47 protein-coding genes and 2 tRNA genes (1 of these 49 running past the window's edge) are annotated in these 57,671 nt (G+C 66.6%); 15 read left to right on the top strand and 34 right to left on the bottom strand.

What is annotated here, in order from left to right; genetic code table 11:
- Positions 1–233 precede the first annotated feature (233 nt).
- Positions 234–1,262: an NADP-dependent oxidoreductase gene (locus BMZ02_RS16325; RefSeq protein ID WP_171909963.1), complete on the bottom strand. Its 1,029-nt coding sequence runs from the start codon at positions 1,260–1,262 to the stop codon at positions 234–236.
- A gap of 197 nt (positions 1,263–1,459) precedes the next feature.
- Between BMZ02_RS16325 and BMZ02_RS16330 the strand changes: the two genes are divergently transcribed.
- Entirely contained in the window at positions 1,460–2,416 is a 957-nt protein-coding gene (locus tag BMZ02_RS16330) for a universal stress protein (RefSeq protein ID WP_091645814.1), read from the top strand.
- 68 nt (positions 2,417–2,484) lie between these two features.
- Here the strand turns inward: BMZ02_RS16330 and sseA are convergent, their stop codons facing one another.
- Complete coding sequence (gene sseA / locus BMZ02_RS16335; protein ID WP_091645819.1) at positions 2,485–3,333, bottom strand: 3-mercaptopyruvate sulfurtransferase; 849 nt, start codon at positions 3,331–3,333, stop codon at positions 2,485–2,487.
- 119 nt (positions 3,334–3,452) lie between these two features.
- Between sseA and BMZ02_RS16340 the strand changes: the two genes are divergently transcribed.
- A complete protein-coding gene (locus tag BMZ02_RS16340) occupies positions 3,453–4,070 on the top strand; it encodes an ABC transporter ATP-binding protein (RefSeq protein ID WP_091645821.1) in 618 nt (205 codons plus the stop codon).
- Positions 4,061–4,870, top strand: coding sequence for an ABC transporter permease (locus BMZ02_RS16345; protein ID WP_091645824.1), 810 nt, complete (start codon positions 4,061–4,063; stop codon positions 4,868–4,870). The genes BMZ02_RS16340 and BMZ02_RS16345 overlap by 10 nt, the downstream gene beginning before the upstream one ends.
- 57 nt (positions 4,871–4,927) lie before the next feature.
- Here the strand turns inward: BMZ02_RS16345 and BMZ02_RS16350 are convergent, their stop codons facing one another.
- Genes BMZ02_RS16350 through BMZ02_RS16360 form a run of 3 tightly spaced genes read right to left on the bottom strand, consistent with a single transcriptional unit; the run spans position 4,928 to position 7,628 of the window.
- Positions 4,928–5,842, bottom strand: a complete 915-nt coding sequence (locus tag BMZ02_RS16350; protein ID WP_245754057.1) for a homocysteine S-methyltransferase family protein — start codon at positions 5,840–5,842, stop codon at positions 4,928–4,930.
- Positions 5,839–7,065 (bottom strand): MFS transporter, encoded by a 1,227-nt coding sequence (locus tag BMZ02_RS16355; RefSeq protein WP_091645827.1) that lies wholly within the window; start codon positions 7,063–7,065, stop codon positions 5,839–5,841. The genes BMZ02_RS16350 and BMZ02_RS16355 overlap by 4 nt, the downstream gene beginning before the upstream one ends.
- A complete protein-coding gene (locus BMZ02_RS16360; protein ID WP_091645829.1) occupies positions 7,062–7,628 on the bottom strand; it encodes a TetR/AcrR family transcriptional regulator in 567 nt (188 codons plus the stop codon). The genes BMZ02_RS16355 and BMZ02_RS16360 overlap by 4 nt, the downstream gene beginning before the upstream one ends.
- A gap of 136 nt (positions 7,629–7,764) precedes the next feature.
- Here BMZ02_RS16360 and uvrA point away from each other — a divergent pair, with 136 nt between their 5' ends.
- Complete coding sequence (uvrA, locus tag BMZ02_RS16365) at positions 7,765–13,386, top strand: excinuclease ABC subunit UvrA (RefSeq protein WP_091645832.1); 5,622 nt, start codon at positions 7,765–7,767, stop codon at positions 13,384–13,386.
- On the opposite strand, the gene BMZ02_RS16370 is transcribed toward uvrA, so the two are convergent.
- Together BMZ02_RS16370 and BMZ02_RS16375 are read right to left on the bottom strand one after the other, a co-directional pair.
- Positions 13,383–14,501 (bottom strand): hypothetical protein, encoded by a 1,119-nt coding sequence (locus BMZ02_RS16370; RefSeq protein WP_091645834.1) that lies wholly within the window; start codon positions 14,499–14,501, stop codon positions 13,383–13,385. The genes uvrA and BMZ02_RS16370 overlap by 4 nt on opposite strands.
- A 195-nt stretch (positions 14,502–14,696) precedes the next feature.
- Positions 14,697–15,866 carry a hypothetical protein gene (locus tag BMZ02_RS16375; RefSeq protein WP_091645836.1) on the bottom strand — a complete coding sequence of 390 codons (1,170 nt, stop codon included), beginning with the start codon at positions 15,864–15,866 and terminating at the stop codon, positions 14,697–14,699.
- A gap of 412 nt (positions 15,867–16,278) precedes the next feature.
- Here BMZ02_RS16375 and katG point away from each other — a divergent pair, with 412 nt between their 5' ends.
- The gene (gene katG, locus BMZ02_RS16380) at positions 16,279–18,456 is read left to right on the top strand and encodes a catalase/peroxidase HPI (RefSeq protein ID WP_091645839.1); all 2,178 of its coding nucleotides are present in this window, start codon (positions 16,279–16,281) and stop codon (positions 18,454–18,456) included.
- A gap of 189 nt (positions 18,457–18,645) precedes the next feature.
- On the opposite strand, the gene BMZ02_RS16385 is transcribed toward katG, so the two are convergent.
- The 3 genes from BMZ02_RS16385 to BMZ02_RS16395 are packed head-to-tail and all read right to left on the bottom strand — an operon-like array spanning position 18,646 to position 21,516.
- Complete coding sequence (locus tag BMZ02_RS16385) at positions 18,646–19,080, bottom strand: DUF488 domain-containing protein (RefSeq protein WP_091645842.1); 435 nt, start codon at positions 19,078–19,080, stop codon at positions 18,646–18,648.
- 11 nt (positions 19,081–19,091) lie between these two features.
- Complete coding sequence (locus BMZ02_RS16390) at positions 19,092–21,200, bottom strand: S9 family peptidase (protein ID WP_091645843.1); 2,109 nt, start codon at positions 21,198–21,200, stop codon at positions 19,092–19,094.
- Between the two features lie 16 nt (positions 21,201–21,216).
- Positions 21,217–21,516 carry a hypothetical protein gene (locus tag BMZ02_RS16395; protein ID WP_091645845.1) on the bottom strand — a complete coding sequence of 100 codons (300 nt, stop codon included), beginning with the start codon at positions 21,514–21,516 and terminating at the stop codon, positions 21,217–21,219.
- 376 nt (positions 21,517–21,892) lie between these two features.
- Here BMZ02_RS16395 and BMZ02_RS16400 point away from each other — a divergent pair, with 376 nt between their 5' ends.
- From BMZ02_RS16400 to BMZ02_RS16410, 3 genes are all read left to right on the top strand, one after another.
- Positions 21,893–22,231, top strand: a complete 339-nt coding sequence (locus BMZ02_RS16400; RefSeq protein WP_091645846.1) for a tRNA-binding protein — start codon at positions 21,893–21,895, stop codon at positions 22,229–22,231.
- Positions 22,232–22,382: 151 nt separating this feature from the next.
- A complete protein-coding gene (locus BMZ02_RS16405; protein ID WP_091645848.1) occupies positions 22,383–24,209 on the top strand; it encodes a diguanylate cyclase domain-containing protein in 1,827 nt (608 codons plus the stop codon).
- A 108-nt stretch (positions 24,210–24,317) separates the two neighbouring features.
- On the top strand, positions 24,318–25,586 hold the full coding sequence (locus tag BMZ02_RS16410) for a D-amino acid dehydrogenase (protein ID WP_091645850.1): 1,269 nt from the start codon (positions 24,318–24,320) through the stop codon (positions 25,584–25,586).
- Between the two features lie 38 nt (positions 25,587–25,624).
- Here BMZ02_RS16410 and clpB read toward each other — a convergent pair whose 3' ends face one another.
- From clpB to rluD, 3 genes are all read right to left on the bottom strand, one after another.
- On the bottom strand, positions 25,625–28,219 hold the full coding sequence (clpB, locus tag BMZ02_RS16415) for an ATP-dependent chaperone ClpB (protein WP_091645852.1): 2,595 nt from the start codon (positions 28,217–28,219) through the stop codon (positions 25,625–25,627).
- 100 nt (positions 28,220–28,319) lie between these two features.
- Positions 28,320–29,057: a peptidoglycan editing factor PgeF gene (pgeF, locus tag BMZ02_RS16420; RefSeq protein ID WP_091645854.1), complete on the bottom strand. Its 738-nt coding sequence runs from the start codon at positions 29,055–29,057 to the stop codon at positions 28,320–28,322.
- Positions 29,054–30,019 carry a 23S rRNA pseudouridine(1911/1915/1917) synthase RluD gene (gene rluD / locus BMZ02_RS16425; RefSeq protein ID WP_091645856.1) on the bottom strand — a complete coding sequence of 322 codons (966 nt, stop codon included), beginning with the start codon at positions 30,017–30,019 and terminating at the stop codon, positions 29,054–29,056. The genes pgeF and rluD overlap by 4 nt, the downstream gene beginning before the upstream one ends.
- A gap of 198 nt (positions 30,020–30,217) precedes the next feature.
- On the opposite strand from rluD, the gene BMZ02_RS16430 reads away from it, so the two are divergent.
- Positions 30,218–31,069 (top strand): outer membrane protein assembly factor BamD, encoded by an 852-nt coding sequence (locus tag BMZ02_RS16430; protein WP_091645857.1) that lies wholly within the window; start codon positions 30,218–30,220, stop codon positions 31,067–31,069.
- 154 nt (positions 31,070–31,223) lie between these two features.
- On the opposite strand, the gene BMZ02_RS16435 is transcribed toward BMZ02_RS16430, so the two are convergent.
- The 4 genes from BMZ02_RS16435 to sucC all read right to left on the bottom strand — a co-directional run bounded on the left by BMZ02_RS16435 (position 31,224) and on the right by sucC (position 35,377).
- Positions 31,224–31,562, bottom strand: a complete 339-nt coding sequence (locus BMZ02_RS16435; RefSeq protein ID WP_091645859.1) for a P-II family nitrogen regulator — start codon at positions 31,560–31,562, stop codon at positions 31,224–31,226.
- 24 nt (positions 31,563–31,586) lie between these two features.
- Complete coding sequence (locus tag BMZ02_RS16440; RefSeq protein WP_091645861.1) at positions 31,587–33,221, bottom strand: NAD+ synthase; 1,635 nt, start codon at positions 33,219–33,221, stop codon at positions 31,587–31,589.
- 73 nt (positions 33,222–33,294) lie between these two features.
- The gene (gene sucD, locus BMZ02_RS16445) at positions 33,295–34,167 is read right to left on the bottom strand and encodes a succinate--CoA ligase subunit alpha (protein ID WP_091645863.1); all 873 of its coding nucleotides are present in this window, start codon (positions 34,165–34,167) and stop codon (positions 33,295–33,297) included.
- Between the two features lie 34 nt (positions 34,168–34,201).
- Positions 34,202–35,377 carry an ADP-forming succinate--CoA ligase subunit beta gene (gene sucC, locus BMZ02_RS16450; RefSeq protein WP_091645864.1) on the bottom strand — a complete coding sequence of 392 codons (1,176 nt, stop codon included), beginning with the start codon at positions 35,375–35,377 and terminating at the stop codon, positions 34,202–34,204.
- Between the two features lie 172 nt (positions 35,378–35,549).
- Between sucC and BMZ02_RS16455 the strand changes: the two genes are divergently transcribed.
- From BMZ02_RS16455 to BMZ02_RS16465, 3 genes are all read left to right on the top strand, one after another.
- A complete protein-coding gene (locus tag BMZ02_RS16455) occupies positions 35,550–37,232 on the top strand; it encodes a sensor histidine kinase (RefSeq protein WP_139209247.1) in 1,683 nt (560 codons plus the stop codon).
- The gene (locus tag BMZ02_RS16460; protein WP_091645867.1) at positions 37,229–38,584 is read left to right on the top strand and encodes a sigma-54-dependent transcriptional regulator; all 1,356 of its coding nucleotides are present in this window, start codon (positions 37,229–37,231) and stop codon (positions 38,582–38,584) included. The genes BMZ02_RS16455 and BMZ02_RS16460 overlap by 4 nt, the downstream gene beginning before the upstream one ends.
- A gap of 385 nt (positions 38,585–38,969) precedes the next feature.
- Positions 38,970–39,455: a pilin gene (locus BMZ02_RS16465; protein ID WP_091645869.1), complete on the top strand. Its 486-nt coding sequence runs from the start codon at positions 38,970–38,972 to the stop codon at positions 39,453–39,455.
- Between the two features lie 189 nt (positions 39,456–39,644).
- Here BMZ02_RS16465 and BMZ02_RS16470 read toward each other — a convergent pair whose 3' ends face one another.
- Positions 39,645–40,067 (bottom strand): CBS domain-containing protein, encoded by a 423-nt coding sequence (locus BMZ02_RS16470; RefSeq protein ID WP_091645871.1) that lies wholly within the window; start codon positions 40,065–40,067, stop codon positions 39,645–39,647.
- Positions 40,068–40,165: 98 nt separating this feature from the next.
- Positions 40,166–41,809 carry a methyl-accepting chemotaxis protein gene (locus BMZ02_RS16475; RefSeq protein ID WP_091645872.1) on the bottom strand — a complete coding sequence of 548 codons (1,644 nt, stop codon included), beginning with the start codon at positions 41,807–41,809 and terminating at the stop codon, positions 40,166–40,168.
- Between the two features lie 693 nt (positions 41,810–42,502).
- On the opposite strand from BMZ02_RS16475, the gene BMZ02_RS16480 reads away from it, so the two are divergent.
- On the top strand, positions 42,503–42,940 hold the full coding sequence (locus BMZ02_RS16480) for a hypothetical protein (protein WP_091645874.1): 438 nt from the start codon (positions 42,503–42,505) through the stop codon (positions 42,938–42,940).
- Here the strand turns inward: BMZ02_RS16480 and BMZ02_RS19445 are convergent.
- From BMZ02_RS19445 to BMZ02_RS16550, 15 genes are all read right to left on the bottom strand, one after another.
- Positions 42,937–43,260 carry a DUF6538 domain-containing protein gene (locus tag BMZ02_RS19445; protein WP_425425094.1) on the bottom strand — a complete coding sequence of 108 codons (324 nt, stop codon included), beginning with the start codon at positions 43,258–43,260 and terminating at the stop codon, positions 42,937–42,939. The genes BMZ02_RS16480 and BMZ02_RS19445 overlap by 4 nt on opposite strands.
- Before the next feature lie 63 nt (positions 43,261–43,323).
- Positions 43,324–43,400 (bottom strand) — tRNA-Met (locus tag BMZ02_RS16485).
- A 159-nt stretch (positions 43,401–43,559) separates the two neighbouring features.
- The gene (locus tag BMZ02_RS16490; RefSeq protein WP_091645875.1) at positions 43,560–43,760 is read right to left on the bottom strand and encodes a hypothetical protein; all 201 of its coding nucleotides are present in this window, start codon (positions 43,758–43,760) and stop codon (positions 43,560–43,562) included.
- The gene (locus BMZ02_RS16495; protein ID WP_091645877.1) at positions 43,744–44,325 is read right to left on the bottom strand and encodes a hypothetical protein; all 582 of its coding nucleotides are present in this window, start codon (positions 44,323–44,325) and stop codon (positions 43,744–43,746) included. The genes BMZ02_RS16490 and BMZ02_RS16495 overlap by 17 nt, the downstream gene beginning before the upstream one ends.
- Positions 44,326–44,343: 18 nt before the next feature.
- Positions 44,344–45,456 carry an LPP20 family lipoprotein gene (locus BMZ02_RS16500; protein WP_171909964.1) on the bottom strand — a complete coding sequence of 371 codons (1,113 nt, stop codon included), beginning with the start codon at positions 45,454–45,456 and terminating at the stop codon, positions 44,344–44,346.
- Positions 45,437–46,687 (bottom strand): DUF6175 family protein, encoded by a 1,251-nt coding sequence (locus BMZ02_RS16505; RefSeq protein WP_091645881.1) that lies wholly within the window; start codon positions 46,685–46,687, stop codon positions 45,437–45,439. Before BMZ02_RS16505 ends, BMZ02_RS16500 begins: the two co-directional genes overlap by 20 nt.
- A gap of 81 nt (positions 46,688–46,768) precedes the next feature.
- Positions 46,769–48,697 carry a hypothetical protein gene (locus tag BMZ02_RS16510; protein WP_091645883.1) on the bottom strand — a complete coding sequence of 643 codons (1,929 nt, stop codon included), beginning with the start codon at positions 48,695–48,697 and terminating at the stop codon, positions 46,769–46,771.
- 341 nt (positions 48,698–49,038) lie between these two features.
- Complete coding sequence (gene ychF / locus BMZ02_RS16515; RefSeq protein WP_091645884.1) at positions 49,039–50,130, bottom strand: redox-regulated ATPase YchF; 1,092 nt, start codon at positions 50,128–50,130, stop codon at positions 49,039–49,041.
- Between the two features lie 25 nt (positions 50,131–50,155).
- The gene (gene pth, locus BMZ02_RS16520; protein WP_091645886.1) at positions 50,156–50,755 is read right to left on the bottom strand and encodes an aminoacyl-tRNA hydrolase; all 600 of its coding nucleotides are present in this window, start codon (positions 50,753–50,755) and stop codon (positions 50,156–50,158) included.
- 29 nt (positions 50,756–50,784) lie between these two features.
- A complete protein-coding gene (locus tag BMZ02_RS16525) occupies positions 50,785–51,501 on the bottom strand; it encodes a 50S ribosomal protein L25/general stress protein Ctc (protein WP_091645887.1) in 717 nt (238 codons plus the stop codon).
- Between the two features lie 154 nt (positions 51,502–51,655).
- Entirely contained in the window at positions 51,656–52,594 is a 939-nt protein-coding gene (locus BMZ02_RS16530) for a ribose-phosphate diphosphokinase (protein ID WP_091645889.1), read from the bottom strand.
- Positions 52,595–52,645: 51 nt separating this feature from the next.
- Positions 52,646–52,720: transfer RNA gene (locus tag BMZ02_RS16535), tRNA-Gln, on the bottom strand.
- A gap of 4 nt (positions 52,721–52,724) precedes the next feature.
- Positions 52,725–53,618: a 4-(cytidine 5'-diphospho)-2-C-methyl-D-erythritol kinase gene (gene ispE / locus BMZ02_RS16540; RefSeq protein WP_425425095.1), complete on the bottom strand. Its 894-nt coding sequence runs from the start codon at positions 53,616–53,618 to the stop codon at positions 52,725–52,727.
- On the bottom strand, positions 53,602–54,219 hold the full coding sequence (gene lolB, locus BMZ02_RS16545) for a lipoprotein insertase outer membrane protein LolB (protein ID WP_091645893.1): 618 nt from the start codon (positions 54,217–54,219) through the stop codon (positions 53,602–53,604). Before lolB ends, ispE begins: the two co-directional genes overlap by 17 nt.
- Before the next feature lie 2 nt (positions 54,220–54,221).
- Positions 54,222–55,946, bottom strand: a complete 1,725-nt coding sequence (locus BMZ02_RS16550) for a tetratricopeptide repeat protein (protein WP_171909965.1) — start codon at positions 55,944–55,946, stop codon at positions 54,222–54,224.
- 320 nt (positions 55,947–56,266) lie between these two features.
- On the opposite strand from BMZ02_RS16550, the gene hemA reads away from it, so the two are divergent.
- Together hemA and prfA are read left to right on the top strand one after the other, a co-directional pair.
- A complete protein-coding gene (gene hemA, locus BMZ02_RS16555) occupies positions 56,267–57,532 on the top strand; it encodes a glutamyl-tRNA reductase (protein ID WP_091645896.1) in 1,266 nt (421 codons plus the stop codon).
- A gap of 21 nt (positions 57,533–57,553) precedes the next feature.
- On the top strand, positions 57,554–57,671 hold the start of the coding sequence (prfA, locus tag BMZ02_RS16560; protein ID WP_091645898.1) for a peptide chain release factor 1. It continues 977 nt past the right edge of the window; the window shows 118 of its 1,095 coding nt (coding positions 1–118); its start codon is at positions 57,554–57,556; its stop codon lies beyond the right edge, outside the window.

Raw genomic sequence — 57,671 nt, forward strand, 5'->3', positions numbered from 1 at the left:
CCCGGACCACCCGGACCACCCGGACCACCCGGACCACCCGGACCACCCGGACCACCCGGAACATCCGGAACATCCGGAACATCCGGAACATCCGGAACATCCGGAACATCCGGAACATCCGGAACATCCGGAACATCCGGAACATCCGGCATATTCCGGTACGCCCGCGGCATTCGTAGGGTGGACCTTCAGGTCCACCAAACCATCACACGACGATCCACCCCACGATCGCGTTACTGCGTCGGGTCGTCGCCCACCTGCACCAACAACTTGCCGAAGTTCTTGCCGGTGAGCAGCCCCTGGAACGCCGACACGGCGTTCTCCAGGCCCTGCACCACGTCATTGCGGTACTTGAGCTCGCCGCTTTTCACCAGCGGCGCAACCGTCTTGAAGAACTCGCCGCGGCGGTCCGCATGGTCGAACTGGATGAAACCGCGCACGGTCAGCCGCTTGGTCAGGATATGGCGCATGAAGCCCGAGAGCTTGTCCGGGCCGTCCGGTGCGCCGGTTTCGTTGTAGTGGGCGATCAGGCCGCACACGGGGATGCGGGCAAACTCATTCAGCAGCGGCAGCACCGCCGCCTGCACCTTGCCGCCCACGTTCTCCCAGTAGATGTCGACGCCATTCGGACACGCCGCCGCCAGATCCTGTTCGAAGGTCGGGGAACGGTGATCGACGCAGGCGTCGAACCCCATGGATTCGGTAACGAACCGGCACTTGTCCGGCCCACCGGCAACACCCACGGCACGGCAGCCCCAGTGCTGGGCGAGCTGGCCGACCACCTGCCCCACGGCGCCGCTGGCAGCAGAGACGACCACCGTCTCTCCCTTCTGCGGCCGACCGTGCTCCACCATCCCCACGTAGGCGGTGAACCCGGGCATGCCGAGCACGCCCACGGCAGTGCTGATGGGGGCATCGTCCGGGTTCAGACGCTTCAGTCCCTTGGGATTGACGGCGGCATAGGCCTGCCAGCCAGTGTGCGCCAGGGCCAGATCGCCGGCCTGCCAGTCCGGGCTGTGCGATTCCACTACCTCGCAGACCGTGCCGCCTTCCATGACGCTTCCCACTTCCACGGACTGGGCGTAGGACTTGGCGGCACTCATGCGCCCGCGCATGTACGGATCCAGGGACAGGTAGATGGTGCGCAGCAGAACCTGGCCGTCCGCCGGTTCGGGCATGGGCGCGGACTCCAGCTTCAGATGCGATTCGTCGGGCATGCCTTGCGGACGTGCGGCCAGCACGATGCGTTGATTCTCGGCCATTGGTCGCATTCTCCCCCTTGGTATTCGTTAGAGCCTTCGATCGGGATACCGAGCATAGCAGCAATGCCCGGCCGCGCGTGACAGGCTCGCTGCAGCCGCCCTTGATCTGTGTCAACCGCCTGTCCTGAAGGCCATGCTCTACTGCCCGACTTGGCGCGTACGCAATTGGACGGCCCGACAGGCCGCCGGAGGACTCCATGAACGCCTGCATTCAGGACATCATCGTGCCGGTGGACGGCTCGGACCACGCCGGTGCCGCCGTCCGTTACGCCTCGCGGCTGGCACGCACGCTGGACGCCGACATCCATCTGGTGCACGCCTTCCCGGGCTCCATTCAGCACGTGATGGAAACACTCGGTCGCAGCCCGGGGGACGCCAGTGCCGAGCGGCTCACCGCGGAAGCCTTCGAGACCCTGCGCAACGGCAGTGCGCGGCGCGCGTTCCAGCACGCCCGGGAGTACCTGGGGGACGCCGACAACGTCACCGAGCACGTGCTGGACGGCAAGCCCTCTTCGGCCATCGCCGGTTTCGTCGGCGACGGCCACGACGTCCAGGTGGTCATGGGCCGCCGCGGCCTCGGCCGGGTGCAGGAGCTGTTGCTGGGCAGCGTGAGCGAGCGCGTGATCCAGAGCGTCCACCAGCCGGTCACCGTCGTCACCGCCGGGCGGGAATGGGTGGAAGCACCGGACGGCGGCCCATTGCCCCTCATCGTGCCGGTCGACGGCTCCCGCCCATCCGGCAAGGCGGCGGCATACGCGGCGCGGCTCGCCGCACGCAGCGGCGCTGCCATCCATCTGCTCCACGCCTTCCCGGGGCTGCTGGGGATCGACCCGAGTCACAACGCCACGATCTCCACCACGGAGGCGGAGGCCGTCTCCCGGCGCACCCTCAGCCACATGGCACGGCAGAGCGCAGAGGATGCGTTCAGGGCCGCCCGGGACGCCATGGGGGACGCCCCGGCGCCCGGCACGGACGTGGTGCAGATCAGCCGCCACGACAGCCCTGCGCGGGCCATCAATCAGTACGTGCGTGACCTGGGGCCGGCGGAGGTCATCCTCGGCCGGCGGGGCCTCAACCGCATCGAGTCGCTACTGGGGAGCGTGAGCCAGCGCGTCATCCATGGGGCCGCCTGTCCGGTCACAGTGCTCGGGTGAGAAACCGCGCAACGCACGCAGGTCGCAACCGGGTGGAGGCTCACCCGGGCTGAACGGGCGCGCTCAGATCAATCGTTCGTTGCCACCGGGGTATCGTCCCGGCCGCCCCACTCCGTCCAGGAGCCATCGTAGACGGCCACATCGTCCCGCCCCAGACGGTGCAGGGCGAACGCCAGCGCACAGGCGGTCACACCGCTGCCGCAGCTACACACCACCGGCTTGTCCTCCGTGCCCGAAAAAAGCGCGGCGAGGGTGTCCGTGTCGTGCATGCGCCCGGTGGCGGGGTCCACCAGACGATCGGCCGGCAGGTTGCGTGCGCCGGGGATATGCCCACCGCGAACACCCGGGCGCGGCTCCGGGTCACGCCCGGCGAAGCGCCCCTCCGGCCTGGCATCCAGCATGACCGCATCACCGGAGCCGAGATTGGCTTGCACGTCTTCAAGGCGCCACACGCCATCCGGCTGGAACCGCGCCGTGAACACCCGCGGCTCGACGGGCACGTCCCCGGTCTCCAGCGGCTGCCCGGCCTGCACCCAGGCCGGCAGTCCACCATCGAGAATGGACACCTGCCCGTGACCGAAGACCCGGAACATCCACCATGCCCGGGCCGCGGAGAACAACCCACGCGTGTCGTAGATCACCACGTGGCTGTCGTTGCCGATGCCTAGCGCCCCGGCAGCGCGGGCGAAATCCTCCGCTGACGGCAGCGTATGCGGCAGCGTCGCCTCCGGATCCACCACCCGGTCGATATCGAAGAACACCGCACCCGGGATGTGCCCCTGGGCGAACTCCGCCGCCGCATCGCGATTGGCGCCCGGCAGATGCCAGCTCGCATCAACGACGCGAACATGCGGCTCCGCGCGGTTGCGGGCCAGCCAGTCCACGCTGACCAGCGGGGAGACGTCATCAGCGGTCATGGTGATTGCTCCGTTGCCACCTCGGTCAGCACAGGTTAGCACTGACAACGCGGGCCGCGGTCGCCCAGCACTCCGGTACTGGCTACGGATAAGCCATACTCTCTGGCATACTCCCCCGCATGCTCGACGCCCCGGCCCGCCTGACGATTCACGACCTGGACTGCGGCTCCCTCACCGGCGTCTCCCTGGCGATCGATCCGGGCGAGGTCGTGTGCCTGTCCGGGACTTCGGGCGGCGGCAAGAGCCGCCTGCTGCGGGCCATAGCCGATCTGGATGCGCACACCGGTGACGTCTGGTGGGGCGATCTCCACCAGGGGAGTCTCCCGGGTCATCAATGGCGCCAGCGAGTCATGCTGTTACCCGCGGAGGCGCCCTGGTGGTTTGAACGGGTCGGCGCCCATTTCCCCGCCACTCCGGACCCATCGGACCTTGCCGCCGTGGGCTTGCCAGCAGACGCCATGGACTGGCCGATCACGAGATTGTCGTCGGGGGAGCGCCAGCGCGCCGCTCTGCTAAGAATGATGGCCCACGGACCGCAGGCACTGCTGCTGGACGAACCGACCGCGAACCTGGATGCCACCACCACCGAGCGTGTGGAGGCGTGGCTGCTGCGGCGCATCCGTACCGACAGGCTGACCGTACTCTGGGTAGCCCACGACATGGCGCAGGTGAGGCGCGTCGCCGGCCGGCACCTGCGCATCAACGGCAATCGGCTGGAGGCCGTGGCGTGGACGTAATCGAGATCACCTGGTGGTCCCTGGCGGGCACCTCGCTGCTGGTGCTCGCCCTCGCCGTGTGCACCCACCTGGCACGGCTGGGAGTGTCGCGGGATGTGGTCATCGCCGCGGTGCGGACGGTCATCCAGCTCGCCCTGATCGGTCTGGTCCTGGAGACGCTGTTCGCCTTCGCCGCGCTGCAGTGGGTGCTGCTCATGGGCGTGGCCATGGTGCTGGTCGCCGGTCGCGAGGTGATGGCCCGTCAGAACCGGCGCCTGACCGGCGGCTGGGCGTTCGGAATAGGGACCGTCGCCATGTTCCTGTCGTCGTTCACCGTGACGGCATTCGCGCTGGCGGTGGTCATCGGCCCGGACCCCTGGTACACGCCACAGTACTCCATCCCCTTGCTGGGAATGATGCTCGGCAACACCATGACCGGCATCGCTCTCGGGCTCGACCGGCTCACCGACACCGCCTGGCAGCAGCGCCAGGTGATCGAGGGGCGATTGATGCTCGGTCAGAGCTGGTCCACGGCCATCGCGGATATTCGTCGCGACGCAATGCGCACCGGCATGATCCCCATGATCAACGCCATGGCTGCGGCGGGGGTGGTCAGCCTGCCCGGCATGATGACGGGCCAGATCCTGGCCGGGACGCCGCCCGCGCTGGCGGTCAAGTATCAGATCCTGGTGATGTTCCTGATCACCGTTGGCACCGGGTTTGGCACGGTGGCATCAGTGATGATCGGTGCGCGCCGCCTGTTCGACGACCGTGAACGGCTGCGCATCGACCGTCTCAGCGCCCCGCGCAAGGGCGCGTAAGCGCCCGACGGCGAGGCCGGCCCCCGGAGCGGGTTGCCGGGGCCAACCTCCCGATGGTCAGGACACCGCCGTCCGGTATCCCTCTGCCGTCAGCTTCTCGGTCAACGCCGCAATGTGGGCGGGACCCACTTCACAGCAGCCGCCCACGATGGTTGCGCCCTGCCGGACCCACCCAAGCGCGTGCTCGGCGTACGCGGCGGGATCAAGGTCCTTGCGTGCTTCGAGCACATCAACCGTGCCGCCCGGTTTCAGGGCCTCCACGGACGTGAAGGCGTTGGCGTAGCCGCCGAACGGCACACCGCTTCGCGCGAGCACGTCCATGGCCGAGGTGACCGCTTCCGGCACGGAGCAGTTGATCAGCAGGCGCGCCGCGCCGGCGGCCACCACCTGTTCGGCGGCTTCGGCAAGAGATTCACCGGAGCGCAGGCGCGTGCCGTCGCCATCATCCACCGTGAACGCAACCCACACCGGCAGGTTGCTCTCGGCGGCAGCAACGGTCGCCGCGCGCGCCTCCCGTGCCAGGGACATGGTCTCGCAGAGGAAGAGGTCCACGCCGCCGGACTGCGCCGCGACCATCTCCCGATAGGCCTGCAGGCAGGTGGCGTCGTCCGGCGCGATGTCCGGGCTGTAGCTCGCCATGAGCGGTGGCAGGCAACCGGCGATGCGCACATCCCGGCCGCTGTCGTCGCGGGCCTGGCGGGCGGCATCCAGCGCCGCGGCGTGCAGCGGCCCGAAGAGATCGGGCTCGCCATCGCGCTCCAGGCGCTGGGGCGTGGCACTGTACGTGTTGGCGGTGATGACCTGGGCGCCGGCCTCGATGAAGTCACGATGGGCTGCAACCACCAGATCCGGCTCGTCGAGCATCACCTGGGCGGACCACAGCGGGGATGCCGGGCGGCTGCTGCGCCGACGCAGCTCCTGGCCCATGCCGCCGTCCAGGATGAGAACGTCGTTCTGGTTCGGGTGCATCATTCGGGTCTCCTCTCGATTGTTGTGGCCGCCGCCGGACTCCGCGGCTCGGCCGCCTCTTCGGCGGCGGCATCACTGCACGTGCGGGGGAAAAGGAACGAGACGGCTGCGACCAGCGCGGCGAGCGTCGCAAACACAATGAATGCCTCCCCATAACCGGCGCGGGCGATGGTCCAGCCGACCAGTGGCGAGCCCACGGCCTGGCCGATCGTGATCGCAAGAAACGGGATCACCGGCCCCATGGACGGGCGGTCACGCAGCAGCCGGATGCCCGTCACCAAGTACAACCCGGTCAGGGTCATGAACGCCCAGCCGAAGACGGCGGCCGATATCAGCGCGATCAGCAAGTCGCCGGGCGCGGTTGCAATCAGCGCTGTTGCGCCCCCCAGCCCGACCAGCGCCAGTGCCTGGGTGGCGGGCGCACCAATGCGGTCCCCCAGGTCACTCGCCCAGGCGCCGGCGAGGCCCGTGATGCCCACCACCAGCCAGAGGTAACCGGTGAGCCGCTCCGGCAGGCTACCCACCTCAACGACCAGATCGGGCGCGAAGATCCAGTAGGCGGATCCGGCCACGCCCATGGCGAAGCAGAACAGGGTCAGCCGCGTGACCTCGAGCCACCGCTCCCGGGAAACGGGCGCCGTGGGCTGCGCCTGGCCCCGGCTTCCCGGCGCGGATGACGGAATCAGCAGAAGGGCTGCCAGTACGCCCAGCGCCGCCAGCACCGCAAACGAGCCGTAGGCGAGGCGCCAGGCGCCGCTCAGCAGCAGCACGGCCGGCACGCAGACGATCAGGCCAGCGCTGGTGCCGGCATTCATGACGGCGTTCACGCGCCCGCGGAGATCGGCGCGGACGGCGGCCTGCGCGCCGGACGATAACGCAGGCATCATCAGCCCCGTGGCGATGCCACAGGCGAAGACGCCGGTGCCGAGCACCACGGCGTCGCCCGCGAGGCTGATCAGGGTGAGGCCCGCAAGCGCGAACACCCCCGACAACCCGGCTGCCAGCCGTGGCCCCAGGCGGTCCGCCACCAGCGGGGCAACCACGCTGGCAAAACAGAAACTGATGAACGCCAGCGAGCCGACGATGCCCACGGCATCGGCAGACAGCCCGAGCTCCGCGCGGATCGACGGGACGAACAAGCCGAACGCGTAACGGGCGAGCCCGTACGCGATGGCGATCAGCCCGGCACCGAGAACCGCATAGCCGGTGGCGCTGACTGGCCTCATGCATGCCCCCTGGTGGCCGACGCGAGCACCGCAGGCAGCATGGCACGCAGGTGGCTGGTGACGGCGGAGGCACCGAGGACCGGCGTGAGCGCATCGGCCCCTTCCAGGATCACCAGTACGCGCTCGGCCGTGACGGAATCGTCCACGACACCGTCACGGGACAGGGCGTCGGCGATGACAGCGATCAGCTCCCGCTTGAGCCGGCGTCCCTGGTCGGCAATGGCCGGATGGTGCTGCTCGAACTCGCCGATCGCCTTGATGACGATGCAGCCGCGATTCGCGGTGGTCTCCAGCCACTGACAGTGCACGTGGGCCAGCGCCATGACGGCATCGCCCGCGGCGGCGGTGTCGACCGCGCGGCGCAGCTCGTCCAGATAGCGCGCGTAGCGCCGGTCGAGCACTGCTTCGATCAACGCTTCCTTGGAGGCGAAGTGGTTGTAGAGCGTCATCCGGGCGACACCGGCCTCGGCAACCACCCGGTCGACGCCGGTGGCGTGGAACCCCTCCGCATAGAAAAGCCGCTCGGCGGTGTCGAGCAGCGTGTCGCGCTTTCTGGCCACCATTGCAGCCTCCAGTTAATATAGAACGATCTATCTAAATTCTGAGGTTCAACAGGCTGAACTGTCAACAGGTCGAGGGTCCGCTTCCCGATCAGACCCGTTATACTGCGCCGTCCATCCACGGTGACCGGGGAGTTCCATGGCTCACGACGTGATCCGCATCAAGGGCGCCCGCCAGAACAACCTCCGCAATCTGGACATCGACCTGCCCCTGGGCGAGCTGGTGGTGGTGACCGGCGTGTCCGGCTCGGGCAAGTCGTCCCTGGCGTTCGACACGGTCTACTCCGAGGGTCAGCGGCGCTACGTGGAGACCTTCTCCCCCTATGCGCGCCAGTTCCTGGACCGCATGGACAAGCCCGCCGTGGACGCCATCGAGGGCATCCCGCCGTCCATCGCCATCGACCAGAACAACCCGGTGCGCACCTCCCGCTCCACCGTGGGCACCATGACCGAGCTCAACGACCACCTGAAGCTGCTGTTTGCGCGCACGGCGCAGCTGTACTGCGGCGGCTGCGGTCAGCGGGTGCAGAAGGACGACCCGGAGAGCATCGCCGCCCGGCTGCTGGCCCGCGCCGAAGGGCAGCGGGCCATGGTTGTCGCGACGGTCGCGGTGCCCAAGGGGCTGACCGCGAAGGAACTCAAGAGCCTGCTGGAGAGCCAGGGCTACACCCGTTTCCACAAGACGCTGAAGAACCGCGTGGAAGTGGTGGTGGACCGGGTGCGCCTGGCCGGCGACCGGCGCGATCGCCTGGTGGAGGCGCTGGAGGCCGGCCTGCACCTGGGCCGCGGCAGCGTGGCCGTGCATCCGCTGGACGATGACCGCAAGCCACTGGACCCCTGGCGCTTCTCCGGGGACTTCCACTGCGCCGACTGCGACATCCACTACCAGGCGCCCTCCTCCAGCCTGTTCTCGTTCAACTCGCCGGTGGGCGCCTGTGAGACCTGCCGCGGCTTCGGCCGGGTCATGGGCATCGACTACTCCCTGGTGATCCCGGACGAGAACAAGACCCTGGCCGAGGGCTGCATCCGCCCGTTCCAGTCCGGCCGCTCGGCGGAGTGCCAGACGGATCTCATGCGCTACGCCCGCCGCGCCGGCATTGCCACGGACATCCCGTGGAAGGATCTGCCCCAGGACCACCGGGACTGGGTGATCGAGGGCGAAGGCGGCTGGAACCAGCGCTGCTGGTACGGCGTGCGCCGCTACTTCGACTGGGTGGAGCGCAAGAGCTACAAGATGCACATGCGCGTACTGCTGTCGCGCTACCGCAGCTACGACCGCTGCCCCGAGTGCGACGGCGCGCGCCTGAAGCCCGAGCCGCTGCTCTGGCGCGTGGGTGGCCACGACGAGGTGGACCGCGTGGTGGCGCGTGACCACCGCTACCGGCCGCGCGGCGCGCGTCTGGAGCAGGAGCGCTTTCTCGGCCTGCCCGGCCTGAACCTCCAGGACATGCTCAACCTGCCGCTGGGGCGTTTGCGGGAGTACTTCGACCACGTGGACCTGCCGGCCCCGCTGGACGAGGCCGCCGAACTCCTGCTGGACGGCATTCGCGCACGGTTGCGCTACCTCACCCAGGTGGGCCTGGGCTATCTCACCCTGGACCGCCAGTCGCGCACGCTCTCCGGGGGCGAGGTGCAGCGCATCAACCTCACCACGGCGCTGGGCACCTCGCTGGTAAACACTCTGTTCGTGCTGGACGAGCCCAGCATCGGCCTGCACCCGCGCGACATGGGCCGCATCATCGAGGTGATGCACCGCCTGCGCGACGCCGGCAACTCCCTGCTGGTGGTGGAGCACGACCCGGACGTGATGCGTGCGGCCAACCGCATCCTGGACATCGGCCCCGGTCCCGGCGAGCGCGGCGGCGAAATCGTCTGTTTCGACACCCCGGACACGGTGGCCGCCACCGCGGGCTCACTCACCGGCGACTACCTGGCCGGCCGGCGCAGCGTCGCCGCGGCGCGGCCGGACGTCCGCCGCGAACCGGCCGACCACTGGCTGCACCTGCGCGGTGCCACCGAGCACAACCTGCACGGCCTGGACGTGGATATCCCGCTGGAGCGGCTGGTGTGCGTCACCGGCGTCTCCGGCTCGGGCAAGTCCACCCTGGTCACGGACGTGCTCTACAACACCCTGGCCCGACGCAAGGGCCACGGCACCAACCCGGCGGGCCACGTGGACGCCCTGGAAGGCGACGAGCACCTGGAGGACGTGGTGCTGGTGGACCAGTCCCCCATCGGCAAGACCACCCGCTCCAACCCGGCCAGCTACGTGGGCGCCTTCGAGGCCATCCGCAAAGCCTACGCCGCGGAGCCGCTGGCGAAGGAGCGCGGCTACAAGCCCGGCACCTTCAGCTTCAACGGCGGCGCCGGCCGCTGCCCCACCTGCGGCGGGAACGGCTTCGAGCACGTGGAAATGCAGTTCCTCTCCGATGTCTACATCCGCTGCTCGGACTGCGACGGGCGCCGCTACCGCGACGACGTGCTGGAGGTGAAGCTGCCGCCGGCCAAGGGCGTGGATGACGCGCCCCGCTCCATCGCCGAGGCGCTGGAGCTCACCGTGACGGAGGCAGTGCGCTTTTTCGGCGACAACCGCGAAATCCGCAACCGGCTGGAGCCGCTGGAAGCGGTGGGTCTTGGCTACCTCAAGCTCGGCCAGCCGGTGCCCACCCTCTCCGGCGGCGAGGCACAGCGCGTGAAACTGGCCGGCCACCTGGGCGAGGCAGCGCGCCGACGCAAGGGCCAGGGGCGCATGCTGTTCCTGTTCGACGAGCCCACCACCGGCCTGCATTTCGCCGACGTGGCAGTGCTGCTGAAGGCCTTCCAGCGGCTGCTGGACGCCGGCCACTCGCTGCTGGTGATCGAGCACAACCTTGACGTGATCGGCTGCGCCGACTGGCTCATCGACATGGGCCCGGAGGGCGGGGATCAGGGTGGCCAGGTGGTGGCGGCCGGGACGCCGGATGCGGTGTCGGGCGTGGAGGCGAGCCATACCGGACGGGCGTTACGGGAGTACCAGGGGATCAACCCGGGTGTAGGAGCGACGTCAGTCGCGACCGGTGCAGCCACGGCGCCCGACGCCGCACCGGTCGCGACTGACGTCGCTCCTACAGAGGCACCGACCCAGGCATCCGCCGTGGCCGAGGCACCGGCGGCCTATGCGCCGCTGGACGCCATCACCATCCACCACGCGCGCGAACACAACCTCAAGAACATCGACATCCGCATCCCGCGCAACCGGCTGACGGTGATCACCGGGCTGTCCGGTTCGGGCAAGAGCACGGTGGCCTTCGACATCCTGTTCAACGAGGGCCAGCGGCGGTACCTGGAGTCGTTGAACGCCTACGCGCGGCAGATCGTGCAGCCCGCCAGCCGGCCGGACGTGGAGGCCATCTTCGGCATCCCGCCCACGGTGGCCATCGAGCAGCGCACCAGCCGCGGCGGGCGCAAGTCCACCGTGGCCACCATGACCGAGGTGCACCACTTCCTGCGGCTGCTGTACGTGAAGCTGGGCACCCAGTACTGCCCGGACTGCGACGTGCCCATTCAGGCCCAGTCGCCGGAGGCCATCTGCGCGCGCATTCTCGCCGACTACCGGGGCCGCGAGATCACCCTGTTGGCGCCGCTGATCGTGGCGCGCAAAGGCGTGTACACCGACCTCGCCAAGTGGGCGGCGAACAAGGGCTTCGACCACCTGCGCGTGGACGACGCCTACCTGCCCACCGCCGACTGGCCGCGGCTGGACCGCTTCCGCGAGCACGACATCGACCTGCCCGTGGCCACGCTCACCGCGGACCCGGCGAACGAGTCCGCCCTGCGCACCGCGGTTGAGCGCGCCCTGGAGTACGGCAAGCACACCCTGAAGCTGGCCACCGAAGACGCCGCCGACGTGGTGTTCTCCAGCGAGCGCGCATGCCCGGGCTGCGGCACCAGTTTCGAGGAGCCGGATCCGCGGCTGTTCTCCTACAACTCGAAGCACGGCTGGTGCCCGTCCTGCTACGGCACCGGGCAGGTGCTGCCCGGTTTCGATGCGGAGCAGACCGGCGAGGAGAGCGCCTGGAACGAGGACGACGCCGAGCCGGTCACCTGCCCCACCTGTGACGGCCGCCGGCTCAACCCGGTGGCGCTGGCCATGCGGTTCAAGGGGCACAGCATCGCCGCGGTCTCGGAGCAGTCCGTGGCGCACGCGGCTGGCTGGGCCAACGACCTGAGCCTGACAGGCCGCGACGCCGCCATCGCCCAGGACATCCTGCCGGAGTTGCGCAACCGCCTGGACTTCCTGCAACAGGTGGGGCTGGGCTATCTCGCTCTGGACCGGGCGGCGCCCACGCTCTCCGGCGGCGAGGCCCAGCGCATCCGCCTGGCCGCCCAGCTCGGCTCCAGCCTGCAGGGCGTGTGCTACGTGCTGGACGAGCCCACCATCGGCCTGCACCCGCGGGACAACCGCATGCTGCTGGACACGCTCCAGCGTCTGGAGGGCCAGGGCAACACCATCGTGGTGGTGGAGCACGACGAGGACACCATCCGCCGGGCCGAACACGTCATCGACCTGGGTCCGGGCGCCGGGGTGAACGGCGGCCGCGTGGTGGCGGAAGGCACCGTGGACCAGTTGCTGGCCAACCCCGACTCGGTCACCGGCCGTGCCCTCGCCAACCCACTACGCCATCCGCTACGCGGCGAGCGCCGGGGCTTTCCCGCCGAGCAGACGCTGACCGTACAGCAGGCCAGCCTGCACAACCTGGCGGACGTGGACGTGGACATCCCCCTGCACCGGCTGGTGTGTGTCACCGGCGTGTCCGGCAGCGGCAAATCGTCGCTGGTGCGTGGCGTGCTGCAAGCCGGCCTCAAACGGCTCACCGGCCGCCGCCCCAGTGACCCGACGCCCACCCTCGACGGCTGCGCCGGCATCACCGGCGCGGAACACGTGGACCGGGTGCTGGAGGTGGACCAGACCCCCATCGGCAAGACACCGCGCTCCTGCCCCGCCACCTACATCGGCTTCTGGGACGCCATCCGCCGGCTCTACGCCGACACCGAGGAGGCGCGCCTGCGTGGCTACAACGCCGGGCGGTTCTCGTTCAACACCAAGGACGGCCGCTGCCCCGGCTGCGATGGCCAGGGCGTAAAGAAGATCGAGATGAGCTTCCTGCCGGATGTCACCGTGCCCTGCGAGCTCTGCTACGGGCTGCGCTTCACCCCGGAGACCCTGGCGGTGACCTACAAGGGCAAGTCCATCGGCGACGTGCTCAACATGAGCGTGGACGAGGCGGTGGACTTCTTCAGCGCCCACCCGAAGATCCACCACGCCCTGGAGCTGCTCCAGGCGGTGGGCCTGGGCTACCTGACCCTGGGCCAGCAGAGCCCGACGCTGTCCGGGGGCGAGGCCCAGCGCATCAAACTGGTCACCGAGCTGGCCAAGGCGCGCCCCAACATGAAAGGCCGCCAGCAGCCGCACACCGTGTACGTGCTGGACGAGCCGACCGTGGGGCTGCACATGGCCGACGTGGAAAAGCTCATCCACGTGCTGCACCGGCTGGTGGATGCCGGCAACACCCTGGTGCTGATCGAGCACAACCTGGACCTGATCGCCGAGGCGGACTGGCTCATCGACATGGGCCCCGAGGGCGGTGAGGCGGGTGGCCGCGTGGTGGCGAGGGGCGTACCGAACGACGTGGTCGCCAAGGATGCCGACCAGTCGCACACGGCACGAATCCTCGCAGAGTTCCTCGGCCAGGCCAGCGCCGGCGGGCGGCATCAAGCCTAGCCTGGCACACCCTGGCGGAGCGCGTCGATGCGGGACTGGGCAGCTACCATATCCGTCTCGTTCTCCGAGGCCGTAGGAGCTCCGCTGGAGTCAAACTCGGGGAAAACGTCGTAGTGCATGACTTCCCTCCCGGCATCCAGGATTTCCCCGCGCCGTGCCAGCTTCTCGCCGTCGTGACCCTCGCCGGCGGCAATGGCCAGCATGGTCAGCTCGAGAAACGCCATGTTCACATCGGCGGATGTCGAACCGTTGACCCGGCCCACGGACTCGAGGAAGTCGATGATGGCGCCGCCCTCCTCGTGACCCCGCTCGGAACTGCCGTACATCCGGACATAGTCGTCGGCTGACAGGTCCTTCTCGAACACCCCGTTGAGGAAGGCGACATCGCGCTCCGAGATCGCCCCGTCGACGGCAACCACATGCACGAGCGCCCCGATCAGAGCGTCCTCGGGAATCTCCCACACCCGCAACTCCGGGTCCAGGCGCGAGAGCTGCATGGCCTCGAGGCGCAGCCGCATGACCCGCACCTGATCGACGGCCAATTTCGTTACGCGCTCTAGCGCATCCAGATCCTCACGCCGCTGTAGCCAGGCTGCGCGAACCAGCATCCAGTGATCAACGGGCACGCCGTGAATATCCAAAAGGAGCTCGCGGTGGCGGGACCCAACGTCTTCATCCGGCTGCTCACTGTTTTCCCAGTAAACCCTGCTATCCTCGCGAAGGGACTCAAGCGAGTGGGCTCCACACTCCTCGATAACTGCCAGAATCGCCGGATCAGCGTCGGCGAGCCAGTCGAGAAAAGCGATGGTCTCGTCATTGAGACGCGCGCACAGCGCCATCAGATCACTGTTGAGCTGGAGGTCTCCGCGGCCATCGTCGGGCCACTCCGGTCCATCATGCGGTCGAGGTGCGCCAGCCTTTGGGGGGGTAAGGTCCGCGGGCTCCGGGGTCGGCTCCACGTCCGGCTCGGAGGGCGCAGCCTCTTGGGGATTGGGCTCTGATGAGGCCCGTTTCGACCGCGCAACGGTGTTCGAGCCGTTCCGACTCCGCACCACCAGCGCCGCGGTAGCGCCCATGCCCAGCAGCACGAGGCCCAGCGTCCAGTCCAGTTCCATTGGATCTCTCCCTGATCAGTGTTCCGTCGCGATCCTTTGCGGTCAGCGGCTATACCGGCTTGCATGATCGGGTGCCGCAGACCCGCTCTGTTTTGAACGCGAAAAGCATAGCAGATCCTCGCAGAGTTCCTCGGCCAGGCCAGCGCCGGCGGGCGGCATCAGGCCTAGCCGGTCATGTCCCCCGGCAGCCGCCGCTCAATAACGCTGCCTAAAGACGCCGGGCACGCCTCTGCGGAGCGCGTCAATGCGCGACTGGGCAAGCGCCATTTCCGTCTCGCCCTCTGAACCCGCAAGCCGGGAGCTGGCAAGCTTTGCCTGGAAGACGTACGGCTCCATAACCTCCCTCCCTGCGTCCAGGACTTCCTCGCGCCGTGCCAGTTTCTCGCCGTCGTGGCCATCGCCGGCGGCAATGGCCAGCATGGTCAGGTCAAAGAAGACCGGGTTCACGTAGCCGGATGTCACGCTGTTGGCCCAGCCCACGGACTCGAGGAAGTCGATGGTGGCGTCGGGCCGCCCGTGACTCCGTTCGGAGCCGCCGTACATCCGGACATAGTCGTCGGCTGACAAGTCCTTCTTGAACACCCCGTTGAGGAAGGCGACATCGCGCTCCGAGATCGCCCCGTCAACGGCAACCACATAAACGAGCGTCCCGATGAGGGCGTCCTCAGGGACCTCCCACACCCGTAACTCAGGATCCAGGCGCAAGAGCTCCATGGCCTCGAGCACCAGCCGCATGACCCGCACCTGATCGACGGCCAGTTTCGTTGTACGCTCCAGCACGTCCAGGTCCTCGCGCCGCTCCAGCCAGGCGGCCCGACTCCGCATCCAGTCATTGACGACAAAGCCATACCCCTCCAAAGATAGCTCGCGGTGGTCGAGACTCACGTCGTCCACCGGTTCCTCGGCGTGTCGCCAATAGTCCTGGCTGTCTTCACGGAGCGACGCGCGTGATAGCGACCGATCGCTCTCGAAGGCGCTCAGCGCCTCCGGACTCTCTTCGGCAAGCCAGTCGAGAAAATCGACGGTCTCCTCACTCTGGTGTGCGATCCGCGTCAGAATCTCGGTGATGAGCTGGGGCTCGCCGCGGCCATCGTCGGGCGAGCTCGGACCAAGCGGTCGAGGCGCGCCAGCCTTCTGGGGGGCAAGGTCTGCCGGCTCCGGCGCTGGCTCCAGGCTCGGGGCCGGCTCCGGATTCGGGGCCGGCTCCACGTCCGGCTCGGGGGGTGTAGCCTCTTGGGGATTGGGCTCTGACGAGGCCCGTTTCGGCCTCGCAGCGGTGTTAGAGCCGTTCAGACTCCGCACCACCAGCGCCGCGGTAGCGCCCATGCCCAGCAGCACGAGGCCCAGCGTCCAGTCCAGTTCCATTGTATCTCTCCCTGATCAGTGTTCCGTCGCGATCCTTCGCGGTCAGCGGCTATACCGGCTTGCATGATCGGGCGCCGCAGACCCGCTCTGTTTTAGACGCGCGAAGCATAGCAGACGGACCAGACCGGAGGCGATGCCCCAGCCATGAACGACCCGACACATTGGGCACATCTATCGACACCATCCCGATTTTGCATTGGCGTCTATCGGCCGTGTGATTTATAACTGTGAACGGTCAGCGCGCGCGGTCGTGCGCCCGGTGTGGTGTTCACGTCACTCGCTGCCCCTGCAGCAATCGCGCCGCGCGACTGAAATACCTCACACAGGCCTGACCGCCACGACAGACTATGCTGTGGTCAGGGCGCAGAGGGATCTGTTCAATCAACACCTTAACGAACGGAGAGCAGTAGAAATGGCACAGAGCGAGACTGCAGGCAAATGCCCGGTCGTGCATGGCGCGAATACGGAGGCCAAGGACTCCGTCATGGAGTGGTGGCCGAATAACCTGAATCTGGACATCCTCCACCAGCACGACAGCAAGACCAATCCCATGGACCCGGACTTCGACTACCGGGAAGAGGTCCGCAAACTGGACTTCGATGCGGTGAAGAAGGACGTGACGGCGCTGATGACCGACAGCCAGGAATGGTGGCCTGCCGACTGGGGTCATTACGGCGGCCTGATGATCCGCATGACCTGGCACGCCGCGGGCAGCTACCGCGTGGCCGACGGCCGCGGTGGCGCGGCGACCGGCAACCAGCGTTTCGCGCCCATCAACAGCTGGCCGGACAACGGCAACCTGGACAAGGCGCGGCGCCTGCTGTGGCCGATCAAGAAGAAGTACGGCAACAAGCTGAGCTGGGCGGACCTGCTGGCCCTGGCCGGTAACGTCGCCTACGAGTCCATGGGCTTCAAGACCTTCGGCTTCTCCTTCGGCCGCGAAGACATCTGGCACCCGGAGAAGGACACCTACTGGGGCAGCGAGAAGGAGTGGCTGGCCGCCAGCGACAACCCGAACAGCCGCTATGACAAGGATCGCAACCCGGAATCCCTGGAGAACCCGCTCGCGGCGGTGATGATGGGCCTGATCTACGTCAACCCGGAAGGCCCGGACGGCAACCCCGACCCGATGCAGACCGCCAAGGACATGCGCGTGACCTTCAGCCGCATGGCCATGAACGACGAAGAGACGGTCGCACTCACGATCGGTGGCCACACCGTCGGCAAGACCCACGGCAACGGCAACCCCGACAACCAGGGTCCGGAGCCCGAGGCGGCGGACGTCGAGGAGCAGGGCCTGGGCTGGAACAACAAGGTCACCCGGGGCGTGGGCCGCGACGCTGTGACCAGCGGTCTGGAAGGCGCCTGGACCACCAACCCGACCCAGTGGGACCACAACTACCTGGAGATGCTGTTCGACCACGAGTGGCAGCTGACCAAGAGCCCGGCCGGCGCCAACCAGTGGGAGCCGGTAGACATCAAGGAAGAGGACATGCCGGTGGACGTGGAGGACCCCTCCATCCGCCGCAAGCCCATGATGACCGACGCGGACATGGCGCTGAAGGTGGACCCGGAGTACCGGAAGATCGCCGAGAAGTTCCGCGAGAACCCGGAACAGCTCGACGACGCCTTCGCCCGGGCATGGTTCAAGCTCATCCACCGCGACCTCGGCCCGAAGCAGCGCTACATCGGCCCGGACGCCCCCACCGAGGACCTGATCTGGCAGGATCCCGTCCCCGAGGGCACCACCGATTACAACGTGGAAGCGGTGAAGCAGAAGATCGCCGACAGCGGCCTGAGCATCAGCGACATGGTCGCCACCGCCTGGGACAGCGCCCGCACCTTCCGGCAGTCGGACAACCGGGGCGGCGCCAACGGCGCGCGCATCCGCCTGGCTCCGCAGAAGGACTGGGTCGCCAACGAGCCGGAGCGCCTGGCGCGCGTGCTCAAGGTGCTGGAAGGCATCGCCTCGGAAACCGGCGCCAGCGTCGCGGACGTGATCGTACTGGCGGGCAATGTGGGCATCGAGAAGGCTGCCCGTGCGGCGGGCCACGACATCGTGGTGCCGTTCCACCCCGGCCGCGGTGATGCCACGGCGGAGATGACCGACGAGGAGTCCTTCGGTTGGCTGGAGCCGCTGTCCGATGGCTACCGGAACTTCCTGAAGAAGGACTACACCGTCCAGCCCGAGGAGCTGATGCTGGACCGCACCCAGCTCATGGGCCTGACGGCGCCGGAGATGACGGCACTGGTTGGCGGCATGCGCGTACTGGGCACCAACCATGGTGGCACCAAGCACGGCGTGTTCACGGATCGTGAAGGCCAGCTGACGAACGATTTCTTCGTCAACCTGACCGACATGGCCTACACGTGGGTGCCCACTGGCAACAACGTCTACGAGATCCGCGATCGCAAGACGGATAAGGCCAAGTGGACCGCCACCCGCGTGGACCTGGTGTTCGGCTCGAACTCCATTCTGCGGTCCTACGCGGAGGTCTACGCCCAGGACGACAACCAGGAGAAGTTCGTCAACGACTTCGTTGCCGCCTGGACCAAGGTGATGAACGCCGACCGGTTCGACCTGGAGTAATCCGGTCACTGCGGATGGGCTGCCATCCGCGTTGTCACCGAACGGGAGGTCGCGAGCGCGGCCTCCCGTTTTTTGTTGGCGCCTGGGTGGTCGCGGCTTGCGCCGCTCCTACGGCGGGCCCGGGCCAGGAGCGGCGCAAGCCGCGACCACCCAGCGCAGATCCGGCATCGTCCCGTAGGTGCGGCGACGTCAGTCGCGACCATCCAGACCGTTGTAGGCGGGGAAATCGGCCGCGTAGCACACCGGCGAACTGCCGGGGTTCTCCTGGCGGCCGGCCAGTCGTTCCCACAGCACATCGCGCAGCACCACGGCATTGTTATGTTCCCGATCCCGGGCGGCGAAAACGAGGGTCAGCGGGCCCTCACCGGCCTGTGCCAGCAGGCGGTCCAGAGCGTCCGGCATGGCCGCCAGTTCGGCGCGATAGCATCCATGGAAACGTTCCCAGCGCTGCGGATCATGACCGAACCACCGGCGCAGTTCCGAGGTCGGCGCCAGGTCCCGCTCCCACGCATCGACAGCGACATCCGCCTTGCGTACGCCGCGGGGCCATACGCGATCCACCAGCACCCGCCGGCCGTCGCCGGCTTCCGGCGGGTCGTAGACCCGCTTGCAGCGGATGTCCATGGCACCTCCGCTCAGCCGTCCGCTTGCGTCTCCTGGTAACCGTAGACCATGAGGATGAACGCATAGCGATAGGCCACCTCTTCGAGAAAGTCGAAGCGGCCACCCGGCCCACCGTGTCCGGCGCTCATGTTCGTGCGCAGGAGCAGCAGGTTGTCATCCTGCTTCAGGGTTCGCAGCCGGGCCACCCACTTGGCGGGCTCCCAGTAGGTCACGCGCGGATCCGACACCCCGGCGGTCACAAGGATGTGCGGGTAGTACTGCGCGCGCACGTTGTCGTAGGGCGAATAGGCCAGGATCCCCTGATACGCCGACGCGTCCTCGATGGGGTTGCCCCACTCCGGCCACTCCGGCGGCGTCAGAGGCAGGCTGGGGTCCAGCATGGTATTGAGCACGTCCACGAAGGGCACATCGGCCACCGCCGCGTGAAACAGCTCGGGGCGCTGGTTGAGCACCGCCCCGACCAGCATGCCACCGGCGCTGCCACCATGGGCGGTGATCCGGCCCGCGGTGGTGTACCCGGCCGCAATCAGGCGCTCCGCACAGGCGATGTAGTCGCTGAAGGTGTTGGGCTTGCGCGCCAGCTTGCCGTCCCGGTACCAGCGATAGCCGCGCTCCTTGCCGCCGCGCACATGGGCCACGGCGTAGACGAAGCCGCGGTTCACCAGGCTCAGGCGCAGGGGTGAGAAGCCGGGCAGGTCGATCATGCCGTAGGAGCCGTAACCGTAGAGCAGCAGCGGCGTCGCCGGCCCCGGAGTGACATCGCGGTGATGGAACAGGGAAATGGGGACGCGCTCGCCATCCGGCGCGGTGGCGAACAGCCGCCGGGTCACGTAGGCATCCGGGTCGTGCCCGCTGGGGATTTCCTGCTCCTTGCGCAACATGCGCCCGCGGGTGGCCATGTCGTAGTCGTACACCCGCGTGGGCGTGGAGAAGGAGCTGTAGGTCAGCCGCAGGGTCACGGTGTCGAACTCGTAACCGGGAATGACGCCGAGGTCGTAGCAGTCCTCGTCAAAGCTGACGGTGTGCTCCTCCCCCGAGGCCATGTGACGCACGACAATGGAGGGCAGCGCGTCGGCGATCTCCACCCGCACGAGGTAGTCGCGATAGGCGATCATGCCCTGGATCAGACGCCCCGGCTCGTGGGCGACCACATCCTCCCACGCCGCGGGGTCCGGCGACTCCACCGGCGCACGCACGATGCGGAAGTCCTCGGCACCCCGGTTGGTCAGGATCAGCCAGTGATCGCCGTGATCCGCCACGTCGTACTCGACGCCGGTCTCCCGCGGCAGCAGCAGCCACGGTTCCGCGTCGGGGTTGTCCGCCGGAATGACCCGGACCTCGCTGGTGACGTGGTCGTGACTGGAAATGATTAGGTAGCGACCGCTTTCCGTCTTGTCCATGCCCACGAAAAAGCCGTCGTCCGGCTCCTCGTACACCAGGGGGTCGGTTGCCGGATCATCACCGAGGCGGTGCCGGTAGACCCATTTGGGTCGATGGTCGTCATCCAGCACGGTGTAGAACAGGGTGCGCCCGTCCGCCGCCCAGTCGAAGTCGCCGCGGGCGTCCCGGATGCTGTCGGACAGGTCGGTACCGGACTCCAGATCACGGATACGGATGGTCCAGCTCTCGGCACCGGAGGTGTCCACGGCGTAGGCCAGATAGCGATGATCCGGGCTGTGCTCGACGCCGCCCAGGCGAAAGTAGTCGTGCCCCGCGGATTCGCTGTCGCCATCCAGCAGGATCACCTCGGGCGCCTCTGCAACGCCCTCCCGGCGGCAGAACAGCGGGTGCTGGCCGCCCTCGCGGTAACGGCTGTAATAGTAGAACGAGCCGTCCTTCATGGGGACGGAGCTGTCGTCCTCGCGAATGCGGCCGCGCAACTCCCGGAACAGGGCGTCACGAAAAGGCGCAGTAGGCGCCATGACCGCATCCGCGTAGTCGTTCTCCGCTTCCAGATAGGCGCGTATCGGCGCGGCCAGCTGCGCGGGATCACGCATGGCCTCGCGCCAGTTCGGGTCCCGCAGCCAGGCGTAGGGGTCATCCCGCTCATGGCCGTGATAGACGCTAAGGCAGGATTGCCGCTCGGCGACCGGCGGTTCGACAGGCTGGTTTCCACTCATTGGGGTGCCGTCCGTTTCATGCGTTGCCCGGGGTCATGTCCCCCGGGGACTCGAAATAATCGCTGCTCCGGGCCATTTCCTCCACGAGCTGCTGCAGCAACTGCATGCGCCATTCCGCAGTCCGAAGCTGGGCGCAGTCCGGGCAGCGTGGATCCTCGCAGGGCTGCCGGGTATACAGCCAGTAATGGACGGCCCCGGAGAGCAGCCCGTCGGCGATGTCGCCCATATCGGCTTCCTGGTCCCGCTCAGCCAGCTGGTTGCCCAGGTCGACAACGGCCTGGGCTGCGGTATCGATGGTGCGTTGTTCGTCTTGCATGCACGACTCACTTTGTCCGTTCGGGTGAGATGGCGATCGGGGCGCAGTGTAACAACTCCCGGCACAGTGAAGCCCGTGCTGGTTGTGCACAGCATCGAAAACGGGCTGTCAACCCCTGAATGCGGGATGGACCGGGCGCGGAATGCTGCCAGGAGGGGTCACCGAAAGGATCGTAACTAATTGATTTAAAGGATACTAAATAAAACTGCCGAAAAGTTCACCAATCTGACATAAACCCCCTTCCGATGGGGGTTTCCGCGCCGCTTACAGATATTATCCACACAGTTATCCACAGGAACTGTGGACAACGGGCAGGACCGACTGAACCCCCGTTTCGTGGCACCATAAGGCCAGCCGAAAGACCAAGGAGGACACCATGGAGACCATCGACTGGGATCACTTTCAGGCCGTGGAACTGCGAGCGGGCACGATCACCGCGGCCGAACCGTTCCCGGAGGCGCGCCGCCCCGCCTACAAGCTGACCGTGGATTTCGGGCCGGAACTGGGAGAGCGGCGCTCCAGTGCCCAGATCACCGATCACTACACGCCGGACAGCCTGATCGGCCGGCAGGTGATCGCCGTCGTCAACTTCCCGCCGAAGCAGATCGGGCCGATGCGTTCGGAATGCCTCGTCACGGGGCTCTACCAGGATGATGGCAGCGTCGTGCTGGCGGTACCCGACAAGGCCGTCCCCGACGGCGCCAGACTCGGCTGACCCTCCGCGCAGGCGGCTTCAACAACCCGACGAAAGGCCGTGGTCACCGCCCCGTTTTTCTGCTTTATTCAGATTTACGGGGCAGGGCCGGCGCCTTTGCGCGCCCGGGTGTCTTCATCGCTCCGTCATCTGAACGACGGAGGAACGCGGTGTGCGCAATGGAGCGCCTGAAGCGGAGCTTTACTACGGCAACGGGAACGCCCTCGGGCATGAGTTCCCTGTTGCCAGCCTGACACCGATTCTGCAGTGGCTCTGTCACGACTCCGGGCTGGAAGGGGCGTTCGTGCTCCGGTGGGCGCAGGGGCAGGCCAGCCTGATCGGCGCCGCCGGCGATGGCCGCAACCTCGCCGACCTCGCCCGTGCAGCGACCCTGTTCCTGCCGTATCCGGAACATGCTGTCACCACCACGGAGGAACTGGGCCTCGCGCTGCCGGCACGCGGCCTGCGGCTGGTGCCACTGGAGGCCCCGGACGAGGACGTGCTGCTGTGCCTGTTCACGCCCGAAGATCAAACCGAGGCACCGCCGGAGCCCTGCCCGGAGGCCGTTGAAGCGCTCTCCGCCCACCTGGAACTCCTGCTGGAGCGTCGGCGCGATGCCCGGTCCCGGACGGGCCATGTCGCCCACGCCAACCTCCTGCAGCAGACCATCGACGGGCTGGATGACCCGCTGTGCACCTGTGACGGCCAGGGGCGCATCCTGTCCGCCAACCGGGCGCTGAGCCGCCTGCTTGGCCAGGAACGCCAGGAGCTGGTGGGGCGCAACCTCGCCACACTCCTGTGCGAGGATGACGTGACAGTCAGCGAATTCCTGCAGCCTCATGGCAGCAGCGATTCGGCGGACTCCACCCGAACCTGGAGACTGCAGGTGCCGCTGGCGCGTCAGCAGGAGGTGACCCTGCGCAAGACGCTACTGCATCACGATGGCCATTCGCAGCGCATGCTGCTTCGGTGGTACGCCACGGGGGCGGCGTGCACGAGCCTCCAGGACGCCCGCACGGTGATCCTGGAGCGCATCGCGCGCCGTGAACCGGTCACCAGCACACTTTCAACCATCTGCGAAATTGCCGAGAACCAGTGGCCCGGCAGCATGACCATCGTGTCGGTTCCCAAGCCGGAGGGCGGGCGACTACTGGTCGCGCCCAGCATGACCGAACACTTCCGTCACGGCCTGGAAACCCATCACCGTTTCGAGCCGGACGAAAGTCTCTGCGCCACGGTGGTCAACACCGGTGAGCGGCATATCTGCCCGGATGTGCGCATGGAGGACCGCTGGCCGGACTACGGCTGGTTCGCGGTGGCCCACGGGATCCACAGTGTCTGGGGAGAACCCCTGATCACCCGTGACGGCAACACCGTCGGCGCGATCACCGTCTTCCACCGACAGGCCGGCCAGCCCAACAATCGCCAGCTGGACGTGATGCAGCGGCTCGCGGATCTCGCGGCCCTGGCAGTGAGCCACGCCAATTTTCTCGAGGAGCTGGAGTCCCACGCCTTCCATGACGGGCTCACCGGATTGCCGAATCGCCGCCTGCTCAGCGATCGCCTGCGGCACCAGCTCGGACTGGCGCGGCGCACGCGCCGCCCGGTTGCGGTGATGCTACTGGACGTGGACGGTTTCAAGCAGGTGAACGACGAACGGGGTCACGACGAAGGCGACCGGCTGCTGTGCCGCCTGTCGGAGCATCTCGCCGCAGTGCTGCGGCCAGGGGACACCCTGGCCCGCCTCGGCGGCGACGAGTTCGTGGTCATCGCCGGCATCGCCCGCAACGGCGATGCCGCCGCCGTGGCGGAAAAACTGCTGGCGGCCGCGGCGCGAATGCCCTCGGAGCTGCCCGTGGGGCTGAGTATCGGCATCAGCCTGTTTCCGGATCACGGCGACTCCGAGCGGCCCTTGCTGCACCGGGCGGACCGCGCCATGTATCAGGCCAAGGAGCACGGCAAGAACCGCTGGTGCATCTACTCCCCCGCCCGCCCCTGACCCCGCGCCGCAGCAATCCGGCGCTGCACTGCGCCACGACAACGCTGTATCATCCCAACAGGGCCGGCGAAGCCGGCAGCACACGTACACAGTGCATCGGGGGGTGGTATGCGGATCGTCGTGATCGGCGCCGGGGTACTGGGAGTCACAACCGCCTGGTATCTCGCTCGTGACGGTCATGCCGTCACCGTGGTGGACCGCGACCCCATGCCCGGACAACAGACCAGTTACGCCAACGGCGGCCTGCTGCACGCCAGCCATGCGGAGCCGTGGAATGCGCCGGGCGTGATCTGGCAGCTGCTGCGATGGATCGGCCGGGAGGACTCCCCGCTGCTGCTGCGCCCCGGCCAGATTCCCCGGCTCACGGGCTGGGGCCTCGGATTCCTGCGCAACAGCTCCCGCCACCGCTTCGAGCGCAACACCAGCGTGAATGCCGCGCTGGCCGTCCACAGCCTGCAGCTGCTGCGGCAGCTCCGCCGCGACACCGGCATCCGCTACGACGACGGCCAGAATGGCATCCTGAAGGTCTTCCACGAGACTGCCGCCCTGGACAAGGCACGACACGCGTCGAAACTGATGGCGCCGCTGGGCGTGCGGCACTCGGTGCTGGACGCGCGGCAGACGGTCGCCCTTGAGCCGTCGCTGGGAGAGGCAGAGGACCAGCTCACCGGCGGCATCTACTACCCGGACGACGAAAGCGGCGATGCGCACCTGTTCACCCAGCGCCTCGCGACGCTGGCGGCCGCCGAAGGCGTCACGTTCCGCTACGGTGTGGATGTCAGGGGCCTGCGGCGCGAAGGTGGCCGCATCACCTGTGTGGAGACAGACGCCGGCGACATGGAGGCGGACGGCTTCGTCATCGCCGCGGGCAACGACAGCAAACGCCTGGCCGCTGCACACGGCATCCGTCTGCCCATTTATCCGGTGAAGGGGTATTCGGTGACCCTCCCCCTAGCGGGCTGGTCCAATCCACCCACCATCCCGCTCATCGACGACGCCCGGAAGGTGGTGGTCACTGTTCTGGGCGACCGCATCCGCCTGGCGGGTACGGCCGAGTTCGCCGGTTACGACACCAGCCTGCAGACGCGACGCGCGGACACCGTGCTGCGTCAGGCCGCGGGGCTGTATCCCAGCCTTGGCGAGCACGCGGCGCAGCACACACCCGAATACTGGACGGGGCTGCGCCCCATGACCGTGGACGGCCCCCCGGTGCTCGGCCCGTCACCGCTGTCCAACCTGTTCCTCAATACCGGCCCCGGCCACCTGGGCTGGACCTTCGCCTGCGGCTGCTCACGCGTCGTGGCGGATGTGATCAATGGCGAAACCCCAGCCATCGGACTCGACGGGCTGGGGTTGCAGCGGTTCCAGCGCTGGTAGACGGGGACCGCCGCTCCCGTATCGGGAGCGGCGGTGACTCAGGCGGCCTCGTGCGCCTTGCGCGTGAAGGTGAAGCCGTCGTCGCCGTGGTCCACCTCGATGAGATCCCCGGGGCCGAAGCTCCCCTCCAGAATCTCGTGGGCCAGGCTGTTCTCCACCTGTGACTGGATCACCCGCTTCAGGGGTCGCGCACCGTAGACCGGATCGAAGCCCGCTTCGGAGAGCTTGCCCAGCGCCTCGTCGGTAAAACGGATCGCCATGTCCTTGTCCGCCAGCCGCTCGGAGAGGTAACGGGTCTGGATCGCGGCAATGGACTTGATCTGCGCCTGATCCAGCGGATGGAACACCACCACGTCGTCGACCCGGTTGATGAACTCCGGCCGGAAATGGGTGCCGACGATGTCCATCACCGAGGCGCGCATCTGCGTGTAGTGCTCCTCGCCCGCCATGGACTGGATGATCTCCGAGCCCAGGTTGGAGGTCATGACGATGACCGTGTTGCGGAAGTCCACGGTGCGGCCGTGGCCGTCCGTCAGCCGGCCGTCATCCAGCACCTGCAGCAGGATGTTGAAGACATCGGCGTGCGCCTTCTCAACCTCGTCGAGAAGGATCACGGAGTACGGCTTGCGGCGGACGGCCTCGGTCAGATAGCCGCCCTCCTCGTAGCCGACATAGCCCGGAGGCGCACCGACGAGCCGCGCCACGGAGTGCTTCTCCATGAACTCCGACATGTCGATGCGGACCATGGCCTCTTCGGTGTCGAACAGGAACGTGGCCAGCGCCTTGCAGAGTTCGGTCTTGCCAACGCCGGTGGGGCCGAGGAACAGGAACGAGCCGTTCGGCCGGTTGGGATCGGACAGCCCGGCGCGCGAACGGCGGATGGCGTTGGCCACCACCTTCACCGCCTCCTGCTGGCCGATGACCCGCTCGCCCAGCGCCTCTTCCATGCGCAGGAGCTTGGCCTTCTCGCCCTCGAGCATCTTGGACACGGGGATACCGGTCCACTTGGAGACCACCTCGGCGATCTCCTCTTCGCCCACCTCACTGCGCAGCAACTGCTTGCTGCCGGTCATGTCCGCCTGGGAGGCCATGTCCAGCTTGCGCTCCAGCTCGGGGATCCGGCCGTACTGCAGCTCCGACATGCGGGTGAGATCGCCGGCGCGGCGCGCCGTTTCCATCTCCTGGCGGGCGCGCTCGAGCTGCTCCTTGATGGTGGTGGTGCCTTCCACCGACGCCTTCTCGGAGTTCCAGATCTCTTCCAGCTCGCGGTACTCCTGCTCCAGCCGCTCGACCTCTTCCTCCAGGGTGTTCAACCGCTTCTTCGAGGCCTCGTCCTCTTCCTTGTTCAGGGCCTCGCGCTCGATCTTGAGCTGGATGAGCCGCCGCTCCAGGCGATCCATGGACTCCGGCTTGGAGTCGATCTCCATGCGGATGCGGCTGGCCGCCTCGTCCACCAGGTCGATGGCCTTGTCCGGCAACTGCCGGTCGGTAATGTAGCGGTGCGACAGGGTTGCCGCCGCGACAATGGCCGGGTCGGTGATCTCCACCTTGTGGTGGACCTCGTAGCGTTCCTTGAGCCCGCGCAGGATGGCGATGCTGTCCTCCACCGAGGGCTCGTCCACCAGCACCTTCTGGAACCGCCGCTCCAGGGCGGCGTCCTTTTCGATATTCTGGCGGTACTCGTCCAGGGTGGTGGCGCCGATGCAGTGCAGCTCGCCCCGGGCCAGCGCCGGCTTCAGCATGTTGCCGGCGTCCATGGAGCCTTCCGCCTTGCCGGCACCGACGATGGTGTGGATCTCGTCGATGAACAGGATGATCTGCCCCTCCTGCTTGGACAGATCGTTGAGCACGCCCTTCAGGCGCTCCTCGAACTCGCCGCGGTACTTCGCGCCCGCGATCAGGGCGCCCATGTCCAGGGACAGCAGCCGCTTGTGCTTCAGCCCCTCGGGCACTTCACCGTTGATGATGCGCTGGGCCAGGCCCTCGACGATGGCGGTCTTGCCCACGCCGGGCTCGCCGATCAGCACCGGGTTGTTCTTGGTGCGCCGCTGCAGCACCTGCACGGTGCGCCGGATCTCGTCGTCACGACCGATCACCGGGTCAAGCTTGCCCTGCTCGGCACGCTCGGTAAGGTCGATAGTGTACTTCTCCAGCGCCTGGCGCTGGTCCTCGGCGTTGGGGTCGTTCACCGCCTCGCCGCCACGGACCTCCTCGATGGCGTTCTCGAGCTTCTCCTTGCTCGCACCTGCCTTGCGCAGCAGCTCACCCAGGTTGCCCTTGTCCTCCACCGCGGCGAGCACGAACAGCTCGCTGGAGATGTACTGATCCTTGCGCTTCTGGGCGAGCTTGTCGGTCTGGTTCAGCAGTCGCTGGATGTCGTTGGACAGGCCCACCTGGCCGTCACCGCCCTGCACCGAAGCGAGGCGCTCCATGGCCTCGCCCAGTTGCGAGCGCAGGTAGTTGACGTTGACGCCGGCCTGGTTGAGGAGGTGACGGACCGTGCCGCCCTCCTGATCCAGCAGCGCCACCATCAGGTGCACCGGTTCGATGAACTGGTGATCCCGACCGACCGCCAGCGACTGCGCGTCGGCCAGGGCGTTCTGAAACTTGGTTGTCAGTCGATCCATTCGCATGGGTTCGGGTCCTCGAATTCCTGTGGATATCTCTGAGAACCTAGATGGGGACGGATGACGGAAAAGGAAAGTGTGTCAGTGCAATATGACTGACGGGCACTCAGCGCGCCAGCCAGATCACGGTGCCCATGCGCCCGGTCTCGCCGTCGCGACGGTAGGAGAAGAAACGGTCCCTGTCGGTATGGGTGCAGAAGCCGCCGCCATGCACGGACTGGACGCCCAGGGCGCGCAGCCGCGCCGACGCCAGACGGTAGAGATCGGCGTACCAGTGACCGCGCCGGCCGGCGGTGAACGCGTCCGCGGCCGCCGGGTCTGCCTGTAGAAACGCCTCCCGCACGTCATCCCCCACCTCGAAGCGGCCGGGGCCGATGGCCGGACCGAGCCAGGCGATGAGCTCCGACGGCTGCGCCGGCAGCGCGGACACCGTGGCCTCCAGCACACCGGCCGCCAGGCCGCGCCAGCCGGCGTGGGCTGCCGCCACACAGGTACCGCGCCGGTCACACAACAGGACCGGAAGGCAGTCGGCCGTGAGCACGCCACAGGGCAGGCCCGGCCGGTCGGTCCACACCGCGTCGGCCTCGGGCTCATCACCGCCCGCATGGGCAGGCACCACCACGGTGCCATGCACCTGCCGGAGCCAGAAGACGTCGCCGGGCAACCCGGCATGCTCCTGCAGGTAGCTGCGATTGAGCCGCACCGCCTCCGGGTCGTCGCCCGTGCGGCTTCCGAGGTTGAGCCACTGGTATGGCGGTTCGCTGAAACCGTGCTGGCGAGTGGTGGACAGGCCCCGGACATGCGTCGGCGCCGGCCACTGGGGATGGATCCAGGCGTGATTCATAGGGCCATTCGCCGGTCGTGCTCCCGCAGAACATCCATGACCGCATCCATGTCGGCCGGCCGGGGCGTTTCCCAGGCCATGGTTTCCTCCGTCGCCGGATGCTGCAGCACCAGCCGCGCCGCATGCAACGCCTGCCGCCCGAGGCCGGCGAGCGCGTCGCGCACGGTATCATCGGCCCGTTTGGGCAGGCGTGGACGCAGGCCGTAGACCGGATCCCCCACCAGCGGATGCTGGATGTACGCCATGTGCACGCGGATCTGGTGCGTACGGCCGGTCTCCAGAAACACCCGCAACAGGGTGTGGGCACTGAACCGTTCGGCGATGCGGTAGTGGGTGACCGCACGGCGGCCGCTCGCCACCACCGCCATGCGCTTGCGATCACGCGGATGGCGGGCAATGGGGGCGTCCACGGTGCCGCCGGCGGTGAACGTGCCACTCACCAGCGCCTCGTACTCACGGCCCACGCTCTTGTCCTGCAGCTGTTCGGTCAGGGTGGTGTGGGCGCGATCACTCAGCGCCACCACCATGAGGCCGGACGTGTCCTTGTCGATCCGGTGCACGATCCCGCAGCGGGGAATCTGCTCCAGATGCGGGTGACGGTGCAGCAGGGCGTTCTGGAGTGTGCCATCGGGGTTGCCGGCCCCCGGGTGCACGACCAGCCCCGCCGGTTTGTTCAGCACCAGGATGTCGTCGTCCTCGTGCACCACGTCGAGCTGAATGGGCTCGGGCGCCACCGAAGGCGCATCCGGGGCGAGTGCCGCCCTCACGGAGACCGTTTCACCGCCTTTCACCGGGTCACGGCCACGGCGGGTGGCGCCGTCCACGGTGATGGCGCCCTCCTTCAGCCACTGCTGGAGGCGACTCCGGGAATAATCCGGAAACACGTCCGCCAGCGCCCGGTCGAGCCGCAGGCCGGCCGACGACTCGGGAATGGTTGCATCCAGCTCCAGGAACTCGCTCATGGGAACTTTGTTGCCCTCTTCGGCACTAACTCAATGCTACGTTATCGCGACGCGCGACCGCCGCGGGCTGCTCCGCGCAGTGTACCCGCCTTGCCGGGCACAGTGGCAGCCCGGGACGCCGGTCATGAAGACACGCTATGCGTCAGCCGATGCGTCACCTAGAATACGCGCTTTGAGATCCGCAAGCGGAAGCCCGTGATGTCCCGACTGTCCCTCGCACTAGTGATCACTCTCGCCATCGTCCTGGCCGGCTGCGGCGGCCGCGGTGGCAGTCCGGATGTCTCGGACCCGATGCAGCGCGGCGCCGAAGACAGCCGCCAGGACGAGCGCTCCGCGGAGGAGCTGTACGAGTCGGCCCGCAGCGCCATGGACCGCGGCGACTACCGCACGGCCGCCGAGCGTCTGGAGAACCTGCAGGCGCGCTACCCGTTCGGACCGTACTCCCGCCAGGCGCAGCTGGACCTGATCTACGCCTACTTCCAGGCGCGCGAAATGGGCTCGGCCATCAATGCGGCGGACCGCTTCATGCGGCTCAACCCGCAGGACGAGCAGGTCGCCTACGCACGCTACATGCGCGGACGCGCCAATCTCGACCGCGGCAACGACTTCCTCACCCGCACCTTCGACATCGACCGCCGCACCCGTGACCCGAACGCCATTCGCGAGGCGTACGCGGACTTCCTGCAGGTGGTGGACAACTACCCGGACAGCGAATACGCCGACGATGCGGAAGAGCGCATGGTCATCCTGCGCCAGCACCTGGCGCACTACGAAATGTACGTGGCGGGGTATTACATGAAACGCGGCGCCTACGTGGCCGCCGCGAACCGGGCGCAGAACGTCATCCAGAATTTCCAGGGCACGCCGTCGGTCCGTGACGCCCTGGTCGTGCTCGCCGAGGCTTACGGCGAGCTGGAGCTGGCCGACCTCCAGGCCGACGTGGTGCGGGTGCTGGAGATGAACTACCCGGACCATCCCGCACTGCAGGACACCCTCTTCTCGCCCGGGCTGGGCGACGCCGCCGCCGCAGAGAACGAGCAGGATTCGTAGGGCCGGACGGATTGCCGATCAGCTCGGGAACCGGTGGACCTGAAGGTCCACCCTACGGGTGCTACGGGTGCCTACGGATTGCGAGGCGCTCGACCAGCACGAGGCGTAGGGTGGATCTTCAGATCCACCATCCACCCGGGCTGTGCAGACGCGGTCAGATCGCTTCCTCGTCCTCTTCCCCGGTGCGGATGCGCAGCACGCGGTCCACGGGGGTGACGAAAATCTTGCCATCGCCGATCTTGCCGGTCTTGGCGGCACCGATGATGGCCTCGACACAGCGATCCACCTGATCGTCACCCACCACCAGCTCCACCCGCATCTTGGGCAGAAAATCCACCACGTACTCGGCACCGCGGTAGAGCTCCGTGTGCCCCTTTTGCCGGCCGAACCCCTTCACCTCGGTCACGGTCATCCCGGTGATCCCGATATCCGAGAGTGACTCGCGCACATCGTCAAGCTTGAACGGCTTGATCACGGCTTCGATCTTTTTCATGGCAACCTCTTCTGCATTTCCCGTCTAACCGGTCCAGGGCCGGTAACCGGAAGTGATCGGATAGCGGCGCTCCCGCCCGAAGGCCTTGCGCGTGACTTTCACCCCCGGCGCCGCCTGCCGGCGCTTGTATTCGTTCCGGTGCAACAGCGCCACCACATGCCGAACGGCCTCATCGTCGTACCCTTCGTCGATCAGGGTGGCCAGCGCGGCGTCCTCGTCCACGTAGCGCCGCAGAATGCCGTCCAGCACCGGGTAGGGCGGCAGGGAGTCTTCATCCTTCTGATCCGGCCGCAGTTCGGCCGAAGGCGCCTTGTCGATGATCCGCTGCGGGATCACGCGCCCCAGGGCGTTGCGCCAGCCGGACAGGCGGTACACCTCGGTCTTGTAGACGTCCTTCAGCGGCGCGAAACCGCCACACATGTCGCCGTACAGGGTGGCATACCCGACCGCGTATTCGCTCTTGTTGCCCGTCGCGAGAACCATAGAGCCGAACTTGTTGGACAATGCCATCAGCATCAGCCCACGGGCGCGGGACTGCATGTTCTCTTCCGTGGTATCCATGGGCCGGTCGCCGAACAGCGGCGCCAGCTCATCCATGCAGGCCTGGAACGCAGTATCGACGTTCAGGCTCGAGTAGCGCACCCCCAGCATCTGGGCACAGGCGTGGGCATCTTCCAGGCTCTCCTCCGAGGTGTAGCGGGAGGTGAGCATGACCGCATGCACCCGGTCCGGGCCGAGGGCATCCACGGCGACCGCGGCGCTGAACGCCGAATCGATGCCACCGGACATGCCGAGCACGACACCGGGAAACCCGTTCTTGTTGACGTAATCACCCAGGCCCCGCACCAGGGCGCGGTAGACCTGTTCGTCCTCGTCCGGCAGGGCATCCACCTCCGCCGGCTCGGGAACCAGGGCCGTCCCCTGCGGGATGAACGTGACCGGCAGGAGCGCTTCCCGGAAGGCGGGGGCACGGGCGACCAGGGCGCCGTCGCCGCCGTAAACCACGGAGACACCGTCGTAGACCACTTCATCCTGACCGCCCACCAGGTTGACGTAGACCACCGGCAACCCTGCTTCTTCCTGACGGGCCCGGATCACCGCCTCGCGATCCGCGAACTTGCCGGCGTGGAAGGGGGAGGCATTGAGATTGAAGAGCACCTGGGCGCCTTCGTCGGCCGCCCAGCGGGCCGGCCCCGGATGCCAGAGATCCTCGCAGATGGTCACGCCGCAGCGATGCCCCGCAATGTCCACCACCAGCGGCGTACTGCCGGACTCGAAATAACGCTTGTCGTCAAAGACGCCGCCGTTCGGCAGATGGTGCTTGTGATAGACGCCGAGCACCATGCCGTCCTGGAGGACCGCAGCGGAGTTGTACAGCCGCCCCTTCTCGTGATGGGGAAACCCCACCACCACCGCCACGCCGGTGACTTCGTCCCGGATTCGCGCCAGTGCCTGACCGATGCTGTGGATGAAGTCGGGCCGGAACAGGAGATCTTCCGGCGGATAGCCAGTGAGGGTCAGCTCAGGGAAGATGACCGCGTCGGCGTGGTGCTTGTCGCGGGCGCGGAGTGCGGTGGCAATCACCTGCTCCACGTTACCGGACACATCGCCGACGCGGGTATCCAGCTGGGCCATTGCGACACGCAGCTGCTCGGACATGCTCGTGCGCTCCATGCCGTTCAGTGGGCCACCGCCCGGCGCGGGGCGGTGGCTGGGGTCTGCAGCAGGCGGCTCAGCCGAGCAGCTTCTTCATGCTCGCGCCGATGTCAGCGGGCGAACGCACGGTGGTCACACCGGCCTTCTCAAGGGCGCCGAACTTGTCGTCCGCCGTGCCCTTGCCACCGCTGATGATGGCACCCGCGTGGCCCATGCGCTTGCCCGGAGGCGCCGTGACACCGGCAATGTAGGCGACGACCGGCTTGCTGACGTGGGCCTGGATGTACTCGGCCGCCTCTTCCTCGGCCGTACCGCCGATCTCACCGACCATGACGATGCCTTCGGTCTGCGGATCGTCCTTGAAGAGTTCGATCACGTCCACGAACGACATGCCCTGAATCGGGTCACCGCCGATGCCAACACAGGTGCTCTGACCGAGCCCGGCATCCGTGGTCTGCTTCACCGCCTCGTAGGTGAGAGTCCCCGACCGGGAGACGATGCCGATGCGACCCTTCTGGTGGATATGCCCCGGCATGATGCCGATCTTGCAATCGTCCGGCGTGATGATGCCCGGGCAGTTCGGGCCGATCAGGCGCACGTCGTCGTAGTAGGCCAGCGCCGCCTTCACCTTGAGCATGTCCAGCACGGGAATGCCCTCGGTGATGCAGGCGATGACCTTGATGCCGCCCTCGGCGGCTTCCAGGATCGCGTCGGCGGCGAACCCGCCCGGCACGTAGATCATGGAGGCATCGGCGCCGGTCTCGCGCACCGCGTCTTTCACGGTATTGAAGATCGGCCGGTCCAGGTGGGTCTCACCGCCACGGCCGGGGGTGACCCCCCCGACGATGTTGGTGCCGTAGGCGATGGCCTGCTCCGCGTGGAACGTGCCCTGCTTGCCCGTGAAGCCCTGGACAATGACCTTGGTGTCCTTGTTGACGAGAATACTCATTACAACAACCTCGCAGTGATTCGGTGGCGTGGGCTCAGGCGGCCTTGCCGACGGCGGCGACCATCTTCTTCGCCGCATCGGAGAGGTCGTCGGCGGCGATGAGGTCGAGGCCGCTGTCTTTCAGCAGCGCCTTGCCCTCTTCCACGTTCGTGCCTTCCAGGCGCACCACCACGGGGACGTTCACGCCCACTTCCTTCACCGCGGCAATAATGCCCTCGGCGATCATGTCGCAGCGGACGATGCCACCGAAGATGTTCACCAGAACGCCTTCCACGGAATCGCTGGAGAGAATCAGCTTGAACGCCGCCGTGACACGCTCGGTATTGGTGCCGCCGCCCACGTCCAGGAAGTTGGCGGGCTCGCCACCATGCACCTTGACCACATCCATGGTTGCCATGGCCAGGCCGGCACCATTGACCATGCAGCCGATGTTGCCGTCCAGGGTGATGTAGTTGAGGTTGTGCTGTGCCGCTTCCACCTCGGTGGGATCTTCCTGGGAGGCGTCGTACATCGCTTCGATACGCTTCTGGCGACCCACCTCGACGGCGTTGTCATCGACGTTGAGCTTGGCGTCCAGCGCCAGCAGCTGACCGTCGCCGGTGACGATGAGCGGGTTGATCTCGATCAGGCTCAGATCGCTGGCGACGAACAGGCGGTAGAGGCCGTCCATGATCTTCACGAGCTGCTTGATCTGGTCGCCCTTGAGCCCCAGCGCGAACGCCACCTGACGGCACTGGAACGCCTGCAGGCCGGCGACCGGATTCACCGCGACGGTGACGATCTTCTCCGGCTCGTTCTCGGCGACTTCCTCGATGTCCATGCCGCCGGCGACGGAGGCCATGAACACGATGCGCTTGGTCGCGCGATCCACCACGGCGCCGAGGTAGAGCTCGGCCTGGATATCCAGCCCCTGCTCGACCATCACGCTGTTGATGGGCATGCCCTTGTCATCCGTCTGGTGGGTCACCAGGCGGGTGCCGAGGATGGACTGCGTGTATTCGCGGACTTCATCCTTGCTTTTGCAGACCTTGACCCCACCCGCTTTACCACGGCCACCGGCGTGGACCTGGGCCTTCACAACCCAGACGCTGCCACCCAGCTTTTCAGCCACGGCCACGGCTTCGTCAGCCGTTCTGGCGACATCGCCCTGGGGGATGGGAATGTTGTATTCGGAGAACAGCTCCTTGGACTGATACTCGTGAAGATTCATGGTAACGCCCGACCTCCCGAGAAAATGGAACCGCAATTCTCCACCAAAGGCGATCGCAAATCAAAGCGAGAGAACGGAATCACATCACATTGCCTGAGCGCACAAGCGTCTATACTGCGGCGTCGGCGGTCGGCCGGTGTACCATCACCCCGCCACACAGGGACGTGAGCGCATGCAGCACTCGCATGAGCGGCCGCGTCCCTTCCGGACCCGGCAGGAGGCTTGTGACCCGGTGAGCATTCTCGGCGAATCCATCCCCGCCATCCCGGCGAATGGCAGGGATCGCTATACGTGGCGGCCACTACGGCTGTTCGCCTACTACCGCCTGGTCGTGGCGCTGATGCTCGCCATCGTCTTTCTCACCGGCCAGGACACGCTGCTGGTGCGCTCCGAACAACCGGTGCTGTTCCTGCAATTCGCTTTCGTGTATCTCGTGCTGGCGCTGATGCTGCTGGCTGTCGCCTACCAATGGCAGCGTGCCCTGACGCTGCAGGTCTGCGTGCAGGCGCTGGTGGACATCTTCATGCTGAGTGCGCTGATTTATACCGCTGGCGCACAGGACCCCGGCCTGGGCGTGCTCATGCTGGTGGCCGTCGCCGGCTGCGGCATCTTCGTCGAGCGCCGGCTGGCGGCACTGTTTGCCGCCGTCGCCACGCTCACGCTGCTGTTCCTGGAGTTCCTGGCGCAACTGGACACCGAGGCCGGCACGGTCGGCTATGCCGAGGTCGGTGCGTTCGGCATCGCCCTCTTCCTGGTGACCCTGGCGGGCAACCGGCTGGCCCAGCGCGCCCGCGAGGAGCACGCCCTGGCGGAACAGCGCGGCGAGGATCTGGCCGACCAGGAGGTGCTCAACGGCCACATCGTACAGCGGCTTCAGGACGGGGTGCTGGTGCTGGACCGCGCCGGGCGGGTGCGGCTCATCAACGCCACCGCCTGGAAGCTGCTCGGCCAACCGCCGCACATGGACGCGCCGAGACTGGAAGACCTCTGCCTGCCGCTGGCCCACGCCCTGACCCAGTGGCAGGCCAATCCGCGCGAGGAACCACCGCCGGTGCAGCCGGACGCCCTGTCGCCGGTACTGCAGCCGCGCTTCCGGGTGCTCTCCGGGGCCTCCGGCAGCGGCGTGCTGATCTTCCTGGAGGACCTCGCCGAAATGCATGCCCAGGTCCAGCAGGTGAAACTGGCCTCCCTGGGCCGCCTCACGGCGAGTATCGCCCACGAGATCCGTAACCCGCTGTCTGCCATGACCCATGCCGGGCAGCTTCTCGGTGAGGCCGAGCTGGCGGAGGCGGACCAGCGCCTGGTGAGCATCATCCAGCGCCACGGCCAGCGCCTGAACGACATCGTCGAGAACGTGCTGCGGCTCTCCCGCCGCCAGCAACCGGACCAGGACACCATCCACCTGCGGGCGCTGGCGGACGAGCTCGACGAGGACGTCCGCGCGCAGCCGGACCTGCACCCACTGCGCCTGCGAACCGACACGCTGCCCGGCGATGCCACGGTCGAGTTCGACCCCGGCCATCTGCACCAGGTGCTGATGAACCTGGTCCGCAACGCGGCAAAGCATGCCCGTCACCCCGAGCGGGAGCTGACCGTCACCCTCATGGCCGGGCGCGACCCCCGCGACCAGCCCTATCTGGACATCATCGACAATGGCCCGGGCATCGCCACACCGAGCCGGGACCAGCTCTTCGACCCCTTCTTCACCACCGCGGGAGACGGCACCGGACTCGGGCTCTACCTTTGCAGGGAACTCTGCGAAGCGAACCATGCCCGGCTGAGCCTCCTGGACACGGGTGACTCCGGTACCCGCTTCCGCATCACCTTCACAGCCACAGGACACGAGCAGACATGACCACGGAACGTCCCCTGGCCCTGATCATTGATGATGAGCCGGACATCTGCGAGCTGATCCAGGTCACGCTCCAGCGCATGGAGGTGGACTGCCACATTGCCGGCACCCTGCACGAGGCGCGCGACCTGCTCGGTCAGCACGCGTTTGATCTGTGCATAACCGACATGCAACTGCCCGACGGCAACGGCATTGACCTGGTCCGCGAGACCGTGGCCGAGCGGCCGGAGCTGCCCATGGCGGTGATCACCGCCTACGGCAACATGGACACGGCGGTGCAGGCCCTCAAGGCGGGCGCCTTCGACTTCGTGCCGAAACCCGTGGATCTCGGCATGCTGCGCCAGCTGGTGGGCGGCGCCACCCGGCTCAGCCATGGCCCCCGCATAGACCGCCGCTCCCGTGACACGCTGCTCGGCGACTCGCCGGCCATGCAGAAGATCCGCGGCACCATCGCCAAACTGGCGCGCAGCACGGCGCCCGTCTACATCAGCGGCGAATCCGGCACCGGCAAGGAACTGGTGGCCCGCACCATCCACGACAAGGGTGATCGCCGCGAAAAACCCTTCGTGCCCATCAACTGCGGCGCCATTCCGTCCGAGCTCATGGAGAGCGAGTTCTTCGGCCACGTGAAAGGCGCATTCACCGGCGCCAACCGCGACAAGCAGGGGCTGTTCCAGGCAGCCGACGGCGGCACCCTGTTCCTGGACGAAATCGCCGAACTGCCCCAGCACATGCAGGTGAAACTGCTGCGGGCCATCCAGGAGAAAGCCGTGCGCCCCGTGGGCAGCGAGCAGGAGATCAGCGTCAACGTGCGCATCCTCTCCGCCACCCACAAGGATCTCGGGCAGCTCGTGGATGAAGGCCTGTTCCGGCAGGACCTCTTCTACCGCATCAACGTCATCCAGCTTGCGGTGCCCAGCCTGCGCCAGCGACGCCAGGACATCCCCATGCTGGTGAACCACGTCCTCGGGCGTCTGACCGGCGACGGCGACGCCCCGCCGGTACAGCTCAACGACGCCGCACTGGGCGCCCTGCGGGCCTACGCCTTTCCGGGCAACGTGCGGGAACTGGAGAACATCCTCGAGCGGGCGCTGACCCTGTGCGAGGGCGGCGTCATCGAGCCGGAGGACCTTCAGCTCCCGGACTCGCCGTGCGGCCAGCCCCAGGACACCGCGGCCGCCGTGCCGGCCCCGGACGACGATTTCGCCCTGGACGACTACCTGGCCGACGTGGAGCGCGAAGTGGTCATCAAGGCGCTGGAGAAGACCGGCTACAACAAGACCGCGGCGGCGCAACTGCTCGGCATCAGCTTCCGTGCCCTGCGCTACAAGCTGAAGAAGCTGGACATGGAATAGCGACGATCGCGGCCGGTAGATCACGCCATGGTGGACCTGAAGGTCCACCCTACGCCCCTTTACCCATGCGCGGTGGACGTTCACGCCCACCGCGCATCCTGTCGCCGGGCCGCATGGGTGACGCAATACGTCACCTTACCCGGGCGGGCTGACACCGTACGACACTTTGCACAACCCGACACTTCCGGCGGCCACCCTGAAACCCGCGGCACACCAGGCCTGCGCGCCAAAGAAAAAGGTGGCACGGGTTATGCAAACCACCACGGCAGAACGTGCCGGACTCCCGCAGGGCGGTTGCACAGTTCTCGAAGTCAGGGTAAAACCGGTCCCGCATCCGCCCCGGAACGGGCGGATCTGACCAAAACCAAAAGGAAGGAGTACTACCATGAAGGCTCAAAAGGGTTTCACTCTCATCGAACTCATGATCGTCGTGGCGATCATCGGCATCCTGGCGGCCATCGCCATCCCGCAGTACCAGAACTACGTGGCCCGGGCGCAGTTCTCGGAGGCCCACAACCTGCTCTCCGGTGCTCAGACCACCGTCTTCGAGCGGTATACGAGTACTGGAAACTGGCCGACGGGAGTTGACGCAGAAAGCAACGAGTTGGAGTACGACGGTGATCTCACCGTTTCTATTCAGGCCATTGGATCCCACGGTGCTATCAACGACGCCGGCGGAGGGGATACAGACGACGACGCCTTTGAAGGTTGGTTCGAGTATGAGTTCGGGGCCGAGGATCGAGACGTAAGTCCTAATCTTGCCGGCGACACGGTCAGGTACACATGGAACAACGACGATAGTGAATGGACTTGCACCACTGACGTGGACGAAGCATATGTTTCCCAGTGTGACTCTGGCGGCATCGATTAGGCTTTTGCCCGAAGAATGATTAAGAGCCCCGCACGCATTGCGGGGTTTTTTTGTGACCAAGCAGGCCGAATGGTGCCAGCCCCCAGAACCATTTCTCGTAGGGTGGACCTTCAGGTCCACCGTCAGCGGGAATCGCGCTCGACGTCTTGCGGCAGCGGACTGCAGGGCCACGGACGCTTGTGGCGAGAACTACGCCGTCGCTTTCCGCAGCGCACCCAGCACGTCTTCCCGGGCCACGACGCCCACCAGTTGATCAGCGTCCATCACGGGCAGGCTCTTGACGCCGAGTTGCACGAGGCGCTGAAGGACGCGTGTGAGCGGGCAGTCGGGGGCGACGGAGACCGGGTCACGGGTCATGATGCGGTCGACGGTGTCGCGCATGATCAGGTTGTAGGGCGGCACGATGTAATCCGGGCGCAGGGTGAACGCGCGAAGGACATCCATCTTGGTGACGAAACCAACCAGCGCGCCGCCGCCATCGGTGACGGGCATGCCGTTGAAGCCATGCTGCTCGAACAGCGCCTGGGCATCCCCGACGGTGGCCTCGGGTTGAACGGTCACCGGCCGTGAAGTCATCACGTCGGCCGCAGTGTATTGCACGAACTCGTACATGGCGCCTCCTCTGCGACGGTTCAGCGCCATTGTAGCGAAACACAAGGCCGGTGCACCCATGCGGGCGCGCACCGGCCCGGTCGCAGCGGCAGCGGCCGTCAGGCGCGCAGGCGCGCGACTGCCTGGCGCAGCTGCTCGGCCATGGCGTTGAGGTCGTCCGCTCCCGAGCGCGCCTTGTCCATCGCCTCGCCGCTGCGCATGGCCGCATCCCGAATGCCGCTCACCCGCCGGTTGATCTCGTCCGCCGTCGCAGACTGCTCCTCGGCGGCACTGGCAATCTGCGTATTCATGCCGCTGATGCCGTCCACGGCACCGGCGATCGTCCCCAGCGCCGTCTCGGTCTCGTTGGAGCGCTCCACCGTGTGCCGGGCGCTCTCGGTACGCGCCTCGATGGACTCCGCCGCCTGCCGCGAGCCACTCTGCAGCCGCTCGAGAATGTCCCGGATCTCCTGAGTGGACTGCTGTGTGCGCTGCGCCAGCGTGCGCACCTCGTCGGCCACCACCGAGAACCCGCGGCCGTGATCCCCTGCACGCGCAGCCTCGATGGCGGCGTTCAGGGCCAGCAGGTTGGTCTGCTCGGCGATGCCGTTGATCACCTCCAGCACCGTCTGCACGTTGTCGGATTCGCTGGCGAGCTGGTTGACCGCATCGCGGCTCTCCTCCAGCTCCCGGGCCAGGTTGCCGATGGCATCCTTGGTATAGGACACCGTCTCGGCGCCCGACTGGGTCTCGGACTGGGCCTCGGCCGCCGCCTCGGCAGCGGAGCTGGCGTTCTGCGCCACTTCCTGCACGGTCGCGGCCATTTCGTTCATGGAGCTGGCCAGCTCGTCGGTGTCTTCCTGCTGCTGGCGGCTGTTCTTGTCGGCGTCGCCAGTGAGGTCACGCAGCTGCTCCGCCGACTGCGCCAGCGTGTCGCTGCCTTCGCGCACCTGGTTCACCACGCCCTGCAGCGTGTCGAACAGCCTGTTGAATGTCCGCGACAGGTCGGTGAGCTCGTCACGGCCCGACTCGTCCAACCGGGCGGTAAGGTCCACGGGCTCCTCCGCGGCCTTCTCGATGCCGCCGATGGTCGCGCGTAGCGGGCGGGTCACACTGATGATGACGGCCCAACCGATACCGCCCACCAGCACCAATCCGATGACACTGGTCACGATGCCGTTCACCAGCTCACGGTTCACCGCGGCGTTGACGTCGGCCATGTAGACGCCGCTGGCGATCACGTAGCCCCAGGGCTCGAAGTGGTGGGCCTCGGAAATTTTCTCGATGGCTTCCTCTTCACCCGGACGCGGCCACATGTACGCGACTCGGGAGCGACCGTCGCTGGACTCCAGCACCTCCCGGGTCATGCGCTGAACGAAGGCGTTCCCGGTGCCGTCGTCCATTTCGGTGAGATCGTCGCCCTCCAGCTCCGGCGACACCGGGTGCATCTGCATGATGTTGTTCTCGTCATGCACCCACAAATACTCCTCGCCGAGATAACGGATACCCCGCAGGCTCTCCAGGGCTTGCTCCCGGGCCGTCTCCTCGTCGATCTCCCCCGCCTGCTCCAGACCGTGGAAGTGCTCCATGATCGCAATGGCGGTCTCGTTCACCGCGACTGCCTGCGACAGCCGCTCTTCCTGAAGCGAGGCCCGCGTGGAACTCAGCGTCAGAACGGCGTTGACCACGAATACCGCGATCGCAACGGCGAGAATGAGCCAGATACGATAGCTGACGCGCAGCTTCCGGAGAGATGCCAACATGAACCCACCCCTGAAATAACGTTGTTTTGCGAGTGCTTCAGGAGAGTATCGGCAGGTCGGTGCGGAGGTTGAACGAAGACGGACGAGCGGTTTGGATGCGCGAAGCCGGGGCGAGTCGGTCGATGGTGATCCGGTCACCACATCGGTGGGGCGCCCGGCCCCATGCGGTGAGGGCCGGGGACTGTCGCCCCCGGAACAAATGGTGGCTACGGGCACAACCGAACCCGGCTGCGAATCAGATAGTTACAAAAGGAACACGTGAGAAGAAAGCGCAGGGGAAGGGGTGTCCCGGCAACCCTCGGTGCTCACACCCACAGCGATCACACAGACCTTGAAGACTATCCGGCCGTGCTCGCTGGAAACGCACAAAGAACAGGCTCCCAGTTGCGATCCAATTCACAATATTAAGATTCAAATCCTGAAGAAGATGTTCGGCCTATGGACACCCATATGCACGGGCCATTAAGATCCCCTACCCTTTAGAATAAGTGTCTCTTTTACATTTAATCCTCTCACAGGATTCTCTATCGGGTCGTTCTTTGGGGGGAATTATTGATCAGCCGGACCATGTCGTTGACACGGGCCTGTCTGGCTTCGCTGAGGCTCATGTCGTGCCGGTGAGCCGCCAGAGCGAAAACCATACAGAAAAGCATTCACCACAACACGCACCAAAGCTTAAAGGGGATTTTATACATGCTGCAATTAAAGATACGTACAGTCGCTGTCATGACCACTTTTGCGTTAGCTATGGCTGCATGCTCCAGCGAACCTGATTTCCCAAAGCTGAAATCATTTGACGATATTGTGGCGTTTGAAAAGAAGGTCTTGAATGGGCTTTATCATGAAGAAGCCGGATATGACTTCTTGGTCGCCGCACAAAGGCATGTACTTCCCAGCGATGAGGATCCGGCAGAGTTCCTCCCAGAGGAGGAGGAATGGGAAGAGGGCTTTGCTGATATCATAGACGAACGCGGGACCTTCAAGGATATTGAATTCAGTCGATACGAGAGGGATTTCGATAACCAGGAATTACAAATTGAGGGTACGCTTCATTTTGAAAACGAGGACCTTCCATACAAGGGAGTCTTCGTGAAAGGTGAAGATGGCGTATGGGTTATGAAAACTGATTAGTCATCGGTCCGTCCCGTGTCGCGGCCGTCAAGAAAAACCGGGTGCGACACGAGGATACCCCAGCCTTTCCCCATGCGCAGACACCACCCTCCTGGAGCCTTCGGGCAGATGACCTCTCCCCGAATATCTGACCGGTTAAAAGTCGAGATGACCGCCAGCCGTCTTGCCCTAGATTTAGCGACCACCTTAGAACGAGTCCTTAGTGAGACCTTCAGTTCACTGAGGCCCACACTGGGGCGCAGACGATGGGGCGCGACGTAGCGGAAGTACCAGCCAGACGGCCTGTGGAGCAGGAAGGAAGGCGCTCTATGTACCGTCATCCTGGCCCTCTGTTTTGTACCAGACGCAGCCAAGATAGCGTAACCATCTTAGAAACAAAAAAATGGTGGCTACGGGTGGATTTGAACCACCGACCCTCGCATTATGAGTGCGATGCTCTGACCAACTGAGCTACGTAGCCACGATACTGCGGAAGCGGGATTCTCCAACCGATGGCGAGGCATGTCAAGTCACGTCTCGGCGCGGGGTTTCCCGGCCATCGCCGTGCCGCGGGGTCGGTGGCTGCGGCCCGAACAGCCACATCGCCACCGAACACCCGCGACAGGGCGGCCATCAGGCGCTAGCGGCGGTCTTCCAGACTGCCCATGCCCTCGCGGTGCGAGCGCTCGGCGTTCTGCCTGTCGCGCTCCTTCTCCGCCTGCTCGGAGACCTCATCGGCGATGTCACCGGGGGTGGTGCAACCAGCCACGGCCCCCACCGCGAAGGCCAGCACCACGACAAGCCCGGCGCGCCGCATCAGAGCATCAGTCGCGCCGCTCATCCAGGGCCTCCATGGCGTCGTCATGCTGCGGGATCGTGGAGCTGAGCTGCTCGTCGTTCATGGCCGCGTCCAGCATGGCATCGAAGATTTCGCCTTCCACGCGCACGCGGTAGAACGCCCGGTACTCCGAGGTGTCCGGGTCCTGGAGCAGCTCGCGGCGGTCCACTTCAACGCCGTACAGTTCCTGATCGAAGAAGCTCTCGTAGGCTTCCCGGGCCGTCTCCACGACATCACCGTCCATGTCGCCGGAGGTTTCCTCGAGAACGCCGGCGGACTCGCCCGCGATGGCCGTTGCCACGCTGCGGCGGGCCTCGGCCTGGGCCTGGCTCTCCGCCAGTCGGCGGCTCTCGCTTTCGCCCTGACCATAGCCGTAGACACCGCCGTCCCCGGCGTCATTGTTGCCCGGCATGTACCAGTCCGGTTCCATGACCCGCTGGTCGGCCATGGGATCGGTCTCCTCGGCCTCCTGCTGGCCGCCCATCATGGCGCAGCCCCCCAGCACCATGGCGCTGAACGATGCGAAAACGAGACCTTTGGCGCTACGACTCACGACTGTCATCCCCATGGGATTCCTCCTGCTACGTCAGTGGTTGTGGTTGGTGTCCTGAAAAAGGGTGCGGGCGCGCTCGCCGGAGATGATGGCGCGGGTAAGCGCGCCGATCACGGCGGCCGAGCGGTCATCGACGGCGCTCTCGCCCACCTGGCGCAGGGTGGCGCTGTTGCTGGCGACCACGTCGCCGTCGCGCAGGCTCTCCACCTCTCCCTGCAGCCGGTAATACGCCTCGCCCGAGACCTCGGTGAGATAGGTCTGGTCCAGCTGGAAACGCAACGTCACCGGTGCATCATCGGCCACGCGGAAGCCGTAATCACCGAGCACGCGACGCGCCGCGCGTTCGCAGCAGTCCGGCGCGTCGAGGCGGACCACGGCGTCCACGTCGGGGACAAGGGCAATCGTCTCGGTGCGGTCGGTATCACTGTTGACCCGCAGGGAATCGGTTTCCGGCTGATAACCATCGGCTTCGATCCGGTAGCGATAAACCCCGGTGGGGACCAGCTGCTGCTGCCTGTTGTCGAGCCGGGTGTCCTCCAGCGTGATGCGCGCGTCGTCGGGCTCCACATCGAAGGTGATCCGGGCGAAGTCCAGATACCGGACGGCGTCCCCGCGCGCCGCTTCGAACGCCTCCACCGCCTGCTCCACCTCGGCGGTGGGGCGGGAGGCGTAGCCGGCCAGGGCAAGGCCGAAATCCGCCCGGTCCACCGCAGCCTCCAGGTCCCGCGGGCTCATGGCCGCAAAATCGCGGTCCAGATCCCGCCGGATCTGGTCCAGCGTTGCGACCAGGCCGGAGTCGGGCAGCCGGGCTTCCACCTGGTAGTGATCGTCCGAGGACTCCGGCGCCGCGTAGTCGACGCCCTCGAAGTAGCCCTCCGAGCGGGTCGCGATGCGGGAGTCCATGGACTCCCGCTCGCCGTCGGCATCGATGGTGGTCCGGACCTCCGTCTCGCCATCCACTTCGGCCACCACCTGCTCGCTGAGGCTGCGCAGAGCGTCGGCGCGGGCGGCGCTTTCACTGTCCCCGTAGCCGGTCGCGCTCAGGGCGACGGGGCCTGCCTTGGCCAGCCCCGCGCACAGCAACACCACGCCGCCCACGGCCAGACATACGGCCCGCACGCCCCGGTTACTCGATGATGATGTCATCGCCGCCACCATTGCCTTCGCCCACGGAGAGAATCAACAGCGCGCCACTGTCCAGCGTGCGGTCGAGGACACCCGGACCGGCGTAGTGCGCCTCCAGATCCAGCAGCAGATCCATGGCGTCGGACTGGTCCGTGCAGCGCAGGGTGTAGTCGAAGCTGTGCGACCCAGCGGCGTTGCGGGAGGATTCGGGACAGACGTCGCGCATCATGCGGTGGACCTCACGCCCGACGGTGCGGGTGTCACTGTCCTGGGACGCCACCACCACCACCTTGAACGGCCGGCCCCGTTCCGCCTCCTCCATCCAACTGTTCTCGATCTGCCGGGTAATCCGGTTGCCCGCCTCGCTGGCGGCCTCTTCGGCAAGCACTCCGTGGCCGGAGACATCCCGCTCGGGAGAGTGCCCGGTGGTGGCGCCGATCTGGTCGCCGGTGGCGGTGTAGTACGCCACCGTGGAGACGCTCGATTTCAGCACCTCGGTATCGCCCATGGAGCGGCTGCTGTCGTCCACGCCCACGGTGATGTAGATCTCGCTGCCGCTCTCGAGCGCCAACTGGTACATGGGATCGGTCCGCCCCTCCAGCGCCGCGGCCTGTTCCACCATTTCATTGACCTGCTCGTCGGCGCGCGGCACCTCCACGTCGAAGCCCCGCTCCTGCAGGTACTCGGAGATCATGGCAATGGCCGGCCGCGCCTGGTCCTCGCGGTCGGGGTTGTCGGGGAGCACCGCGATACGGGGCCGCCCCACCTCGGCCATGAGGTCGACCCGGTCATCAATCACGTCAAGCCGGACCAGCTCCTCCGACAGCCGCTCGACGTGGACCCGGACTTCCTTTTCGAGGATCCGGTCGTCGCCCTCCTGGCGGCTGCCCATGGGCTGGCTTGTGTCGCTGATGTAGGCATCGGCGCTACGGAAGACCTCTTCCTCGTGGCGCTCGAAGGCGGAACGCGCCGCCTCGTTGGCGAGGATGGGGTGGCTACCGCCGTACAGGGCATACCAGACGGCCGTGCGCCGGGCATCGTCACTGGCGAGGGCAACCGACTCACCGACGCCCTCGGCACGAATGGTCAATTCGCTCGCGGACACCGACTCGATCAGGCGCGCCTGGGTGGACTGCGGCACGTAGGTGTCCGGTTCGGCGGGCTTGTCCGCACCACCACACCCGGCCAGGAGCAGGATGCAGGCCGCAGCCCCGGGGGCAAAGAGTCGACGAAGCGATGGTTCTATCATCATGACGCTACCTATGTTCTGGGCTGAGGGCGTTCACTGCACGTGAACGGCCGTGACGCGCATCACGCCAAGGCGGTAACCGGCTCAGCGCGACGCCTGGGCGCAGGCCAGTGCGCCCGCGAAATCCTGACTGCCCGCGCCGGCGGACACCGGATCCTGGCCACCGTTGTCGCGAATCTCCTGGCAGCGCTCGCTGGGCATGGCGGCCGAGTTGGCGAACGGGCCCGCGAAATCCACGTGGTAGCCGATGCTCAGCATGGCGTTGGCGCCGCCCTCGAAGACGTCCGGGTGATCGCCGGTGCCGTCGTAATCCACGTCCTCGGAGACCGGCTGGTGATACCCGACACTGGCCTGGACCTGCCATTTCGGCCCGAAGTAGTAGCCAGCGCCGACCCGGGGGTTCACGAACAGGGATGTTGCCGTGAGGTCTTCCTCGCGGAGTTCGTAACGCTGTCCCTCGACGCCGAAGTCGGCGCCAACGGAGCCGTAGAACGCGCCCAGGAGGTGCCGGCGATACTCGATGCCGGTACGCAGGCGAAAGGCCATGCCACCTTCGACCTCGTCCCCCTGGAACGTGCCATCACCGAGCGCGCCGATACCGATATCCACGCTGGTCCACATGCCATGCAGAGAGGCGTTGTTGCGCAGGAAAGCGAAGTCGGCAACGAACCCCAGATCCAGGTACGTGGGCTCGCCGGCGTCGGTGTCCTCGCCGTTGGTCAGGGTCGAGGTTTCCTGTCCGACACCGAAACGCCCGAAGACGCCCGTGTACGGAATCTCGCGGACCTGGTCGTAGGCGTCCGCACCGGCGTCCACCACCAGGTCGGCGCGGGTCGTGGTGCGTTCGTCTTCGGGCAGAGCGAGGCAGGAGTCCCCCACATCCCGGACCCGGCCCCAGCCCATGTCCTCACGCTCACCGTCGATGACGCGGGTCACCCGCACGACGGCGCCGGGGCGGAGGTTCTCCTGATTGCCCACCGTCATCTCCACGGCGCCATTGTCGGCCGACAGGGCCGGCGCAGCCACGGTGAAGGCTTCGTCGTCTTTCAGGCGCACGTTGAGCGCATTGACGGTGTCACCGAAGGAGGCCGCGTAGGCCCGCTCGAAAATGGCCTGGGCATCATCCCGACGGGGCCGGGAGCGGGTGGTGACCGAGGCGCTGCCGGAGATCTGCTGCGCCCAGGATTCCATGAAGTTGCCCGGCTCCGTGTCGATGATGTTGTAGACCTCGAACGCCTCGCCATCGAAGGCGAATACCGTCAGGCGGGTGTGGACGGGGGCGCTCAGGGACGTTCGGTAGACGTAGTACGTGGTGCCGTCGGCCCGTTCACGCTGGATCTGCCGGACCGTGAACTGCCCGCCACGTATGGGCGGAATATGGTAGGCAAAGGTGTAGGCCGAGCTCAGCAGCCCCTCCAGCACGTCGGCCGGGATGCCGGCCTCCCGTGCCCGTTCCTCGATGAAACGGGTCTGTTCTTCCCGGGGCATCTCGTCATACCGGGCCTGGCGGGAGGCCGCCATCAGCTCCGCCAGCGGGTCGGCAATCTGATCGTTGAGATAGCCCTGCAGGTGCGAGGTGAACGCATCGAGATCGCCGCCGGCCGGGAACTGGAACGACTCGACCCAGCTTTCCTCGATTTCGGTGACCTCCGTGGCCGTCTCGATACGCGTCCCGTCCGCGGAGAGCATCAGCCGGTCGTAACGGGCGGGCACGATCGCCGCCATGTTGTCGGCCAGCACCGCATCCGCCAGCCCCTGGGGCAGCGATACCCGCCACGCGCCGCGGTCGCGGCAGTCGCGTTCATGCGGGCAGTAACGCACAGGGAAGCGATAGCTGGTCTCTTCCAGCCCGACCGAGTTGATGCCGAGAATGGCCTGGCGTTCGGACTGCTCAAGCTCTCCGCTCTCGACGCCATTCCCCCCGTTGTCATCACTGATGGCAGCGTGACTGCCCGCAATCAGCAAGCCGGCGCCCAGACACAGGCACCGGAATCCACCCTGACGCACACCCATACATGCCCCGCACAATCGTTCGTTCTGGTTTTCTCAGCCGCTGCCAGCAGCATTCTTCGTTGAATGCGAGCGTGCATTCCCCCGTGGTGGCTCCTGGCTGGCGGCCCTGCCGCGCCGTATACCGGCGTCTGTCTGCTTATGGACGGCGACGCTGGTGTTCCCGCAACACCGGTGTCGCAAAATAGAGACTATCCACCACTCGACGGGAAAGAAAGGGGGGCGGGAGAGCGATCGCGAGGCTTGCGACACGGGTCACAAATCAGAAACCCACCCGTGTCGCTGCGCCTGTTTACTGGTATGCGGCCGCCGGCCGGCAACCATGGCCGAGGGGCACGGCCTCTTCAGACGTTGAAACGGAAGTGGACCACATCGCCCTCCTGGACGATGTACTCCTTGCCCTCAAGGCGCGTCTTGCCGGCGTTCTTGGCGCCCGCTTCACCGCCACAGGCGATGTAGTCATCAAACCCGATCACTTCGGCGCGGATGAAGCCCCGCTCGAAGTCGGTGTGGATGCGCCCGGCGGCCTGGGGCGCGGTGTCGCCCTTGAGAATGGTCCAGGCACGGACCTCCTTGGGGCCGGCGGTGAAGTAGGTGCGCAGGCCAAGCAGGTCATAGCCAGCGCGGATCAGCCGGTTGAGCCCGGGCTCGTCCAGCCCGTACTCGGCCAGAAACTCGTCCCGGTCCGCTTCGTCGAGCAGGGACAGCTCTGCTTCGATGGCAGCGCACAGGACCACGACCCCGGCCTGTTCCCGCTCGGCCATCTCGCGCAGCCGGTCCAGGTGGGGGTTGTTCTCGAAACCACCCTCGGTGACGTTGGCAACGTACAGCACGGGCTTTGCGGTGAGCAGATGGAACTCCCGCACCAGCGCCTGCTCCTCCGGCTCCAGCTGCAGCATGCGGGCCGGCTCGCCTTCAGCCAGGTGATCGCGCAGGCGCTTGAGCACGTCGCGGCGACGCATGGCGTCCTTGTCGTTCGACTTGGCCTGCCGCTCGGCCTTCTGCAGCGCCTTCTCGACGCTGTCCAGGTCGGCCAGCACCAGCTCGGTATTGATGGTCTCCACGTCATCCACCGGGTCCACACGGCCTGCCACGTGGTGGACGTCGCCATCCTCGAAGCAGCGCACCACGTGGGCAATGGCATCGGTTTCGCGGATATTGGCGAGAAACTGGTTGCCAAGCCCCTCCCCCTGCGATGCGCCCGAAACCAGGCCGGCGATGTCCACGAACTCCATGGTCGTGGGCAGGATGCTCTGGGGGCGGACGATCGCCGCCAGCTGATCCAGCCGCGGGTCCGGCACCGGGACGATACCCACGTTGGGGTCGATGGTGCAGAACGGATAGTTCTCAGCCGGAATCTCGTTGCGGGTCAGCGCATTGAACAGGGTCGATTTGCCCACGTTGGGCAGGCCGACGATGCCACATTTGAAGCCCATGACGCCTCTCGATTGGTCCGTGGAATCAGGTCTCGGGTTTGCGCGAGTGCAGCCGCTGCACGGCCTTGTCCGCGTTGCCTTCGAATACCAGCGTCATGGCGTCGGCCGCCTCGTCGATCACCTCGTCAATGGCTCGGCGATCGTCAGGAGACGGGCGGCTCAACACGTACGGCACCACGTCATCGGCGTGGCCGGGGTGGCCGATACCGATACGCAGGCGCTGGAACTCGCGCGACCCGAGGGCACGTATGGTGTCCCGCAGGCCGTTATGGCCGCCATGCCCGCCGCCGCGTTTCCAGCGGACCACCCCGGGGGGCAGGTCCAGCTCGTCATGGGCGACCAGCACCGCTTCCGGCGGAATGCGGTAGAAATTCGCCACCGCCGCAATGGGCTGGCCACTGCGGTTCATGAAGCTCAGCGGCTTGAGGACATGACAGCGCACGCCAGCGATCTCCACCTGCGCCGCTTCGCTGCGGATGCGGGATTCCGGGCGGAAGGCGCTGCCACAACGCCGGACCAGCTCATCGACGAACCAGAACCCGGCGTTGTGACGCGTGCCGACATACTTGTCACCCGGGTTTCCAAGCCCGACGATGAGCTGGATCGCGGTCTGCTCGGTGGCCATAACGGAAACCCGTGGTGGTCGGCGGGCGATCAGCCCTTGTCTTCGTCACCTTCGTCGGAGGAACCGGCATCCTCATCGCCGCCGGCGTCTTCACCGGCGTCGCCGGCATCGGCAGCGGCGTCCTCGGCTGCCTCTTCCTCATCGTCCTCGGCCTTGGCGGCACGCGGCTGCACGATGCTGACCACCGGGTGGTCGTGATCGTGCTCGTCGCCGCCATGGGCGAACGCTTCCAGCTCCACACCCTTGGGCACGTCGAGCTGGGACAGGTGCACGGAATCGCCGATATCCAGGTCGGCCAGGTCCACTTCCAGGTACTCCGGCAGATCCTTGGGCAGGCAGTTGATCGCCACTTCGATCATGTCCTTATGGATCACGCCACCGGCCTTGACGCCCTTGCAGGTGTCTTCGTTCAGGAAGTGCACCGGCACCTGGGTGGTCAGCTTCTCGTTGGCCTTGATGCGCATGAAGTCCAGGTGCATCACCAGGTCCTTGAAGGGGTGGCGCTGCATGTCCTTGAGGACGGTCTGCTGCTTCTTGCCTTCCACCTCCAGCGTGATGATCTGGGAGAAGAACGCCTCGCGCTCCATGAGCTTGCTCAGTTCGAACAGGCTCACCTTGAGCATCTCCGGCTTCTTGCCGGCACCATAGACAATGGCCGGCACGGTCTTGACCTTACGCAGGCGGCGGCTCGCACCCTTCCCTGCGTCCGTGCGCGGCTCGGCACTCAGTTTCAGTTCAACGGACATGATTTCGTCTCCATAACGAATGAAACCCGAACCTCTCCGCGACCAGAGAGGATCGGGTGAAAGAAAACCTGCTTGCACCGCAGGAGCGGCTTCAGCGGCGACACCCCCACTTACCGGAGCAATCGCGGCTTGCGCCGCTCCTACGGGGCCTCATTTACTCCACGAACAGCTCGCTCACCGACTCGTCGTTGCTGATCCGGCGAATGCTCTCCGCCAGCAGTTCGGCGATGCTGACCTGCCGAATGCGCGGACAGGCCTCCGCCTCGTCGCTGAGCGGGATGGAATCGGTCACCACCAGTTCGTCCAGCTCCGAGGCGCCGATCTTCTCGATCGCCTTGCCGGAGAGGACCGGGTGGGTAATGTACGCCACGACCCGCTCGGCGCCATGCTCTTTCAGTGCGCGCGCGGCCTGGCAGAGGGTGCCGGCAGTATCCACGATGTCGTCGACGATAATGGCTGTCTTGCCCTTCACGTCGCCGATGATGTGCATGATCTGCGCTTCATTGGCCTTGGGCCGGCGCTTGTCGATGATGGCGAGATCGGCGTCACCGAGGCGCTTGGCCACCGCCCGTGCGCGCACCACACCGCCCACGTCGGGGCTCACCACCACCTTCTCCGGGTACACCTGCCGCCAGATGTCGCCGAGCAGAATGGGCGAGGCGTAGATGTTGTCCACCGGGATGTTGAAAAACCCCTGGATCTGGTCGGCGTGCAGGTCAACCGTGAGCACACGGTTGACGCCCGACGCCTGGATCATGTCCGCCACCAGCTTCGCGGAGATCGGCACGCGCTGGGAGCGCGGGCGGCGATCCTGACGGGCGTAGCCGTAGTAGGGCACCACCGCCGTGATCCGCGCCGCGGACGAACGCCGCAGGGCGTCGGCGATGATCAGCAGCTCCATGAGGTTGTCGTTGGTCGGGGCGCACGTGGGCTGGACGATGAAGACGTCCTTGCCGCGCACGTGCTCGTCGATCTCGACGTTGACCTCGCCGTCACTGAACTGGCTGACCACGGCGTAACCGGGCCGGATGCGCAGATGTTCGTTGATTGCGGCCGCCAGTTGCGGGTTGGCGTTACCCGCGAAGACCATCATGTGTCCGTTTTCAGTCACGCTGATCCCGCTCGTGTGCGATCCGGAATGGAATGGCTGGGGTGCCAGGATTCGAACCTGGGAATGACGGGATCAAAACCCGTTGCCTTACCGCTTGGCTACACCCCAGAAGTCAATCGGCTCCGACGTCTTGCGCGGCCATGGCCTGCAGCCGGTCCAGCAGTGGCGACCGGTTCAGCCCCCGGGCAACGAAACCACGCCAGCCATCGGCGTGCGCCTGCGCCCAGGCCGCTTCCGCTTCGGCTTTGCTGCTGCAGGCGAGAAACACGCATGCGCCTGTTCCCGTCAGCCGCGGCTCGCCGAACGCGGAGAGCGCGTTCATCGCGCGGTCGACGACCGGATACCGTCTCCGCACGACCGTTTCGAAATCGTTTCTAGACCCGCCGGAACGGAAGTCGGCTATTGTGATGGGGGCGGAATTTCTTGTCAATTCCGGCGCCTGAAAGACCGTTGCGGTGCTAACCTGACAGTCCGGCACCAGCACCGTGAACCAGGGGCGGTCCGGCTCCTCGGGGCGCAGAACCTCGCCAACCCCCTCGGCCCAGGCGGCCTCGCCGCGCACGAACACCGGAACGTCGGCGCCCAGGGTAAGGCCGATCTCCGCAAGCGTGGCGGGATCCAGGCCACACCCCCAGAGGTGGTTCAGCGCCACCAGCACCGTGGCCGCATCGGAGCTGCCACCACCCAGCCCGCCTCCGGCCGGCAGGTGTTTGTCCACCCGAAGGTCGGCTCCGTGACAGGCAGCGCCGTACGGCTGCAGGGCGCGCGCCGCACGCACACTGAGATCGTCGTCCTCCGGGACGCCGGCAACCTCGCCGGCGCGCACGATACGGCCGTCCTCGCGCACACGCAGGTGAACGGCATCGGCGCGGTCCAGGAACTGAAACAGGGTCTGCAGCGCGTGATAGCCATCCGGCCGCCGACCGAGCACGTGCAGAAAGCGGTTCACCTTCGCGGGCGCCGGCCAGGTGGTCCAGCCCGGGCCGGGATCAGATGTCACTGTCACCGGTATCCCAGTCGCGGATGTGGGCCCGCAGCCTCACGCCCTCCCCTTCGAGAAAGAGTCGCACGGGCAGGTCCAGCGAGCCGACGGTGTCGTAGGCGGTGTACTCGATGGTCCAGCCGGCCTGCTCCATTCGCTCGATGCGCCCCTGGCGATCCAGTTCCATGGACGTGACTTCCATGCCCGGCGCAGGGACGCCCCGGAGCCACCAGGGCAGCACGGCGACCGGCAGATCGAACCCGGTGTAGCGGAACAGCAGCTCGGACGGGTCCGCGGCGCTGTCGGTCACACCATCGGAGGTCTGCAGCACCACTCCCTGATCATCGCCCTGCAGCCGGAAACTGCCGGCCCCCATCGGCGCGCGCAGGTCGAGGCGATAGGCCTCGCCGGCCTGGCGCCAGTCCATGCTCAGGCTGGCGCTGTCGTCGGGGGTGGTAATCCCGGCGCGGCCGCTGGCCTGCCAGACAGACACCGCTTCGAGCCGCTCCGTGCGCTCCTCGAGCAGCGCCTCGCGCTCGGCATCGTCCCGGTCCGGGACGGTCGCGCAGCCGGCAATCAGGCCGGTAACCAGGGAAATCAGGGCAAGGCGACGCAGGCCAGGCATCACTACTCCTTCATGTCGGGGGCGAGCCGCTCCAGGGTCTCGAGCAGCACCGGATGCTCCGGCTCCCGCTCCAGTGCTTCCCTCCAGACATCACGCGCCCGCTCCCGTTCCCCTCGCTCCCAGAGCACCTCGCCAAGGTGCGCGCCGATCTCGCCGTCGGGCTGCTTGGCATAGGCTCGCTCCAGGTAGTCCAGCGCCTCTGCGTCGTTACCGAGGCGATAATGGGCCCAGCCCATGCTGTCGAGGATCGCCGGATCGTCCGGCTCCAGTTCATGGGCCTGGCGGATGTACTCGAAGCCCTCCTGGATGCGGTCCGTCCTGTCCACCAGCGTATAGCCCAGCGCATTCAGCGCATGGGCATGGGAGGGGTTGCGTTCGAGCACCTCCAGCAGATCGGTCTCTGCGGCGTCCACGTCACCGTCCGTGGCGTGCACCAGTGCGCGCCCGTAGAGCAGCTCGGCCCGGTCCGGGTGGTCCTCCAGCGCTTCCCGGTAGAGGTCGCGCGCATCGTCGAAACGCTCGGCGCGACGCAGCATGTCCCCCTGGAGCAGGTAGGCGCGCACGGCGTGTTCCGGGAACTGCGACCGGTAGTCGTCGAAGGCTTCGGCAGCCCTGGAGTAGCGCTGCTGCTCCCCGAGGATCACGGCGTGCCGCAGCGCCGCCTGGGCTTCGTACTCGCCATCGACCCGCGTGTACCGGTGGGCAGCCTCCGACCGGTCACCGGCATCTTCGGCGATGCGCCCGAGGAAGTAATGGGCCGCACCGACGCGCTCACCGAGATCCAGCAACGCCTGAAAATAACGCCTGGCCTCATCCGGGTAACCGGCTTCCAGCGTCAGCAGCGCGGTGGCGTAGAGGGCGTCGCCGTTGTGGGGACGCTCTTCGTGGAGCCGTTCGAACTCGCTCAGCGCCCGTTCATCATGCCCCGCATCCAGCAGTGTCCGCGCGAAGTCGAGACGGAGCTGCCAGTCATCGGGGTAGGCCGCCAGCGTCTCGTCCAGCACGACCAGGGCCTGATCCGTCTCGCCCATGCCCAGGAGCGCTTCGGCCTTGATGATACGCAGGTCACGGTCATCGGGCTCCAGCGCCAGGGCCTCGTTGGCCGCGTCCAGCGCGACCGCCGGCTCCCCCGCCTCCAGGGCCAGACCAGCCAGCAGGCGGTAGCCGGCGACCTCGTCCGGGTGGTCACCCACCAGCCCCTGGACCACGGTCAGGGCGGCGCGCCGGTCCTGCACGCCACCGAGTACCGCCTCCATGCGCTCGAACACATCGGCGGGCGAATGGTCATCGGCATCGAGCAGGCTGCGCAGGTGCTGACGGGCCAGTTCGGCCTCGCCCTCGCGCAGGTAGAGAAAGCCGAGAATCTGGTGCAGCTGTGGCGTGGGCTCGTCCACCAGCTCGGCCCACCGCTCCGCGGCCGCAAGGGCGCGGGCTTCATCATCGGCGTACATGGCGAGCTGCGTCGCCTGCTCGGCCACGCGCGGGTCGTCGGTAAGCTGCATGGCCTGGTGCCAGGCAACCAGTGACTGCTCCAGGTCGCCGGCAGCGCCCGAGAGGTGTGCGACCATGACCTGATAGAGAAGATCCTCGTCCGGCGTCGGCACCGACTCCGGCTCCAGAATTTCGGGCCGCGGCTCGTCGGCGGTGTCGGCCGCATCCCGGTCACCCACGCTGGCACAGCCGACCAGCGCCAGCACGCTCAGCATGCCCGCAAAGCGCGTCAACATTGCCAGGCCATCCCGTTCAGCCACTCTCTTTCCGCCCCCTTGATCCTTTCCGGTATGCGACCACGCCACCCGGGAGTGAAACCCGTCGCCTACTATACCCGCCCGTCCCCGGCCGAGACAGGCCCGTCTCCGGTGCGCCCCTCCTTGTATTCCCGTGGCGAATTCCCGACAATCTGCACGCCTCGTCCGCCGATGCGGCGCAGGCCGGGTCGGCCGGCCCGGAGCGGTGCGAGTTGCGGGGCCTGGTGCGGTATCATTGACCGCATCAGCTGATACGCCAGCCGGGACAGCCCATGCCCGCGGATACGTCCGGATCATCGATGCCACTGTTCACCCTTGGACTCAGTCACAAGAGTGCACCTCTTGAGGTGAGAGAGCGGCTTGTCTTCGACGAGGCGCAGGTGAGTCATGCCCTGGAAGGGCTCAAGACACGCCCCGGGGTCCGCGAGGCGGCACTGATCTCCACCTGCAACCGCACCGAGATCTATACCGTGCTCGCCGACCACGGCTCCCCGAATACGGTCCTGCAATGGCTGGCGGAGTCCCACGCCGTGGATCCGGCGTGGCTGCGCCCCTACCTCTACATGCACCAGGATGCGGACATGGTGCGCCACCTGCTGCGCGTGGCGCCGGGGCTGGACTCACTGGTGCTGGGGGAGCCGCAGATCGGCGGCCAGACCAAGGCAGCCTACAACGACGCCATGAACGCCGGCACGCTCGGCCAGGTGCTGGACCGGCTGTTCCAGCATGCGTTCGCCGTGTCCAAGCAGGTGCGCACCGAGACGGGCATCGGCTCCAACCCGGTGTCCGTTGCCTTTGCTGCCGTAACGCTGGCCCGGCAGATCTTCGGTGATCTCTCCGGTTACACCGGGCTGCTCATCGGCGCGGGCGAGACCATCGAACTGACCGCCCGCCATCTGCATGACCAGGGCATGCGGCGATTCATTGTCGCCAACCGCAGCCGCGAGCGGGCGCGGGACCTGGCCGACCGCTACGGCGGTCAGGCCATCGAGCTGAGCTCGCTGCCCGATTACCTGGAGCAGACGGACGTGGTGGTCGCCTCTACGGCGGCCCAACTGCCCATCCTGGGCAAGGGCAGCGTCGAGCGGGCGCTGAAGCGCCGCAAGCACCGCCCGATCTTCATGGTGGATATCGCCGTCCCCCGGGATATCGAACCGGAAGTGGGCGATCTGGACGACATCTACCTGTATACCGTCGATGATCTCCAGGAAGTCATCCAGGAGAACCTGCGTTCCCGGCAGGACGCGGCACAGCAGGCCGAGGAAATCATCAACCTGCAGGTTGAGCGGTTCCAGGAATGGCTGCGCAGCCTCGACTCGGTCCCGGTCATCCGGCGCTACCGCGACCAGGGCGCCGCCCACCGCGACGAGGTGCTGGCAAGGGCCAGACGACGCCTTGCCCGCGGCGAGGACCCGGAGGCGGTCATGGAATACCTGGCACACACGCTGACCAACCGGCTGCTGCATCAGCCGACGGTCCGCCTGCGTGAGGCCAGCGAGAATGGCCGCACCGATCTCCTGGAACAGGCGCAGTTCCTGCTGGGGACCGACGACGAACAAAGCTGAGACAAAGAGGGTGCGTGACCGTTGAAGCAATCCATTCGAGCCCGGCTGGAGCAGTTGCAGGACCGTTTCGAGGAGCTGAGCGGGCTGCTCTCGCAGCCGGAGGTCATCCAGGACCAGCGCCAGTTCCGCGATCTCTCCA

This window comes from Aquisalimonas asiatica (genome assembly GCF_900110585.1).
In the GTDB taxonomy this organism is placed as follows: Bacteria; Pseudomonadota; Gammaproteobacteria; order Nitrococcales; family Aquisalimonadaceae; genus Aquisalimonas; species Aquisalimonas asiatica.

Coding starts and splice junctions, on each gene's coding strand:
- rluD (WP_091645856.1), bottom strand. CDS start 30,019: ATGAGCGAGTTCCTGGAGCTGGATGCAACCATTCCCGAGTCGTCGGCC.
- BMZ02_RS16370 (WP_091645834.1), bottom strand. CDS start 14,501: ATGGAACTGGACTGGACGCTGGGCCTCGTGCTGCTGGGCATGGGCGCT.
- BMZ02_RS16385 (WP_091645842.1), bottom strand. CDS start 19,080: ATGGACATCCGCTGCAAGCGGGTCTACGACCCGCCGGAAGCCGGCGAC.
- BMZ02_RS19445 (WP_425425094.1), bottom strand. CDS start 43,260: ATGACGGTACATAGAGCGCCTTCCTTCCTGCTCCACAGGCCGTCTGGC.
- BMZ02_RS16340 (WP_091645821.1), top strand. CDS start 3,453: ATGCTCGACGCCCCGGCCCGCCTGACGATTCACGACCTGGACTGCGGC.
- BMZ02_RS16325 (WP_171909963.1), bottom strand. CDS start 1,262: ATGGCCGAGAATCAACGCATCGTGCTGGCCGCACGTCCGCAAGGCATG.
- katG (WP_091645839.1), top strand. CDS start 16,279: ATGGCACAGAGCGAGACTGCAGGCAAATGCCCGGTCGTGCATGGCGCG.
- sucC (WP_091645864.1), bottom strand. CDS start 35,377: ATGAATCTTCACGAGTATCAGTCCAAGGAGCTGTTCTCCGAATACAAC.
- BMZ02_RS16470 (WP_091645871.1), bottom strand. CDS start 40,067: ATGTACGAGTTCGTGCAATACACTGCGGCCGACGTGATGACTTCACGG.
- pgeF (WP_091645854.1), bottom strand. CDS start 29,057: ATGAATCACGCCTGGATCCATCCCCAGTGGCCGGCGCCGACGCATGTC.
- BMZ02_RS16510 (WP_091645883.1), bottom strand. CDS start 48,697: ATGGGTGTGCGTCAGGGTGGATTCCGGTGCCTGTGTCTGGGCGCCGGC.
- BMZ02_RS16440 (WP_091645861.1), bottom strand. CDS start 33,221: ATGTCCGAGCAGCTGCGTGTCGCAATGGCCCAGCTGGATACCCGCGTC.
- BMZ02_RS16505 (WP_091645881.1), bottom strand. CDS start 46,687: ATGATGATAGAACCATCGCTTCGTCGACTCTTTGCCCCCGGGGCTGCG.
- BMZ02_RS16490 (WP_091645875.1), bottom strand. CDS start 43,760: ATGAGCGGCGCGACTGATGCTCTGATGCGGCGCGCCGGGCTTGTCGTG.
- BMZ02_RS16410 (WP_091645850.1), top strand. CDS start 24,318: ATGCGGATCGTCGTGATCGGCGCCGGGGTACTGGGAGTCACAACCGCC.
- clpB (WP_091645852.1), bottom strand. CDS start 28,219: ATGCGAATGGATCGACTGACAACCAAGTTTCAGAACGCCCTGGCCGAC.
- BMZ02_RS16455 (WP_139209247.1), top strand. CDS start 35,550: ATGCAGCACTCGCATGAGCGGCCGCGTCCCTTCCGGACCCGGCAGGAG.
- BMZ02_RS16390 (WP_091645843.1), bottom strand. CDS start 21,200: ATGAGTGGAAACCAGCCTGTCGAACCGCCGGTCGCCGAGCGGCAATCC.
- BMZ02_RS16430 (WP_091645857.1), top strand. CDS start 30,218: ATGTCCCGACTGTCCCTCGCACTAGTGATCACTCTCGCCATCGTCCTG.
- BMZ02_RS16400 (WP_091645846.1), top strand. CDS start 21,893: ATGGAGACCATCGACTGGGATCACTTTCAGGCCGTGGAACTGCGAGCG.
- BMZ02_RS16530 (WP_091645889.1), bottom strand. CDS start 52,594: ATGATGGTCTTCGCGGGTAACGCCAACCCGCAACTGGCGGCCGCAATC.
- sucD (WP_091645863.1), bottom strand. CDS start 34,167: ATGAGTATTCTCGTCAACAAGGACACCAAGGTCATTGTCCAGGGCTTC.
- BMZ02_RS16475 (WP_091645872.1), bottom strand. CDS start 41,809: ATGTTGGCATCTCTCCGGAAGCTGCGCGTCAGCTATCGTATCTGGCTC.
- pth (WP_091645886.1), bottom strand. CDS start 50,755: ATGGCCACCGAGCAGACCGCGATCCAGCTCATCGTCGGGCTTGGAAAC.
- BMZ02_RS16375 (WP_091645836.1), bottom strand. CDS start 15,866: ATGGAACTGGACTGGACGCTGGGCCTCGTGCTGCTGGGCATGGGCGCT.
- BMZ02_RS16435 (WP_091645859.1), bottom strand. CDS start 31,562: ATGAAAAAGATCGAAGCCGTGATCAAGCCGTTCAAGCTTGACGATGTG.
- BMZ02_RS16480 (WP_091645874.1), top strand. CDS start 42,503: ATGCTGCAATTAAAGATACGTACAGTCGCTGTCATGACCACTTTTGCG.
- BMZ02_RS16395 (WP_091645845.1), bottom strand. CDS start 21,516: ATGCAAGACGAACAACGCACCATCGATACCGCAGCCCAGGCCGTTGTC.
- BMZ02_RS16495 (WP_091645877.1), bottom strand. CDS start 44,325: ATGGGGATGACAGTCGTGAGTCGTAGCGCCAAAGGTCTCGTTTTCGCA.
- BMZ02_RS16465 (WP_091645869.1), top strand. CDS start 38,970: ATGAAGGCTCAAAAGGGTTTCACTCTCATCGAACTCATGATCGTCGTG.
- BMZ02_RS16500 (WP_171909964.1), bottom strand. CDS start 45,456: ATGACATCATCATCGAGTAACCGGGGCGTGCGGGCCGTATGTCTGGCC.
- BMZ02_RS16525 (WP_091645887.1), bottom strand. CDS start 51,501: ATGTCCGTTGAACTGAAACTGAGTGCCGAGCCGCGCACGGACGCAGGG.
- BMZ02_RS16355 (WP_091645827.1), bottom strand. CDS start 7,065: ATGAGGCCAGTCAGCGCCACCGGCTATGCGGTTCTCGGTGCCGGGCTG.
- uvrA (WP_091645832.1), top strand. CDS start 7,765: ATGGCTCACGACGTGATCCGCATCAAGGGCGCCCGCCAGAACAACCTC.
- BMZ02_RS16360 (WP_091645829.1), bottom strand. CDS start 7,628: ATGGTGGCCAGAAAGCGCGACACGCTGCTCGACACCGCCGAGCGGCTT.
- BMZ02_RS16330 (WP_091645814.1), top strand. CDS start 1,460: ATGAACGCCTGCATTCAGGACATCATCGTGCCGGTGGACGGCTCGGAC.
- BMZ02_RS16350 (WP_245754057.1), bottom strand. CDS start 5,842: ATGATGCACCCGAACCAGAACGACGTTCTCATCCTGGACGGCGGCATG.
- BMZ02_RS16550 (WP_171909965.1), bottom strand. CDS start 55,946: ATGTTGACGCGCTTTGCGGGCATGCTGAGCGTGCTGGCGCTGGTCGGC.
- sseA (WP_091645819.1), bottom strand. CDS start 3,333: ATGACCGCTGATGACGTCTCCCCGCTGGTCAGCGTGGACTGGCTGGCC.
- lolB (WP_091645893.1), bottom strand. CDS start 54,219: ATGCCTGGCCTGCGTCGCCTTGCCCTGATTTCCCTGGTTACCGGCCTG.
- ychF (WP_091645884.1), bottom strand. CDS start 50,130: ATGGGCTTCAAATGTGGCATCGTCGGCCTGCCCAACGTGGGCAAATCG.
- BMZ02_RS16460 (WP_091645867.1), top strand. CDS start 37,229: ATGACCACGGAACGTCCCCTGGCCCTGATCATTGATGATGAGCCGGAC.
- hemA (WP_091645896.1), top strand. CDS start 56,267: ATGCCACTGTTCACCCTTGGACTCAGTCACAAGAGTGCACCTCTTGAG.